General features: G+C 60.8%; 49 protein-coding genes (2 of these 49 cut by a window edge). 26 read left to right on the top strand and 23 right to left on the bottom strand.

Annotated elements, in window-relative coordinates; all coding sequences use genetic code 11:
* The 5 genes from V8J85_RS09110 to V8J85_RS09090 form a co-directional block, all read left to right on the top strand.
* On the top strand, nucleotides 1–165 hold the 3' portion of the coding sequence (locus V8J85_RS09110; protein ID WP_339953414.1) for a hypothetical protein. 405 nt of this gene lie to the left of the window's left edge; the window shows 165 of its 570 coding nt (coding positions 406–570); the start codon falls outside the window, past its left edge; it ends in the stop codon at nucleotides 163–165.
* Between the two features lie 378 nt (nucleotides 166–543).
* Entirely contained in the window at nucleotides 544–1674 is a 1131-nt protein-coding gene (locus V8J85_RS09105) for an ABC transporter ATP-binding protein (protein WP_339953413.1), read from the top strand.
* A 29-nt stretch (nucleotides 1675–1703) separates the two neighbouring features.
* A complete protein-coding gene (locus V8J85_RS09100; RefSeq protein ID WP_339953412.1) occupies nucleotides 1704–2756 on the top strand; it encodes an ABC transporter substrate-binding protein in 1053 nt (350 codons plus the stop codon).
* Between the two features lie 48 nt (nucleotides 2757–2804).
* Nucleotides 2805–4049: an ABC transporter permease gene (locus tag V8J85_RS09095; protein ID WP_339953411.1), complete on the top strand. Its 1245-nt coding sequence runs from the start codon at nucleotides 2805–2807 to the stop codon at nucleotides 4047–4049.
* A 4-nt stretch (nucleotides 4050–4053) separates the two neighbouring features.
* Nucleotides 4054–4902: an ABC transporter permease gene (locus tag V8J85_RS09090; protein WP_339953410.1), complete on the top strand. Its 849-nt coding sequence runs from the start codon at nucleotides 4054–4056 to the stop codon at nucleotides 4900–4902.
* 274 nt (nucleotides 4903–5176) lie between these two features.
* Here V8J85_RS09090 and V8J85_RS09085 read toward each other — a convergent pair whose 3' ends face one another.
* From V8J85_RS09085 to mnmD, 4 genes are all read right to left on the bottom strand, one after another.
* Nucleotides 5177–6835 (bottom strand): DUF4139 domain-containing protein, encoded by a 1659-nt coding sequence (locus V8J85_RS09085; protein ID WP_339953409.1) that lies wholly within the window; start codon nucleotides 6833–6835, stop codon nucleotides 5177–5179.
* A 127-nt stretch (nucleotides 6836–6962) separates the two neighbouring features.
* Nucleotides 6963–7232, bottom strand: coding sequence for a hypothetical protein (locus tag V8J85_RS09080; RefSeq protein WP_339953408.1), 270 nt, complete (start codon nucleotides 7230–7232; stop codon nucleotides 6963–6965).
* 106 nt (nucleotides 7233–7338) lie between these two features.
* The gene (locus V8J85_RS09075; RefSeq protein ID WP_339953407.1) at nucleotides 7339–8202 is read right to left on the bottom strand and encodes a DMT family transporter; all 864 of its coding nucleotides are present in this window, start codon (nucleotides 8200–8202) and stop codon (nucleotides 7339–7341) included.
* Nucleotides 8192–8869, bottom strand: coding sequence for a tRNA (5-methylaminomethyl-2-thiouridine)(34)-methyltransferase MnmD (mnmD, locus tag V8J85_RS09070; RefSeq protein ID WP_339953406.1), 678 nt, complete (start codon nucleotides 8867–8869; stop codon nucleotides 8192–8194). Before mnmD ends, V8J85_RS09075 begins: the two co-directional genes overlap by 11 nt.
* Nucleotides 8870–8917: 48 nt before the next feature.
* On the opposite strand from mnmD, the gene V8J85_RS09065 reads away from it, so the two are divergent.
* The gene (locus tag V8J85_RS09065) at nucleotides 8918–9928 is read left to right on the top strand and encodes an NAD(P)/FAD-dependent oxidoreductase (protein ID WP_339953405.1); all 1011 of its coding nucleotides are present in this window, start codon (nucleotides 8918–8920) and stop codon (nucleotides 9926–9928) included.
* A 12-nt stretch (nucleotides 9929–9940) separates the two neighbouring features.
* Nucleotides 9941–10336 carry a VOC family protein gene (locus V8J85_RS09060; protein WP_339953404.1) on the top strand — a complete coding sequence of 132 codons (396 nt, stop codon included), beginning with the start codon at nucleotides 9941–9943 and terminating at the stop codon, nucleotides 10334–10336.
* Here the strand turns inward: V8J85_RS09060 and V8J85_RS09055 are convergent.
* On the bottom strand, nucleotides 10333–10863 hold the full coding sequence (locus V8J85_RS09055; protein WP_339953403.1) for an NADPH-dependent FMN reductase: 531 nt from the start codon (nucleotides 10861–10863) through the stop codon (nucleotides 10333–10335). The two genes, V8J85_RS09060 and V8J85_RS09055, sit on opposite strands and share 4 nt — an antisense overlap.
* 115 nt (nucleotides 10864–10978) lie before the next feature.
* Between V8J85_RS09055 and V8J85_RS09050 the strand changes: the two genes are divergently transcribed.
* Nucleotides 10979–12622 carry a thiamine pyrophosphate-binding protein gene (locus V8J85_RS09050; protein ID WP_339953402.1) on the top strand — a complete coding sequence of 548 codons (1644 nt, stop codon included), beginning with the start codon at nucleotides 10979–10981 and terminating at the stop codon, nucleotides 12620–12622.
* On the opposite strand, the gene V8J85_RS09045 is transcribed toward V8J85_RS09050, so the two are convergent.
* A complete protein-coding gene (locus tag V8J85_RS09045) occupies nucleotides 12619–13488 on the bottom strand; it encodes a branched-chain amino acid aminotransferase (protein ID WP_339953496.1) in 870 nt (289 codons plus the stop codon). The genes V8J85_RS09050 and V8J85_RS09045 overlap by 4 nt on opposite strands.
* 147 nt (nucleotides 13489–13635) lie before the next feature.
* Between V8J85_RS09045 and V8J85_RS09040 the strand changes: the two genes are divergently transcribed.
* The 13 genes from V8J85_RS09040 to V8J85_RS08980 all read left to right on the top strand — a co-directional run bounded on the left by V8J85_RS09040 (nucleotide 13636) and on the right by V8J85_RS08980 (nucleotide 35507).
* Complete coding sequence (locus V8J85_RS09040) at nucleotides 13636–14142, top strand: MarR family winged helix-turn-helix transcriptional regulator (RefSeq protein ID WP_339953401.1); 507 nt, start codon at nucleotides 13636–13638, stop codon at nucleotides 14140–14142.
* On the top strand, nucleotides 14139–14840 hold the full coding sequence (locus V8J85_RS09035; RefSeq protein WP_339953400.1) for a response regulator: 702 nt from the start codon (nucleotides 14139–14141) through the stop codon (nucleotides 14838–14840). The genes V8J85_RS09040 and V8J85_RS09035 overlap by 4 nt, the downstream gene beginning before the upstream one ends.
* 112 nt (nucleotides 14841–14952) lie before the next feature.
* Nucleotides 14953–15876: a histone deacetylase family protein gene (locus V8J85_RS09030; protein ID WP_339953399.1), complete on the top strand. Its 924-nt coding sequence runs from the start codon at nucleotides 14953–14955 to the stop codon at nucleotides 15874–15876.
* Complete coding sequence (locus tag V8J85_RS09025) at nucleotides 15873–16106, top strand: exodeoxyribonuclease VII small subunit (RefSeq protein ID WP_339953398.1); 234 nt, start codon at nucleotides 15873–15875, stop codon at nucleotides 16104–16106. The genes V8J85_RS09030 and V8J85_RS09025 overlap by 4 nt, the downstream gene beginning before the upstream one ends.
* Nucleotides 16099–16977 (top strand): polyprenyl synthetase family protein, encoded by an 879-nt coding sequence (locus V8J85_RS09020; RefSeq protein WP_339953397.1) that lies wholly within the window; start codon nucleotides 16099–16101, stop codon nucleotides 16975–16977. Before V8J85_RS09025 ends, V8J85_RS09020 begins: the two co-directional genes overlap by 8 nt.
* A gap of 13 nt (nucleotides 16978–16990) precedes the next feature.
* Nucleotides 16991–18916: a 1-deoxy-D-xylulose-5-phosphate synthase gene (dxs, locus tag V8J85_RS09015; protein ID WP_339953396.1), complete on the top strand. Its 1926-nt coding sequence runs from the start codon at nucleotides 16991–16993 to the stop codon at nucleotides 18914–18916.
* A 237-nt stretch (nucleotides 18917–19153) separates the two neighbouring features.
* The gene (locus V8J85_RS09010; RefSeq protein WP_339953395.1) at nucleotides 19154–25297 is read left to right on the top strand and encodes a beta strand repeat-containing protein; all 6144 of its coding nucleotides are present in this window, start codon (nucleotides 19154–19156) and stop codon (nucleotides 25295–25297) included.
* An 87-nt stretch (nucleotides 25298–25384) separates the two neighbouring features.
* Entirely contained in the window at nucleotides 25385–26716 is a 1332-nt protein-coding gene (gene tssK, locus V8J85_RS09005; protein ID WP_339953394.1) for a type VI secretion system baseplate subunit TssK, read from the top strand.
* Nucleotides 26716–28314 carry a type IVB secretion system protein IcmH/DotU gene (gene icmH / locus V8J85_RS09000; protein ID WP_339953393.1) on the top strand — a complete coding sequence of 533 codons (1599 nt, stop codon included), beginning with the start codon at nucleotides 26716–26718 and terminating at the stop codon, nucleotides 28312–28314. The genes tssK and icmH overlap by 1 nt, the downstream gene beginning before the upstream one ends.
* Before the next feature lie 44 nt (nucleotides 28315–28358).
* Nucleotides 28359–31937 carry a type VI secretion system membrane subunit TssM gene (gene tssM / locus V8J85_RS08995; RefSeq protein ID WP_339953392.1) on the top strand — a complete coding sequence of 1193 codons (3579 nt, stop codon included), beginning with the start codon at nucleotides 28359–28361 and terminating at the stop codon, nucleotides 31935–31937.
* A gap of 2 nt (nucleotides 31938–31939) precedes the next feature.
* Nucleotides 31940–32641 (top strand): type VI secretion system-associated protein TagF, encoded by a 702-nt coding sequence (tagF, locus tag V8J85_RS08990; protein WP_339953391.1) that lies wholly within the window; start codon nucleotides 31940–31942, stop codon nucleotides 32639–32641.
* The gene (locus V8J85_RS08985; RefSeq protein WP_339953390.1) at nucleotides 32638–33420 is read left to right on the top strand and encodes a PP2C family protein-serine/threonine phosphatase; all 783 of its coding nucleotides are present in this window, start codon (nucleotides 32638–32640) and stop codon (nucleotides 33418–33420) included. Before tagF ends, V8J85_RS08985 begins: the two co-directional genes overlap by 4 nt.
* Nucleotides 33417–35507, top strand: a complete 2091-nt coding sequence (locus tag V8J85_RS08980; RefSeq protein WP_339953389.1) for a serine/threonine-protein kinase — start codon at nucleotides 33417–33419, stop codon at nucleotides 35505–35507. The genes V8J85_RS08985 and V8J85_RS08980 overlap by 4 nt, the downstream gene beginning before the upstream one ends.
* Here the strand turns inward: V8J85_RS08980 and V8J85_RS08975 are convergent.
* The 6 genes from V8J85_RS08975 to V8J85_RS08950 form a co-directional block, all read right to left on the bottom strand.
* Nucleotides 35504–36760 (bottom strand): hypothetical protein, encoded by a 1257-nt coding sequence (locus V8J85_RS08975; RefSeq protein WP_339953388.1) that lies wholly within the window; start codon nucleotides 36758–36760, stop codon nucleotides 35504–35506. The two genes, V8J85_RS08980 and V8J85_RS08975, sit on opposite strands and share 4 nt — an antisense overlap.
* Nucleotides 36757–37161, bottom strand: a complete 405-nt coding sequence (locus V8J85_RS08970) for an ExbD/TolR family protein (protein WP_339953387.1) — start codon at nucleotides 37159–37161, stop codon at nucleotides 36757–36759. Before V8J85_RS08970 ends, V8J85_RS08975 begins: the two co-directional genes overlap by 4 nt.
* The gene (locus V8J85_RS08965; RefSeq protein WP_339953386.1) at nucleotides 37158–37634 is read right to left on the bottom strand and encodes an ExbD/TolR family protein; all 477 of its coding nucleotides are present in this window, start codon (nucleotides 37632–37634) and stop codon (nucleotides 37158–37160) included. The genes V8J85_RS08970 and V8J85_RS08965 overlap by 4 nt, the downstream gene beginning before the upstream one ends.
* Complete coding sequence (locus tag V8J85_RS08960) at nucleotides 37634–38272, bottom strand: MotA/TolQ/ExbB proton channel family protein (RefSeq protein WP_339953385.1); 639 nt, start codon at nucleotides 38270–38272, stop codon at nucleotides 37634–37636. The genes V8J85_RS08965 and V8J85_RS08960 overlap by 1 nt, the downstream gene beginning before the upstream one ends.
* A 34-nt stretch (nucleotides 38273–38306) precedes the next feature.
* Complete coding sequence (locus V8J85_RS08955; protein WP_339953384.1) at nucleotides 38307–38753, bottom strand: hypothetical protein; 447 nt, start codon at nucleotides 38751–38753, stop codon at nucleotides 38307–38309.
* Nucleotides 38754–38854: 101 nt separating this feature from the next.
* Nucleotides 38855–39166, bottom strand: a complete 312-nt coding sequence (locus V8J85_RS08950) for a hypothetical protein (protein WP_339953383.1) — start codon at nucleotides 39164–39166, stop codon at nucleotides 38855–38857.
* A gap of 133 nt (nucleotides 39167–39299) precedes the next feature.
* Here V8J85_RS08950 and V8J85_RS08945 point away from each other — a divergent pair, with 133 nt between their 5' ends.
* From V8J85_RS08945 to V8J85_RS08935, 3 genes are read left to right on the top strand one after another with little or no spacing between them, the layout of a single operon-like run.
* The gene (locus V8J85_RS08945; protein WP_339953382.1) at nucleotides 39300–39728 is read left to right on the top strand and encodes a DUF1036 domain-containing protein; all 429 of its coding nucleotides are present in this window, start codon (nucleotides 39300–39302) and stop codon (nucleotides 39726–39728) included.
* A gap of 55 nt (nucleotides 39729–39783) precedes the next feature.
* Nucleotides 39784–41391 carry a caspase family protein gene (locus V8J85_RS08940; RefSeq protein WP_339953381.1) on the top strand — a complete coding sequence of 536 codons (1608 nt, stop codon included), beginning with the start codon at nucleotides 39784–39786 and terminating at the stop codon, nucleotides 41389–41391.
* 13 nt (nucleotides 41392–41404) lie between these two features.
* A complete protein-coding gene (locus tag V8J85_RS08935) occupies nucleotides 41405–43720 on the top strand; it encodes a M23 family metallopeptidase (RefSeq protein WP_339953380.1) in 2316 nt (771 codons plus the stop codon).
* A 59-nt stretch (nucleotides 43721–43779) separates the two neighbouring features.
* On the opposite strand, the gene V8J85_RS08930 is transcribed toward V8J85_RS08935, so the two are convergent.
* Entirely contained in the window at nucleotides 43780–44019 is a 240-nt protein-coding gene (locus V8J85_RS08930) for a hypothetical protein (protein ID WP_339953379.1), read from the bottom strand.
* A 19-nt stretch (nucleotides 44020–44038) separates the two neighbouring features.
* On the opposite strand from V8J85_RS08930, the gene V8J85_RS08925 reads away from it, so the two are divergent.
* Nucleotides 44039–44917, top strand: a complete 879-nt coding sequence (locus V8J85_RS08925) for a LysR family transcriptional regulator (protein ID WP_339953378.1) — start codon at nucleotides 44039–44041, stop codon at nucleotides 44915–44917.
* A gap of 24 nt (nucleotides 44918–44941) precedes the next feature.
* Here V8J85_RS08925 and tssH read toward each other — a convergent pair whose 3' ends face one another.
* From tssH to V8J85_RS08875, 10 genes are all read right to left on the bottom strand, one after another.
* Nucleotides 44942–47653 (bottom strand): type VI secretion system ATPase TssH, encoded by a 2712-nt coding sequence (gene tssH / locus V8J85_RS08920; RefSeq protein WP_339953377.1) that lies wholly within the window; start codon nucleotides 47651–47653, stop codon nucleotides 44942–44944.
* Between the two features lie 18 nt (nucleotides 47654–47671).
* Nucleotides 47672–48649, bottom strand: a complete 978-nt coding sequence (tssG, locus tag V8J85_RS08915) for a type VI secretion system baseplate subunit TssG (protein ID WP_339953376.1) — start codon at nucleotides 48647–48649, stop codon at nucleotides 47672–47674.
* A complete protein-coding gene (gene tssF / locus V8J85_RS08910) occupies nucleotides 48646–50586 on the bottom strand; it encodes a type VI secretion system baseplate subunit TssF (RefSeq protein ID WP_339953375.1) in 1941 nt (646 codons plus the stop codon). Before tssF ends, tssG begins: the two co-directional genes overlap by 4 nt.
* Nucleotides 50583–51173: a type VI secretion system baseplate subunit TssE gene (tssE, locus tag V8J85_RS08905; protein WP_339953374.1), complete on the bottom strand. Its 591-nt coding sequence runs from the start codon at nucleotides 51171–51173 to the stop codon at nucleotides 50583–50585. Before tssE ends, tssF begins: the two co-directional genes overlap by 4 nt.
* Before the next feature lie 90 nt (nucleotides 51174–51263).
* Nucleotides 51264–51761, bottom strand: a complete 498-nt coding sequence (locus V8J85_RS08900; protein WP_339953373.1) for an Hcp family type VI secretion system effector — start codon at nucleotides 51759–51761, stop codon at nucleotides 51264–51266.
* Between the two features lie 69 nt (nucleotides 51762–51830).
* Entirely contained in the window at nucleotides 51831–53324 is a 1494-nt protein-coding gene (gene tssC, locus V8J85_RS08895; protein ID WP_339953372.1) for a type VI secretion system contractile sheath large subunit, read from the bottom strand.
* A gap of 56 nt (nucleotides 53325–53380) precedes the next feature.
* The gene (tssB, locus tag V8J85_RS08890) at nucleotides 53381–53908 is read right to left on the bottom strand and encodes a type VI secretion system contractile sheath small subunit (RefSeq protein WP_339953371.1); all 528 of its coding nucleotides are present in this window, start codon (nucleotides 53906–53908) and stop codon (nucleotides 53381–53383) included.
* 101 nt (nucleotides 53909–54009) lie between these two features.
* Nucleotides 54010–55359 carry a type VI secretion system protein TssA gene (locus V8J85_RS08885; RefSeq protein WP_339953370.1) on the bottom strand — a complete coding sequence of 450 codons (1350 nt, stop codon included), beginning with the start codon at nucleotides 55357–55359 and terminating at the stop codon, nucleotides 54010–54012.
* A gap of 125 nt (nucleotides 55360–55484) precedes the next feature.
* Entirely contained in the window at nucleotides 55485–56726 is a 1242-nt protein-coding gene (tagH, locus tag V8J85_RS08880) for a type VI secretion system-associated FHA domain protein TagH (protein ID WP_339953369.1), read from the bottom strand.
* 31 nt (nucleotides 56727–56757) lie between these two features.
* Nucleotides 56758–57354 (bottom strand): DUF6931 family protein, encoded by a 597-nt coding sequence (locus V8J85_RS08875; protein WP_339953368.1) that lies wholly within the window; start codon nucleotides 57352–57354, stop codon nucleotides 56758–56760.
* 221 nt (nucleotides 57355–57575) lie between these two features.
* Between V8J85_RS08875 and V8J85_RS08870 the strand changes: the two genes are divergently transcribed.
* Nucleotides 57576–57671, top strand: the start of a protein-coding gene (locus V8J85_RS08870; protein WP_339953367.1) for a hypothetical protein. Its footprint extends 372 nt past the window's final position; the window shows 96 of its 468 coding nt (coding positions 1–96); it begins with the start codon at nucleotides 57576–57578; its stop codon lies beyond the right edge, outside the window.

The raw sequence follows: 57671 nt of genomic DNA, 5'->3' as shown, positions 1-57671 counted from the left end.
CCGATCGAGGAATTGACTTTGATCGCCGTCGACGGAACCGACCTGGACCTCACCCCGCTTTGCGATCTGCCAAACCTGCGAAAGCTCGACATCTCAGCGCCCAGCATTTCGCCCGAGGCGCTCAAACCGGTCGCAGAGGCGCATCCTTGGTTTGCTGTCGGCTAGGCGGCGTCTGCATTTAGAACGCATCACCGGCGCGAGACCCATTTTGCCGCTGACAAGTCGATTTGACCGCAGCGATGTGGTTCATCGGAAGGACAAATCGGCGATGGCAGGGGCAAAATGGGCCGCGTCCCGCAGGGATTTCGCCAAAATTGCCCATTTCGTCGTCCAATGAGCTTGAATTAACCCGTTAGTCCTGCGCTCATTCTCCTAGAATTGAGCAATTTTGACTGAAACCGGTGATGCGTTCCAAATGCAGACGCCGCCTAAGCGCTCTTGCGGGTCAGCCGAACCGGAGTCTACAGTCGCAGGTATTCCAAGGGTGCCGCCCGCAGCCGGGTCGCGGTGGAGTTTTGGTAAGTTGCGTGGGGCAAACCGATAATGAAGACAGCAGCCGACGTCTTCCTCGCGTTCGATGACGTGAAGAAGAGCTATGACCAGAAGGTTCTGGTCGTCAAAGGCTTCGACATGCAGGTAGAGCAGGGCGAATTCATCACGCTTCTGGGGCCGTCCGGATCGGGCAAGACCACCGTTCTGATGATGCTGGCCGGGTTCGAAAGCGTGACGTCCGGCACCATTTCGATCCGCGGTCAGTCGATCAACAAAACCGCCCCCTACAAGCGCAATATCGGGATGGTGTTCCAGAACTACGCGCTCTTTCCGCACATGACCGTGGCCGAAAACCTGCGCTATCCGCTCAGCGTGCGCGGGATGAGCAAAGCGGACCAGACGAAGCGCGTCGCCGAATACCTCGGCCTCGTCGAGCTTGGCGATTTCGGCAACCGCTATCCCGCTCAGCTCTCGGGTGGGCAAAAGCAGCGGGTCGCCCTGGCGCGCGCAATGATATTTGAACCCACACTGATCCTCATGGACGAACCGCTCGGCGCACTTGACAAGAAACTGCGCGAACAGATGCAGTACGAGATCACGCGCCTGCACGAACAACTCGGCTTCACCGTCATCTACGTCACCCACGACCAGGCCGAGGCGCTGTCGATGTCCGACCGGATCGCGGTGTTCAACGACGGCATCGTGCAGCAATGCGCACCACCCGCCGAACTGTACGAGCGGCCTGCCAATGCGTTCGTGGCCGAATTCATCGGCGAAAACAATTTCATAAAGGGCCAGATCAACCGGATCGAAAACGGGCGCGCCGTGGTCAACGTCCCGGGCGGGGGCACGGTCGTGGCAACCGCCGGCGATGGGCTGGAGCAGGGCGGGCGCTGCATGGTGTCCGTCCGCCCCGAAAAGCTGTTCATCCATCCCACGACCCATGATCACGACAACGACATCACCGCGACATTCGTTGCGCGGATCTATGTCGGCGATTTCATCCGCTACTATTTTCGGCTGGCTGACGGCGCGGAAATCGTGGTTAAAGTTTTGAATGACCTATCCGCGCCCGAATTCAGCGAAGGGGACAAAGGTCGTCTTCAATGGCTCATCACGGATAGCATCGCATTTTCCCATGAGGGGGAGATGCCTGATGTCACGGGGCAAGCGGGGCCCTGACATAACCCCGCACATACAAGGAGGTTTGAATGAAATATCATCATCTACTACTCGCGGCGGGGGCGTTGGCGCTCGGTGCGCAAGGTGCGACGGCCCAGGATCTGACCGTCACCTCATTCGGCGGCGCCTACGGGGCGGCCCAGCAAGAACACATGATCGACCCCTACGTCGCCGCGACCGGCACCAACATCCTGTTCGAGGACTATGGCGGTGGTGTCGCCGAAATGAAGGCGCAAAGCGAATCCGGCAACATCCAGTGGGATGTGGTGGATATCGAGGTGATCGACCTGGAACGCGCCTGCTCGGAAGGGTACGTCGCGGTCATCGACCATTCGATCCTGCCACCCGGCGATGATGGCACGCCAGCGGCCGAGGACTTCATCCCGGAGGCCCTGCATGAATGCGGTGTCGGCAATATCGTCTGGTCGATCATCTTTGCGCATTCCGATGACGCCTATCCCGATGGCGGGCCGCAAACGATCGTCGATTTCTTCGATACCGAAAACTTCCCCGGCAAGCGTGGCCTGCGCAAGCGTCCGCAGGTGAACATGGAATGGGCCCTGATGGCCGACGGTGTCGCCCCCGAAGAGGTCTATGAGGTTCTGGCAACCGAAGAAGGCCAGCAACGCGCCTTCGATAAGCTCGACACGATCAAGGACGATATCGTCTGGTATGACAGCTGGTCGCAGGCCCCCGTTCTGTTGAATGATGGTGGGGCGCAGATGGTGCAATCCGCCAATGGCCGCATCTTCGCCGCGATCAAGGACGAAGGCGCGCCCTTTACCATGATCTGGGACAGCCATGTCTACGACCTTGACGTCTGGGCCGTCATGGAAGGCACCGAAAAGATGGACACCGCCTTGGACTTCATCAAATCGGCGACGATGACCATACCGCTCTCGGGGATGCAGGATGTGGCCTATGGCCCGACCCGCCGGTCCGCACAGGCGCTTCTGCCCGAAGATATCAAGCAGGATCTGCCGACAGCACATCTCGACAAGGGGCTGAAGGCCGACGGCATCTTCTGGGCCGATTTCGGTGAATCTCTCGGTGAGAAATTCAACGAGTGGCTGCTGCAATAAGCGGTTCGGCCCCGCGCATCATCGCGCGGGGCCAATCAGGAAACGACCATGGTTAAGGCACACCAGCATCGGCTCCCCCCCGAAGACGCGCGCAACGCCGCGCGTGAGGTCCGCGCGCGCCGCCTGCGCGCATTCCTGTTCGTCGCACCGCTTCTGGCCTTCATCACCTTCGCCTTTGTGGCGCCCATCGCATCCATGCTGTTCCGCAGCGCCTATAATCCGACCGTGGCCGATCTGGTGCCCGACTCCCTTCAGGCGCTCGCCGATTGGGATGGGGAGGCACGGCCCTCGGACGCGGCACTGACCCAATTCGCCATCGACCTGAAACGCCTCGCCAACGACCGTACCTCAGGCCAGCTCGCGGAAGAGGTCAACCGCTTCCTGCCCGGCACATCCAGCGTGGTGAAATCCACGGCGCGGCAATTACGACGGGTCGAGGACACCACCTTGGCCGATACCGGCGCGACGCTGCTGTTAGAGGCCAACGCGGCCTGGTCCGAACCCGGCATCTGGCGCGCACTGCGCAAGGCCGGGCAGACCTACACATCCAGCTATTACCTGACCGCGCTCGATCTCGAACAAACACGCGACGGGTCCATCCAGCAGCGTGACACGAAAATCTACCTGCAGCTCTACAGCAAAACCCTTTGGATGGCCCTTATCATCACGCTCCTGACGCTGATCCTCGGCTACCCGCTCGCCTTCCACATGGCCCATAGCAGCACATCACACGCGAATTTCCTGATGGTCTTCGTGCTGCTGCCGTTCTGGACATCGCTTCTGGTCCGCACCACATCCTGGATCGCGCTCCTACAGACCAACGGGGTCGTCAATTCCACCCTCATGGCGCTTGGCTTGACGGGCGATCCGCTCGAAATGCTCTACACCCAATTTTCGACCATCATCGCCATGACCCACATCCTGCTGCCCTTCATGGTGCTGCCGCTCTATTCGGTGATGCGCGGCATCGACCCCAGCTATATGCGCGCGGCCATGTCGATGGGCAGCCGCCCGATCCCGGCCTTCCTGCGCATCTATCTCCCGATGAGCCTGCCGGGGCTGTCAGCTGGCGCCTTGCTCGTCTTCATCATCTCGGTCGGCTACTACATCACCCCCGCACTGGTAGGCGGCACAGACGGACAGATGATCTCCAACATCATCGCCTTCCACATGCAGCAATCCAACAACTGGGAACTCGCAGCCGCGCTCGGCTCACTCCTCCTGTTCCTCATCGTCGCGCTCTACTGGCTCTATGACAAATTCATAGGGGCCGGGAACATCAAGCTGGGATAGAGGTATGCGTGCGTTTCCCGAATACTTCACCTTCTGGCACATCGCAGGCCACTACGCGCTGCGGATCACAGCATATATCGTGCTCGCCTTCCTGATCCTGCCAATCCTGGTGATCGTCCCGCTGTCGTTCAATGCAGAACCGTTCTTTACCTTCACCCCCGGCATGCTGGCGCTCGACCCCGAGGCATACTCCCTGCGCTGGTACAACGAAATCATCACCGACCAGAAATGGACGCTGGCCATCTGGAACAGTTTCGTCATCGGCGTCGCAGCGGCCATCCTCGCGACTGTGCTGGGTACGGTTGCGGCGGTCGGACTCGCCTCCCCGTGGATGCCGTTCAAACGGCTGATCACTGCGCTTCTTTTGTCCCCGATGATCGTCCCGCTGATCATCATCGCCGCCGGTATGTTCTTTTTCTACACCACCTTCGGTCTCGTCGGCACCTATGCGGGCCTGATCATCGCGCATGCAGCCCTTGGCGTGCCCTTCGTCATCATCACGGTCACCGCAACACTGGCCGGTTTCGACCGGACGCTCTTCAGCGCCGGGCTCAGCCTCGGCGCATCGCCGGTCAAAGTGTTCTGGGACGTCGTGATCCCCCTGATCCGTCCGGGTGTGATCTCCGGCGGGCTCTTCGCCTTCGTGACGTCCTTCGACGAGGTCGTCCTCGTCCTCTTCCTCGCAGGTCCCGAACAGCGCACGATCCCGCGCCAGATGTTCTCGGGCCTGCGCGAACAGATCAACCCAACGATCCTCGCCGTTGCGACGCTGCTCGTCATCCTGTCCATCGCGCTGCTGGTGACACTGGAAATCCTGCGACGGCGCACCGAACGGCTTCGCGGATCGCGGTAGCTCCCCACCGCACGATACATTCACGCTTTATTTCCGTCGTTGGACAAAGACTGCCAACTGTTAACAAAAACCCAGCGCAGCGCGCGGCGGGGTCCGATGGAATTCCGACGTTTGTCCGACGCTTTTCCGACACGCAAAAACCGGGAATATCCTAGCGATTTCAGGTGCTTAAAAAAGACTGAGAGCGAGAGATGCCATTTTGCACCCCTAACTCACCCAAAGGTTGCATTTTCGGCGCGACGCCGCCTCAAACAAGACCGAGCCCTCACCGATGTTACCGCAAAACATACCCGTCCGGCCATTCGAGGGTATAGTCCAAAGTCACTTCCTGCTTCTCGCCTGCAGCCACCTCCAGATCCCATTCCAGAATACCGCGTTGCCCTTCCGGATTGGTGCGGGTGACGCGGGGGCTGGCCTCGAATTCCACTTCCAGATCGTCCTGCTCGGAATATGGGATGGCATCGCGCAGCAGCACTTTCCAATCCTGCCCGGTGACGTTCTCGACGCTCATCACCGCCGCTTCGGTCAACAGGTTCGCGCTGGAAAACACACCCGTATCGCCCTCGCTCTTGTTCGGCGTCGCGCGGGTCAGGATCAAGCCATCCAACGGACCAAAACCCATTTCCGTCTCGGCCCCGGCAGCCAGCAAAGGCAGATTACCGAACCCGATCATCGTGCCATCGGCAAAGATCAAGGCCTGACCGGGCAGCAGGATTTCATCGGTCGTGTTGGTGAATTCCGCCATCCGGTAGGCAATGCTGTCACGGCTCGGCACGGCCTCGGCCCAGACATCGGCATCAAGCGTCAAGGTGTCCAAAGGCAGGCGCAAATCCTCAACCCCATCGCGGATATCGACGGTGCCGGGATAGCTGTAAGTGACTGTCGCGCCGCTGAAATTAGCGGTTGCTTTGAAGGGCTCCGCCATGACCGCCTCTGCCATCGGTGCCGGTGCCAAGGCGCGCCCCTGAACGCTATCCGACAGGAAGACTTGATTACGCTCGCGCTCCAATTCCTCTTCCGACACGATCCGCCGCACCGGCGCCCAGACGCCGCTGGGTGCCGTCTGTTCACCGGGACGTGCGGTCGACAGGATCAGTTTGGCATCCAGCCAATCCTGCCCGGTCTGCTGGCTGACGACGACGGACCGTTCGATCTGCAGACTGCCATCATCGCCCGTGGTCAGGCGCATGTCATAGACCGGTGACCAGTTGGCATAGCCTTCAAGCGCGCTGATATCGACGGTCACCTCACCCGCCTCGGCTGCGTTCAGGGTAAAGGTCAGAACCGACCCTTCGGCCTGTTGCGGTGCCTTCAAAGCCGCAAGCGCCCGCTTGGCATCGGCAAGCGCTTCCTCGTCATCCTCGCGGGCACGTTCGGCGGCTAGCGCCTCTTGCTCGGCGGCGAAGGCCTCTTGCCGGACACGCAGGGTTTCGCTGCCCACCATCTCGGCCAGGGCCTGAATGTCGGTGACCGCGTCGGCGGTCAGGTTTTCACCCGCATTGGCCTTGCTCAGGCTTTGCAGGAACGCGATCTGCTCTTCCGCCGCTTTCACCCGCAACCGGATCTGTTCGATATCCGCGTTGCGATCACGCAGGATATCTTCCAACCGTTCGACTTTATCCTCGGCGGCCTGAATCTCGGGCGATGAAAGGTCAGGCGTGACGGGCAACCGGTCAAAGGCGAGGTTGACGGCGCCGATCTGCGCACCGTCCGTTGCGGCCAGGCGCAGCCCTTCCGAGCTCAGGCCCTCGGGCAATCCGGGTACGATGATCTCGTGCTGTCCGGCGGGCAGATCCAGGGTGATTTGACGCATCACTGTGGCGACACCCGGGTAGATCGTAACGGTGTCGACCCGCGCATCTGCGGTGAACGTGTCGGCAAAGGCGGGGGCCGAAAGGGCGATAAGGCTGGTCGTCAAAAGGGGGCGGAACATGAAGGTCTCCTGCAATATTTACGTCATCTATACACTCAGACGCGGCAGGGATGACCATCCTTGGTTACTGATCCAAAAAAATTCTAAGCGGCCCTGCATGGCACATCGCACATGCAGGGCCGGATATTCAGTGCCAGCGGCGGAACCAGCTGCGCCGTTCGTGTCGGTCGATCCGCGGTGTGTATTCAACACCGGCCCGGTCCAGCACGCTTTCGCGTCGGTCGATCCGGTCTTCGATGCGGTCCAGCGGGCCGCGATCCACACGCTCATCACGGCGACTTTCGATGCGGTCGATCCGATCCTCGACTCGGTCGAGGTTCCGTTTCGGCTCGGCCATGGCAGGGGCCGCCGTCAGACCGATGGATGTCACACATGCCAAAAGTATCACGTTCTTCATACCGATATCCTCCTGTTGTTGATCAGTATGCGGGGTTGAACGGGCGCATCTTCCGGCTCCGTCGTTCGGGCAGATCACATGCTGTTTCGGTTTGAAATGTTGGCGGTCAGTCAGCCTGTCGCGCCCGCCACAGCGTGAACAGCCCCGCCGCCACGACGATCGCGCCACCAAGGGCGACATTCCACCGCAAGGTCTCGCCAAAGATCGTCAGACCGATGGCACTTGCGAAAACCAGCTGCAGATAGGCAAAAGGCTGCACCGCGCTCGCCTCGGCCACCTCGTAGGTCTTGATCAGCAGCCAATGACCTGACGCGCCAGTGACACACAGCAACGCCATCCACGCCCAGTCTGTGCTGCTCATCGGCTGCCACGCCCAGATGCCGATCACCGTCATGACGATGGCACCAACCGTGCCGGTCCAGAAAAACGACGTCGCCGTGCTGTCGCGCCGGGCGGCGTAGCGGGTCAGCAATCCGTAAAGCGCGAACATGAACGCCGAGGTCAACGCGATGAGTGCAGCGGGCGAGAACACGGCGAAGCCGGGTTGCAGGATAACCAGCACCCCGACGAATCCGATTCCGATCGCGACCCAGCGCCGCCAGCCGACCTTTTCGCCCAGGATCGGGCCGGAAAGCGCGGCGATCAGCAGCGGGTAGCAGGCAAAGATCGCGTGGCTTTCCACAAGACCCAGATAGACAAAGGCCGTGACCATCACGCAGATCTCGGTGGCGAGCAGGGCTCCCCGCGTGATCTGCAGGATCGGCTGGGTCGTTTGCGCCGCCGCCCGGATCGATCCCGATTGCCGGGTGGCGATGGTGATGACGAACGCTGCGAAGAACCAATAGCGGATCATCACGATCATCAGCACGTTGTAGTTGCGCGCCAGATGCTGAGAAATCCCGTCCTGCGCGGCAAAAATGAATGTCGTCGCCGTCATCAACAGGATGCCAAGGCGCGGGTTATTCTGCATCCAGCCTCGCGCGGGTCATGTGCCGTTTGCGCCCATAGCCGGGGGTACGGGCGACGGTGAAACCGGCCTCGGTCAGGCTCCGCCGAACATGGCCCGCCGCGCTGTAGGTCGCCGCGGTGCCGCCGGGTTTGGTGTTTTGGCCAACCGACTGCAACAATGTAGAGTTCCACAGTTCGGGGTTCTTCGCGGGTGAAAAACCGTCGAGGAACCATGCGTCGGCTTGGCCTTCCCACGCGGGCAGGGTCTCGCGGGCGTCGCCGATGATTACGTCGAGTGTCGGGCCATCCGGAAGGGTCACATCGCGCTGACCGGGTGCCCAATGTGCCAGAAAGGTCTCGGCATATGGCGCGAGTTCCGTGAAATGGCCCAGCGCATCGCGCATGTCGCCCTCGTCCATCGGAAAGGCCTCGAACGACGTGAAGCGCAGCGCGCCAGGTCGCCCGGCTTCATTCCAGGCCGCCCATGTCACCAGAAAGTTCAGCCCGGTCCCGAAACCAAGTTCTGCAATATGGAAATCACCTGCAAACCGCGCGGGCAGATCGTTTCCCGCCAGAAACACATGGCGCGTCTCGGCCAGCCCGTCATCCAGCGAATAGTACGGATCATCAAACGCCGTCGCGATCGGCACCCCATCCCGCCAGTCGAGTTTTGCTGTCTGGTCCGCCATCCGCCCATGCCCTAGATACGAAGGCATCTTTGGGCGGAAGGGCGGCGAATGGCAATCGCGGATGTGACGGTGATGGGGGCGGGCATTTTCGGGCTGTCCGTCGTCTATGCCTGCGCGCGGCGCGGGGCCAAGGTGCGGGTGATCGACCCATATGGTGTTGCGTCGGGTGCCAGCGGTGGGATCGTCGGCGCGCTGGCCCCGCATGTGCCCGAGAATTGGAATGCAAAGAAGGCGTTTCAGTTCGAAAGTCTTATGATGGCCGAGGCGTTCTGGGCCGGGGTTACTGATCTGACCGGCGCAGAAGTCGGTTATGCGCGGACCGGGCGGTTGCAGCCCTTGGTAGATGACCGCGCCGTGGAATTGGCGCAGCAGCGGGCCGTTTCGGCCAAGACCTTGTGGCAAGGCAAGGCGGTCTGGGAGGTTGTGCCGACGGGTAACTCTGCATGGATGCCGCCGTCACCCACCGGTCTGGTGGTCCGTGACACCCTCTCTGCGCTGATCCATCCCCGCCGTGCGACGCGCGCCTTGGCGGATGCAGTCGTGGCACTTGGTGGTGAGGTGACGACCGATGCGAGGCAAGAGGGCCGCGTGGTCTGGGCCACCGGTTGGGAGGGCTGCAAAAAGATCGGAGGGAATGGGGTGAAAGGGCAGGCGGCCCTCTTGCGGTATGATGCGGCAGGCCAGCCGCAGCTTTTCGCGGATGCGCTGCATATCATTCCGCACGGCGACGGAACGGTTGCGATTGGGTCGACGTCAGAGCGGGAATTCGACGATCCGCACAGCACCGATGCCGCGCTTAATGATGTCGTCGCGCGGGCCATCGCCGCGTTTCCTGTTCTTGCCGACGCGCCTGTCATCGAACGCTGGGCCGGTGTCCGGCCCCGCAGCCGCAGCCGTGCGCCGGTCTTGGGGCGGCATCCATTGCGCAAGGGAGAGTTCATCGCCAATGGCGGTTTCAAAATCGGCTTTGGCATGGCCCCAAAGGTGGGCGAGGTCATGGCCGATTTGTTGCTTGAGCGTCGCGACACCATCCCCGAGGATTTTAAGGCTGTTCAGTAGAGGAGGATTGACATGCCAAGCGTCTCAAGCCTTGATCATTTTGTCCTGACGGTTGTGGATGTCGACCGTACCGTTGCCTTTTACCGCGATGTGTTGGGTATGGTGCCAGAGCAGTTTCAGCCCGCTGATGGCTCGGCCCGCTGGGCGCTGAAGTTCGGACAGCAGAAGATCAACCTGCACCCGGCGGCAAAACCATTCGACCCAAAGGCCGACAATCCGACGCCCGGTTCGGGTGATCTTTGCTTCCTCAGTAATACGCCTTTGGCCGATTGGCAGACCCATCTGGCGGACCATGGGGTCACGATTGAGGAGGGTCCCATCGCCCGCACTGGCGCCACCGGGCCGCTTGTCTCGCTCTATATCCGCGACCCCGACGGTAACCTGATCGAGATTTCGAACCGCGCTTAGGTCAGCGCTTTCAGATCACCCATCAGTTCCTTCATCAGCTTGACGTACATGTCACCCTTGAGCTTGCCATCATCATTGAAGGCTTCGCTGGATGCGGCCACCAGCACCTCAGGCCCCTGAAGTATGCGAGGCCGGAACGCCATCATCGCCAGCCGCAATGAAAACTGCGTCCGTTCACCGCCCGCACGGCCCGCCGTCGCCGACATGATCGCCAGCGGTTTGTCCTTCCACGGGTTGCCCTCGGTCCGGCTGACCCAATCCAGTGCGTTCTTCAGCGCGCCCGAGATCGCCTTGTTGTATTCCGGGGTCGAGATGATCACCGCATCCGCTGCCGCGATCTGATCGGATAATGCCTGGACGGCCTGCGGGATCCCTTCTTCGGATTCGACATCACCATTGTAGAGCTGAAAGTCGATATTCGCCTCGACGAAGGCGTCCGGTGCGAAAACCTCTGCCGCATAGCGGATCAGTTTGGTGTTGGTCGAGGCTTTGCGTAATGATCCCGAAATGCCCAAAAGCGTTGTCATGTCATATCCTTTTCTGGTTCCCGCCTGAACTAGCGCGCGGTGTTCGGGGTGCAACTCCGCGCCTTGTCTGTCGGTTCCGCTTGCCACATGGTGCGCATCAAAAGAGGAGGCGCGGATGATCCGGCATGGCGGCAAGATACTCAGCGATCAGCTGGTGAAACTGGGCGTGCGGCGCGTGTTTTCGGTGCCGGGAGAGAGCTTTCTGGCCGCCCTCGATGGTCTTTATGACAGCGGTATTCAGAACGTCGTCTGCCGTCAGGAAGGCGGCACCGCGATGATGGCCGAGGCTTACGGCAAGATGACCGGAACGCCCGGTGTCTGTTTCGTCACACGCGGGCCGGGGGCGACCAATGCAAGCGCTGGTATCCACATCGCGCGCCAGGATAGCACGCCCCTGGTGATGTTCGTGGGCCAGATCGACAACCGGCATACGGATCGCGAAACCTTTCAAGAGGTCGATTATCGCGCGATGTTCGGCGGCCTCGCCAAGTGGGTCGCGCAGGTGGATCACACCGACCGGCTGCCCGAATACATCGCGCGTGCTTTCCGGATGGCGATGGCCGGGCGTCCCGGGCCGGTGGTTTTGGCGCTGCCCGAAAATATGCTGAGCGCGCAGGCGCATGTGGCGGATCTGAAAGTGCCGACCGTTCACGCGGATGTCGCGGCAGATACGACGCGACAAATCATGCACTTGCTGGGGCAGGCGCATAAGCCTTTGATTGTCGCCGGTGGCCCGCATTGGAGCGCCCAGGCGCAAGCCCATCTGCAGGTCTTCGCCGAAACGCAGAATGTGCCAGTCGCCCTTGGCTTTCGACGTCAGGACTACATGGATAACCACCATGCCAACTACATCGGAGACCTTAACGTCGGGATGAACCCGAAACTGGCGGCACGGGTGCGCGACGCCGATACGCTGGTCCTGCTTGGCACCCGCTTCGGTGATACGGCGACGCAGGGCTATACGCTGGTTAATCCGGGTGATCCGGGCAAGGTGATCATCCATGTGCATCCCGACCCGAACGAGATCGGGCGGGTTTTCGCGCCTGACCTTGGCGCTGTCGCCACGGCGCCGGATATCCTGGCTGCTTTGGCCAGTGTTGAGGCGGCTGGGGATTGGTCGGATTGGACCGCCAGCGCCCGGGCCGATTATGAGGCCTGGATCACGCCGCAGGACAGCCCCGGTGATCTGAAGCAGGAGCAGGTGATCAAGTGGCTGTCCGATCATCTGCCCGATGACGCGATCATCACCAATGGCGCGGGAAACTATGCAGCGTGGCTGCACCGCTACTTTGTCTACAAGCAGTATGGGACGCAGTTGGCCCCCACGTCGGGCTCGATGGGTTATGGCGTGCCTGCGGCGATTTCCGCATCGTTGGAGCACCCAGACCGCACCGTGGTCTGTCTTGCCGGGGATGGGTGCTTTCAGATGACCTGCAACGAACTTGGCACTGCCATGCAACACGGGGCAAAGCCGATCATCATCGTCATGGATAACGGGCGATATGGCACGATCCGGATGCATCAGGAAAAACACTATCCGGGGCGTGTGTCGGGTACTGCGCTGCAAAACCCGGACTTTGCGGCACTGGCCCGCGCTTATGGCGGTTACGGCGTGACGGTGACCACAACCGCCGATTTCCCCGAAGCATTTGCCGCAGCGCAGGCATCGGGGGCCTTGGCGGTCATCACTTGCAAAGTCGATGAAGAGGCGCTTTCGACCGGCGCGACCCTTGGCCAGGTGCGCGCCACCGTGGGTTAGGCCCGCACCAGCTGTTCGTATTCCTCGGCGATGTCGCGGGTCATTGCGCCCACCACGAAATTATAGTCGCCGATTTGCCCGACCGGCGTCACCTCAGCAGCCGTGCCGGTCAGCCAGCATTGTTCGAACCCTTCCAGTTCCTCGGGCATGATCACCCGTTCATGGACCTTGATCTGGTGCTTTTCGAGCATGCCGATGACAGTCTGGCGGGTCAGGCCGTTGAGGAAGGCGTCGGCGTTCGGGGTGTGGACCTCACCATCCTTGACGAAGAAGATGTTCGCGCCCGTCGCCTCGGCCACGTAGCCGCGATAGTCGAACATCATGGCGTCAGAGCAACCTTTCGCCTCGGCCGCATGTTTGGACATGGTCGCAATCATGTAGAGCCCCGCCGCCTTGGCCTGGGATGGTGCGGTTTCGGGGCTGGGGCGTTTCCATTTCGCGATGTCGAGCTTGGCACCCTTCATTTTGGCGTCGCCATAGTAATTGCCCCATTCCCAGACGGCCACGGCCAAATGGACGGGGTTCCGCGCGGCGGCGACGCCCATGTCTTCGCCAGAGCCACGCCAAGCCACCGCACGGACATAGGCGTCGGTCAGGCCGTTAGCATCAAGTGCGGCCTGTTTCGCGGCCTCGATTTCATCCACCGTGTAGGGGATGTCAAAATCGATCAGCTTGCCAGACCGGATCAGGCGTTCGGAATGTTCGCGCGATTTGAAGATCTTGCCGCTATAGCAGCGTTCGCCCTCGAACACCGATGAGGCGTAGTGCATCGCGTGCGTCAGGATGTGGACATTGGCGCTGCGCCAGTCGACCAGCTGGCCGTCCATCCAGATTTTGCCGTCTCTGTCATCATATGCGCCAGCCATCGAAGCCTCCGTCACGTTTGCCATTTGTTACGCAAATAGGTCCGTTTCGGACATAATATTGCGCAATTTCTGCGTTTCGCTAGCAGTTGATTCTTGGAATGTCAACAAAGCTGACGTATTGTGATCGGAAGAACCGAGGAGGGCAATATGCGCGAAGGGCCGCCGCCACAGATGGGGCAAAGCCTGCTGTTTCTGACCGATGATCAGATCCGCAAGGGGATCGAGGCGATGTTCTTTGCCTATCGCGGTTTCACCGCCGACCCGGATCGTATCCTGGCCGAAAAGGGCTATGGCCGCGCGCATCATCGGGCGATCCACTTCATCAATCGTAACCCGGGGACGACCGTCAACAATTTGCTTTCCGTGCTTGGTGTGACGAAGCAATCGCTTAATCGTGTGTTGCGTACATTGATCGAAGACGGTTTGGTGGCGAGTACGGTGGGAAAACGGGACAAACGGGAGCGTCATCTGAATTTGACAGCGGCCGGTGCGGAATTGGAGCGCGAGCTGTCGGATGCACAGCGGGACCGGATGCGCGCCGCCTACCGGGCCGCCGGGCCAGCGGCGGTCGCCGGTTTCCGGCAAGTGCTGGAGGCGATGATGGATGGTGATACGCGCTATCACTACGAGGCGATGAGGGACAAAACCGAATGAATGTTGATGATGCCCACCTGTTGATTGTTGACGATGACGAACGCATTCGGGGCTTGCTGCAGAAATTTTTGATGCGATCGGGCTTTCTGGTCTCAACGGCCCGTGATGCCGCCCATGCAAGGCGGGTGTTGTCGGGGCTGGAATTCGATCTGATCGTGCTGGATGTGATGATGCCGGGAGAGGATGGCATGGCGCTTTGCCGTGACCTGCGCAAGACGATCACGACGCCGATCATGCTGTTGACGGCGAAGGGTGAGACGGATGACCGGATTACCGGGCTGGAGGCCGGGGCGGACGATTATCTGGCGAAGCCGTTTGAGCCGAAGGAATTGCTTTTGCGGATCAACGCGATCTTGCGCCGTGTGCCTGCGGCGGAACCGACTGCCGTTTTGCCCAAGGTGCTGAACCTTGGCCCTGTTCGCTATGATATTGAGCGCGGGGAGATGTGGCAGGGGGATCAGCTCGTGCGGCTGACGGCGACCGAAAGCCAGTTGATGCGCATCTTCTCGGGCTGTCCGGGTGAGGCTGTGACGCGGGCGCGGCTGGTCGAGGAGTTGAGCCGCTCGGGCGGACAGACGCAGGAACGCGCCGTAGATGTGCAGATCACCCGGTTGCGGCGCAAGATCGAGGCGGATCCCAAGCAGCCGCGCTATCTGCAGACGGTGCGCGGGGCGGGGTATATGTTGGCGCCTGAGTAGTTCGGTGGAGCGCCCTTTGGGCGCATTACATTTTTTGGACGCCTCCGGCGGGGATATTTAGGGCCAAAAGAAGTTGGTTGTGGTTTGGGGCTGAATTGGGTTCTTTGGACCTATGACGACAGCTTTGATTTCACATGATGATTGTTTGGACCATGTGACCCCTCCCGGCCACCCGGAGCAGGTGGCGCGCTTGGATGCGGTGTTGGGTGCATTGAAGGGGTTTGATTTGCTGCGGGTGAAGGCGCCTTTGGCCGCCGAGGATGATCTGCTGCGTGTGCATCCGAAAGCGCATGTGGATAACGTGCGTGATGCGGCCCCCGCAGAAGGATGGCGGTCGTTGGATGCGGATACGCATATGTCTGTTGGAACGTTGCAGGCGGCCTATCGCGCGGCCGGTGCTGCTGTACGCGCCGTTGATCTGGTGATGTCGGGCGAAGCGCAGAATGCCTTTGCCGCTATGCGCCCGCCGGGCCATCATGCAGAGCGTGAGACGGCGATGGGCTTTTGCTTCTTTGGCAATGTGGCGATTGCGGCCAAATATGCACTGGATCATCATGGTTTGGAGCGGGTCGCGATTGTGGATTTTGACGTTCATCATGGCAATGGCACGCAGGATCTGGTGGAGGAGGATGCCCGCATCCTGTTCTGTTCGACCCATCAATCGCCGCTTTATCCCGGAACTGGGGCGGCGGATGAGACGGGCGTGGGGAATGTGTTGAACGTGCCCTTGCCCTGCGGCACCGGGTCCAAGGGTTTTCGCGATGCGATGGAGCAGGTTGTGTTGCCGCGCGTCGATGCATTTGCTCCGCAACTTCTGATCATTTCCGCCGGATTTGATGCACATCGCGATGATCCATTGGCGGGTATGGAACTGACGACAGAAGATTTCGGCTGGGTGACTGAGCGCTTGTGCGATCTGGCGGACAAACACTGTGATGGCCGGGTGGTATCAAGCCTTGAAGGCGGCTATGACCTGCCCGCACTGGGCGCGTCCGCCGCCGCCCATGTCAAGGTTTTGGAGGAGCGCGGCCGATGAGCGACGTGGATCAGATGAGTTTCGAAGACGCGATGAAAGAGCTGGAAAGCGTCGTGGGGCAGTTGGAGCGTGGCGACGTGGCACTGGATGAGAGCATTGCGCTCTATGAACGTGGTGCGGCTTTGAAAGCGCGATGCGAGGCGAAGCTGAAAGAGGCGGAGGAGAAGGTCGCGAAGATTACGCTCGGCGAAGGCGGGGAGCCGAAGGGGACGGCGCCGTTGGATGGGTGATGAGACCGTAGAGCGGATGTCCTTTGGAGACACGCTCAAAAATGTCGGCAAACGCATTGATGGGCGACGTGCAGAAATTCTGCTGCATCACGGTGGCACGCTGCCACAGGCCATGACCTATGCGTTGAGCGGCGGGAAATTCTTTCGGGCGTTTCTGGCTTTGGAGGGATGTCGTCTTCATGCGGTCGCTGATGATGCAGCGACCGATGCGGCATTGGCTATCGAGTGCATTCACGCCTACTCGCTGGTTCATGATGACTTGCCATGTATGGATGATGATGATCTTCGCCGTGGGCTGCCGACTGTACATAAACAATGGAACGAAGCTGTTGCAGTGCTTGCCGGCGATGCGCTTCAAGCGTTGGCTTTCGATCTCATGCTGCATCATCGGATGGGCCCACATCGGTCGGAGGCGGCGAGAGTTTTGGCGAGGTCTGCACAGCGGATGGTCAGCGGGCAGATGCAGGATATTGAGGCTGAGACTGCCGATGAACCACTTAGTCTGAAGAGTATTACCCAGCTACAATCGAGTAAGACCGGAGCTCTGATTAACTGGGCGGCGACCATTGGTCCACAACTCGCGGCTCAAGACACGTCTGCCCTAAATTCATACGCAAATGCCCTCGGCCTCGCCTTTCAGATCGCCGACGACATTCTCGATGTCGAAGGTGATGCCGCTACCGTTGGCAAGGCGGTCGGCAAGGATGCTGATGCCGGAAAAGCCACTTTTGTCTCCCACCTCGGTCTTGATGGGGCGAAACGCCGCGCGGGGGAACTCGTGCAAGAGGCATGTGATGCCTTATCTATTTATGGTGACGACGCGGAGACGTTGAAGGAAGCGGCCCGTTTTGTCATAACGCGGACGCATTGAAGGAAGGGTCGATATGTCAGACCAACCCCATACCCCCCTGCTTGATCGCGTGACGACGCCGGATGACCTCAAAGCCTTGTCGGATACGGAGTTGCGTCAACTGGCGGATGAGCTGCGGACAGAGACGATTTCGGCGGTATCGGTCACAGGCGGGCATCTGGGCGCGGGCTTGGGTGTGGTTGAGATGACCGTCGCCTTGCATGCCGTATTCGATGCACCCAAGGACAAGATCATCTGGGATGTGTCCCACCAATGCTATCCGCACAAAATCCTCACCGGTCGTCGCGACCGCATCCGTACCTTGCGGATGGAAAAGGGGCTGAGTGGGTTCACCAAACGGTCCGAAAGCCCTTATGACCCGTTCGGTGCGGCGCATTCCAGTACGTCGATTTCGGCGGCGTTGGGCTTTGCCGTTGCCCGGGACCTGGGCGCCGAAGGCGGCGATGCTATTGCGATCATCGGGGATGGGGCGATGTCGGCGGGCATGGCCTATGAGGCGATGAACAATGCCGGGCATCTGGGCAAACGCCTGATCGTGATCCTGAACGACAACGAAATGTCGATCGCGCCGCCGACTGGTGCGATGTCATCCTACCTCTCGCGCCTATACGCGGGCGCGCCGTTCCAGGAATTCAAGGCGGCCGCCAAAGGAGCCGTGTCGCTGCTGCCGGAACCGTTCCGCGAGGGGGCGAAGCGGGCCAAGGATATGCTCAAACATATGACCGTCGGCGGGACCTTGTTCGAAGAGCTTGGCTTTTCCTACCTCGGCCCGATTGACGGGCATGATATGGAGCAGCTTTTGTCGGTTCTGCGCACTGTCAAAGACCGCGCCAATGGCCCGATCCTGATCCATGCGATCACGCAAAAGGGCAAGGGCTATGCCCCCGCCGAAGGGGCCAACGACAAGGGTCATGCGACGGCCAAGTTCGACGTCGTCACAGGCAAGCAGAAAAAGGCGAAAAGCAACGCGCCATCCTATACGTCGGTCTTTGCCGATACGCTGATGAAACTGGCCGCTGACGACCCCAAAATCGTCGCCGTTACCGCCGCCATGCCGGACGGGACGGGGCTTTCGCGCTTTATGGAACGCTATGCAAGCCGCTGTTTCGATGTAGGCATTGCGGAGCAACACGCGGTGACATTCAGCGCCGGTATGGCGGCGGGCGGTCTGAGACCTTTCTGCGCCATTTATTCGACGTTCCTGCAGCGCGGTTATGATCAGGTCGTGCATGACGTCGCGATCCAGCGGCTTCCTGTGCGGTTCGCCATCGACCGTGCCGGGCTCGTGGGGGCGGATGGGGCGACCCATGCGGGCTCGTTCGACATTGGCTATTTGTCCAACCTGCCCGGTTTTGTCGTGATGGCCGCGGCGGACGAGGCCGAATTGGTGCGCATGGTCGCGACCGCAGCGCAACATGATGCGGGGCCGATCGCGTTTCGCTTCCCAAGGGGCGAAGGGGTCGGGGTTGAGATGCCCGAGGACCCAGAATTGCTTGAAATCGGAAAAGGACGGATGATCCAAGAGGGCGCAAAGGTTGCCATCCTGTCCTTTGGCACACGCCTGCAGGAGGTGATCGCAGCGTCCGAGGCCCTGCAGGCCAAGGGCATCACCCCGACGATCGCCGATGCACGCTTTGCCAAGCCGCTGGATGAAGAGCTGATCTTGAAACTGGCTGGCAGCCACGAGGCCTTGATCACAATCGAGGAAGGGGCCGTTGGCGGATTTGGCAGCCATGTTGCCCAGCTTTTGTCCGACAACGCGGTTTTCGATGCGGGGTTGAAGTTCCGGTCGATGGTGTTGCCTGACGTCTTTATCGACCAGGCCAGCCCCGGGGCGATGTACGATGTGGCCGGTCTGAACGCCGAACACATCGAGGCAAAGGTGCTCGATGTGCTGGGGATCAGCCGCATCGGGGGCCAAGCAGCGTCAACAGCGTGACAAATCAGCCATTGATTGCAGCCAATTTAGTTAACAGCTTGTTTCCCTCGCCACGGTGCCGTTGCGGTATTTTCTTGTAAAAAGGCAGTCAGGCATTTGATAATCATGGATTTTTCGCGGCTCTTGCGGTTGCGACCAATGCATCGGCACCCAACCAGGCCAGGTTTCACGCGCTTGAAGAGCAATGAAGATGCTGCAACAAATACGTGCAGCTTTTTTGTGTTTCGAGGATTTCAGGTGTCTTATTCCCAAACGACCGCCGATCACCCCGCCATTCGCCGTAAACTGATGAACAGCACCGCCATATTATGCGGTATCATGATGATCTTTGGCCAGGCGGCCAGCGCTCAGGATGCGCTGACATGGGACAGTGATCCGGATACATTCGGTATTCAAATCGGAAATGGCGATTGGAACACGTCGGACAATAACTGGCAGGATCAGGCCAGCCCCGATTTCGACAGTGCCGTGAACAATGACGCCAATACCACATTTTCGAGTGACGATGCCGATACCGTCACCTTTGGCGGTCTGTCAGGGGGGGCGACCGCGAATGTCGGGCTAGAGGTCGATGTTCGTCCGGGCGCGATCACATTCGATACGGATGGCTACGAAATTAGCGACACAGCGGGTGATGGCGATCAGATCGTTGTGGAAGACGGCGATGCACTTCCCATTGACGTCGTATCTGGCACGGCGACCGTGAGTGCCGGGATATCCAATAAAGGTACAATCACTATAAATGGAGACCCGGGCAGCGCGGGCACCCTAGTGCTGAGCGGCACAAGCGTCGACGATGGCACCCAGGATGAGGGTGACTATGTGCTGGAGCGTGGCGGGCTGACCGTTTCGGGTTCAACGGCGGCTGAAGACGATATCGAGGTCAATGGCGGCACGCTGACGGTCACTGGCACTGTCGGCGGTGACGTGCAGCAGGATGCGGGCCAATTCACCAATACCGGGTCGGTTGGTGGCACGGTCACCGTGACGACTGCCGGTGCGATCTTCGACAACGATGCGGGCGGCGTGACAGGTTTGACGACTTTGACGGACGGTACGATCAATGCGGGTGGTGGTGCCTTTACCGGCGGCGTGCAGGTCGATGGTGGCGAATTCAACGTGGAGGCCGATACGACCGTCGCGATGACGCAGGCCGGAGGGACCGTGAACGTCGATGACGGCGTGACCCTGACGTCCGATCTGGATGTCGAAGATGGCATCAACAACAATAACGGCACGATCGACGGTAATGTCACGATCACCGGCGGTCAGTTGAACAATGGCGAGGCCGACGGCGATCCGACCGGGATCATCGACGGGGATGTGCTCGTCAACGGCGGTACGCTTGTGAATAACGGCGATGCGGGCCTTGCGGGGGTCAGCGACATCACTGGCACGGTCCAGATCGGTACGGATGATGCGGATAATGCAGGCGGTATCGTGGATGCGGATGGCGGCACCTTCGCCGATATCGACATTTTCGACGGCACGCTCAATATCAACGAAAGCACAACCGCTGATACCGTGGACAACGATGGGGGCACGGTCGCGATCGATCCTGGTGTCACCCTGACTACTGATTTCGACCAGACCGACGGCGGAACGACTATTGGGGCCGGGGCAACGTTGGACGATACCGATGGCACGGCCAATGTCTCGGGCGGGACGGTCGAGAATGCGGGCACGATCGACGATGCCTTGGCTATTTCGGGCACGGGTGATGTGCGCAACAATACGGGCGGCGCGATCAGCGGCGACGTCACGATCGCGGGCGACGGCATCCTGCAGGCCAATGGCGGGACGTTGGGCGGCGACGTAGCCGTTAACGGTGGTAATTTCAACGTGAATGCAAGCGTCACCGTCACAGACACCATCGTGAATGACGGCACGGTCGATGTCGCCGGTGGCCAGACCTTGACCACCGATCTGACCCAGGCGGGTGGCACGACGACCATCAATGCGACCGGCACGCTTGATGATACCGACGGGACAATCGCGGTCTTGGGCGGGAGCCTGGTCAACGAAGGTATCGTGCAAGACGACGTGGTCATCACAGGCGACGGCACGCTTGTGGCCGGTGGCGGCACGTTCAATGATGGCGTAGCGGATCAGAATGTCACCGTGAATGACGATGGCACCTTCGACATCGATGCGGCGACGACCGTTGCCACGACAACAGTCAATGGCGGTGATGTCGATATCGGCAGTGGCGCGACTTTGACGACAGAGTTGGTACAGACGGGTGGAACGGTCACCGTCAATGGCGGTGCGACGCTGGATGACACGACCGATGCGATCACGGTCGATGGGGGCCGACTGACCAATGCGGGCACGGTGATCGACGAAGTGACGGTCGAGGCTGGCGGTACGGTCGAGGTCGCGGGCGGAACGTTTACCAACGGTTTGAACGCGAATGGCGGTGATGTCGAAATCACGGCGGATTCGACGCTCGATCTGGACAATATGGGGTCTGACATCGCGATCGATCCCGGTATCGAACTGACCGGCGATGTAACAAATCAGGCCGGAAATATTGAGTCGGCGGGCAACATCACCGGCACGCTGAGCGTAACGGATGGCAACTTTACCCAGCTTGCGACGACACCTGCGGGTAGCGGTGTCGATGGGGCCGTCACCGTCGATGGCGCGACGGCCAGTCTGAACGCGACGGGCGGGACATTCGATGCGGGCATGACCGCGCTGAACGACGGTCAGATCATCGTGGATGGGGAAGCGACCGGCGATATCACCAACGACGGCGGCACGGTCTCGATCACCGGGACAGGTGACCTGGACGGTAATCTGACCAACACGACCGGCACCTCTAGCATCGCCGACGGTGGCCAGCTTGACGGTGACCTGACGGTCAATGGCGGTGACGTCGACAGCGATGGTACGATCACCGGTACGGCGACCGTTGCGGATGGGACGTTCACCACAACGACCAATAGCGATGTGCAAGGCGTGGCCTCGGTTACGGGTGGGACGTTGCAGGCCGATGGCGGTAACTTTGGTGCTGGGATCACCGCCACCGATGGTGAGGTCAATATCGGTGGAGACGTGACAGGGGATGTCAGTATCGCGGATGCCGAATTGCTGATCGAAAGCGGCGGCGACCTCGAAGGCGATGTGACCTATGCCGGTGTCGGGGCGCAGGGCCGCAACGAAGGACAGCTCGATGGTGACCTGACCGTTACCTCGGGCACATTCACCAATACCGGCGACATCACGGCTGGCAACACGGTCACCGTTGCCGGCGCTGCGGCGGGTGGCCCGGAATTTGTACTGGATGATGGCGATGTGGCGGCAGAGATCGTCGTCAACGCCGGTACATTTACCGCCAATGGGGGCACGTTCTCGGGCGGGGCAACGGCCAACGCACCAACGGTTGACACGACCAGCGCCATCGTCATCGCCGGTAGCAGCACAGGTGATGTGACCAACAACGGCGGCACGGTCGACGTGGAAACCACTGCAACGCTGACGGGCGATATCGACAGCGTCGCGGGGCAGACGACGATCGATGGGACCGTCACGGGTGAGGTCGCAAGCACGGGCGCTACGGCGGATACCGACGTGAACGGCACGGTCGGGTCGCTTGACGTCTCTGACGGCGTTGTGACGACCGTGACCGGCAGCACGGTGACCGGCGGCACGACGGTCAGCGGCGGCACGCTAGAGGCCAATGGCGGCACTTTCACGGGTGGTATCGTGGCGACGGGCGGCATCGCGACCGTTGGGGGAACGATTGCGATGGGCGCGGGGGAAGAACTGATTGCGGATGATGGTGATGTGACGATCGCGGCAGCTGGGACGGTCAATGGCGACGTTGCCAGCATCAACTCCGGTGGCGCAGAGACAGGTACGTTGACCAACGCAGGCACCGTCAACGGAGACGCCCGCGTCGATGGAAACACGTTCAACAACACCAATGTGGTGACTGGTGAAGTCACGGTGACCGGTGGCACGGTCAACAATACCGGCACCGTGCAAGGTGGGATGGACGTCAGCGGTGGTGATGCCAACAATGCGGGCCTTGTCGAAGGCGGGGTGGATGTCTCTGGTACCGGTGATTTCACCCTGCAGGCTGGCGGGACGATTACCGATGCATCCACCGTGGCAGGCGGCGGCGAATTTATCGTCGAAGGCGGCACGTTCACCGACGGTGTGACCAATAACGGCGGTACGATCGATGTGACAGCCAGTGCCACGGGCAATATCACCAATACCGACGGTCTGGCCGAGATCGATGCGGCGGCCATACTGACCGGTGATATCGACAATGGGGCGGATGGTGATCTGATCATCGCCGGTACGTTGGGTGGCGATCTTGAAAACGATGGCGGCCAAGTCGATGCCGCGGGCACAGTTACCGGGACGACGTTGAATACCGGCGGTGGTGCTGCGCTGAATGTGGATGTCGCCGCGGCGTTCGATGGCGTCGTGACAAATCAATCCGGGGCGACGATCAATATCGATGGCGGCACTCTGACCGGCGATGTCGACAACCTCGCAGGGGGCACTGTCGCGCTGGCCGGTGGCACCTTGACGGGTGTGTTCGACAACGATGCGGATGCCGAGATCAGTGGAGCAGCCGCCATCATTGGCGCGACCACAAACAGCGGCAACTTCGATATCGCTGCGGGGGATAGTCTTGCGATCACCGGTGGTTTGACAAACGAAAGCGGCGGCATGCTTGGTATTGCGGACGGTGCAATGCTGTCAGCGACCGATACCCTGATTAATGACAGCGGCGGCGAACTTGACCTCGACGGTACGATCGCAACGGCTTTCGCCAACACCGGTGAGGTCGATGTCACCGGTGACGCAGATCAATTCGGCGGCCTGGTCACCAACGGCACCGGCGGCAGGATCTTCCTGAACGACGATGGCGGCGACGTGCTCCGGTTCGGCGGCGGTTTGAACGGTGGTGGTGGTGTGGTCGATACCACGACCCGCAGCGGAGGCGTCGGTGACTCGATCGAGATCACGGGCGATCTGACCGGGACCAACCGTTTCGCGCTGGATATCGATCTATCCGATGACAGCGACACAGCCACTCCGCCGGGAACCGACGTTGTTGTCGCGACTGGCGAGGTGGGCGGGACCTTGGTCTTCGATCTGAACCTTCTGGGAAGCAATGGACAGCAGGCAGATGACCTGAGAATTTTTGATAGCAGCGGTGATGCGTCTTACACCTTTCAGGTCTTCGGTCTCCCTGATGCCAGCGAGGCGATCGTCTATACGCCAGATAGAATCGGCTCAGGCCCCAATGAGGGTGACATATTTATCGTAGACTCTCTCAACCCTGGCGTCGCCGGTCTCACCGGGTCCATCGTACTGGCGCAATCACTGATTGGTTCGGTGGTGAACCGGCCTTCCAGCCCGTTCGTCAGCGGTTTGGCCTATGACGACCCCAACCCCTGTGGTGTCGGCGGATGGGTGCGCGGCATAGCGGGTCAGGCCGACGCCAATGGCGAGGTCACCGAGGTAGAAAACAACACTACACTCGATTGGGACATCTCTGTTGATTACACCGGTCTTCAACTTGGCGGTGATCTTGCTTGTTTCAACGGCTATTTTGACGGTTGGGATATCTCTTTCGGCGGGATCGGTGGCTTTAATGAAGGGACGACAACACAAGATGTTTTCGCACTGGAGGGCGACGGATCAGGCGGCATAACGCTGGGTGACGAGAGGACGAGTGTCACGACTGTCGATTTTGGTCAGCGCTACGGCGGTGTCTACCTGACTGGTGCCTTTGACCGTTTCTCGGCAGACCTGCAATACCGTGTCGAAGAGACCGACTATGTGGCTAACAACGTCGGCGTCGGCGGCCTATCCGGGCTCGGTCTGACCGATAGCGAATTCAGCAGCGAGACGACGACGTTCAGCGGTCAGGTCAGCTATGCCATTCCGTTTGGCGAAAGCAATATCGCCTTCGTTCCGACGGCCGGTTTTGCCTATTCCGACGTATCGACCGGCATTGTGAATTTCGAAGATGGCGGAACCGTCGCATTGAACGATTTCACGTCGGAGACGATCTTTGCGGGTGGTACGCTGTCGCGCACCGTCTTCGGTGATGATGGGGTGTCGGCGACAAACCAGTTTGGGACGATAACCTTTTACAATGACTTCGCGGACTCACCTACCGGTCTGTATACGCCGCCCGAAGGGTCAGCGCTTGAGCAACGCAACATCATCGGCGAAAACCTCGGTGGTTATGCCGAGTTGAGCGCCGGTCTGAACTATCTGCGGATCCTGCCCGTGGACGCGCCCCTCGGGGCCAAGCAGTTCAGCACCAGCATCCGCGGCGACCTGCGGGCCAGCGATCAACTGTCCAGCTGGGGGTTCACCAGCCAGATCCGTATCCAGTTCTAGGCGTTCCCGCCTTGACCCTTTGGGGTCAAGGTTCCAGACTTGCCCGGCAAAGGAACACGACTGCGCCACTGAATTGATTGGAGCCTTATGTCTTGGTTTAGCAAAGTTGCCTGGAAAGAAGGTCTTTTCCTGCAACCGCAGCATCTGCAGCAAAGTGATCGCTATCTTGAAAAGCTGATCCAGGCGCGGACGGATGTGATGACCCCTTATCCATGGGGCCTGTCCGAGATGACGATCGACCGCGACATGGCGCAGCAAGGGCGGCTCGGGCTGCGCAGCGTCGTCGGTATCATGCCCGACGGGACGCCTTTTGACGCGCCCAACGCGGGCGATCTGCCCATGCCGGTGGATGTGCCCGAGGACGCGAAGGGCCTTTTCGTCTGGCTGACCTTGCCCGATCTTAGCCAGAACGGCCAGGATGTCGGGTTAGGCGCCGATGCCGCCACCACGCGCTATCAGCTTTCGACCGAAACGGTGGCCGACAATGCCTCTGGCGCGCGGATCGAACATCAGATCGACACGGCGGTGCCCCGGCTTGAACTGGATATCCGCAAATCGGCGAAACCCGGATATCAGTGCCTGCGCATCGCACGGATCAACGAGGTGCGGGATGGTGTGATCTCTCTCGATGACACCGTGCCGCCGCCTGCACTGGTATTGGCCGTCCATCCGGTTGTCGAAGGTTATCTGAGCCGTGTCGTCGGCTGGATCGAGGCGAAGCTGGGCAGCCTCGCACGCTATGCCTCTGATCCGTCGGCGGGTGGCGGGATGCAGGCGACCGATTATCTTATGTTGATGGTGCTGAACCGTGAAATCGGGGTTTTGCGCCATATGGGACATGGCCGTGCGGTACATCCCGAGCGGCTTTATGAACGCCTGGTCGGTTTTGCGGGTGAACTGGCCACATTCGACAATGGCGAACGGATGGCACGGGAATACAAGCCCTATGATCATGGCGATCTGAAAGAAACGTTCACGCCCGTCGTGCAAGACATCCAGCGCCTGCTCAGCCGCGATGTTGGCCGCGCGGTGCGGCTTGATCTGCAGCGGGTGCGCCAGAATTCCTATCTGGCCGAAGTGCGCGACCGGAACCTGTTCCGCGACGCGACATTCGTGGTCGAGGTCAATGCAAGCAAGGCACTGACCCAGGTCCAACAGCAATTCCCCGAACTCTGCAAAGTCGGGCCGAACACCCGCATGTCAGAGATCGTCAAGAACAACCTGCCCGGCATCAGCCTGATGCATTTGCCAAATCCGCCCAAACAAATCAGGGTGATTTCCACGAACGTGTATTTCCTGCTGGATCGGAACACGCCGCTTTGGCAGGAATTCTCGACCGCACCTGCGATCGGGATGCATTTCGCAGGTGACTGGCCCGAACTGAAACTGGAGCTTTGGGCCATACCGGAGAAAGCCTGATGTCCGACGATGATGACAAGACGGTTTTTGGCGGGCCCCTTCCCGGGGCGCGGCCCAACCCGCCGGGCGGTGACCGCACCGTCATCGGCGGCGCGACGCCGCCTGCGCCGAGCCCGGCACCATTCGGGCGTCCTGCGCCGCAGGGCGGCAACACCTGGCTTGGCGGGGCCGTCCCGCAGCCGGGCGGTGATATCGGCCGACCCAATGCGCCCAGCGACAGCTTTTTCCCCGATCTACCCAGCGAAGCGCCGCAATCCGCGCCGCTGCAGACCCCACGGATCAGCCTGCAAGAGGCCCTGCGTGCCAAGGGTCTGGGCAAAGGCGGCCCCAGCAACCCACTGCTTGCTGCCGCCGCCAATCTGTTGATCCTTTTCGGCCGTCTCCGCACCGGCATGGTCGAAATGCAGGTCCAGCCGCTGATGGACCATGTGACCCGGGAACTCAGCCAGTATGAAGCCAACGCCGTCGCCGCCGGTGCCGACCCGCATGAGGCGCAGGTGGCCAAATACGCACTATGCGGTACGGCGGACGATATCGTTCAGAACCTGCCCGGCGCGGATCGCGGCGCGTGGAGCCAGTATTCCATGGTCGCCCGTTTCTTCCAGCGGCGCGACTCAGGCGTGGGGTTTTTTCAAGAGGCGGAAAAGGCCATGCAGGCCCCCGCCCAACGGTTCGATCTACTGGAGCTGATGCTGACCTGCCTGTCACTGGGGTTCGAAGGGCAGTATCGCACGGCGCCCAACGGCACTGTCGAGCTGTCTCGCATCCGCTCTGCGATTTATGAAACATTGCGCCGGGTAAAACCACGCCCGGACGAGGATATCTCGGTCAAATGGGCGGGTGTCCCGCTGGCTGGACGGCGCAAATTCGGTGGGCTACCGATGTGGATTTACGCCAGTATCGCCGCTGTGCTTTTGGTGGGCGCCTTCGCGGCGCTGTCGACGCTGATCAATCGCGATGGCAATGCCGTCGCGACCGAATTGAACGAATTGCACCCGGAACTGACCGGTCTGACCTTGGTCAGGAATTTCCCGACAGAGCTCTTTACGCCGCCGCCTCCTGACGAAACACAGTTGGAACGGGTGCGCGACGCTCTGGCGAGGGAAGACGTAGACGTCGGCATCAGAGGCGATTTCATCTTTGTGCGTGTCGGCAACGCGCTGTTGTTCGACTCGGGTAGCGCCGAGGTCAAACCGCAATTTCAAGAGGTTGCGCCGGATATCATCGACACCCTGAATTCCGAACGTGGTCCAATCCGCGTAATTGGATATACGGATAGTTCTCAACCAGGTCGAAATGCACGGTTCAAGACCAATCAGGAATTATCCGTCGCGCGTGCTGAAGCTGTCGCCAGCATACTCAAAGCGGGGCTGATCGCGCCGGATTGCGCGCCTGACACTTTCCAACTGTCGTTGGGTGATGGAGAGCAGCTTCAAACATCCACCCCAAGCGATGATCCAGCCTGCGCTGCCGCCTACCAGCGGATGACTGTCGAAGGCCGGGGCGAGGCAGAGCCGATCGCCGATAACACCACCCGCGAAGGCCAAGCGCAAAATCGCCGTGTCGAAATCCTGCTCGCACGGGAGGGCACGTTTTGAATATTTTCCGCCGTCTCTTCCGTCTTTTGCGTTGGCGCCCATGGATGCGTATTCCGGCCATCATCCTCGGCATCATCTGCGTCGTGATCGCCATCTGGATCGGCTTTCCGATGACCGGCGTCGCTTTCCTGTCCACGATATGGCTGCGCGCGACGTTGATCGGCGTCATCGTGGGCCTGATCCTGCTTTTTCAGATCCTGCGCTGGCGCAAACGCCGCGCCGCCGCGCGCGAGATCGAAGAGGCACTGACCCCAGCTGTTCCACAAGGCGACGGTGCAGAACTGACCAAACGTATGAACGACGCGCTGGCCACGCTCAAGAAATCCGGCGGCGCGTCCTATCTGTATGACCTTCCTTGGTACGTGATCATCGGCCCGCCCGGCGCGGGCAAAACCACGGCGCTGCGCAATTCCGGAATCGAGTTTCCTTTGTCGAATGCCGAGGATGCAGGCGTCGTGTCAGGCTTTGGCGGCACGCGGTATTGCGATTGGTGGTTCGCCGAAGACGCGATCCTGATCGACACTGCCGGGCGTTACACCACGCAAGACAGTGACAAGGTCGCTGATGAAAGCAGTTGGCAATCATTCTTGGACCTGCTCAAGAAATCGCGGCCAAAACAGCCCATCAACGGTGTGATCCTGGCGTTCTCGGTCGAAGACATGATGAATGCCACGCCGCAGGAATTGTCCAAACACAGCGAAATCGTCCGCGCGCGTCTGGCGGAAGTGCACGAAAAACTGCGCATCGATTTCCCGGTCTACGTCCTGTTCACCAAGGCTGACCTGATCTCGGGCTTTCGGGAATATTTCAGCAGCTTCAGCCTCAACCGGCGCAAGTCCGTCTGGGGCGTGACGTTCCAGACCAAGGACCGCAAGGCGCTGACCCACGAACAGGTGCCAGAAGAATTCGACCTGCTGGTATCGCGTCTGTCGGACGAACTGATGGACCGCCTGACCGAAGAACCCGACGGGATCAGCCGCGTCGCGATCTTCGGGCTGCCCGGACAAATGGCGCTGTTGCGCGACAATGTCACCGACTTCCTGCGCCGGGTGTTCGAACCGACCCGCTACAAGACCAACGCGATCCTGCGCGGTTTCTATTTCACCTCCGGCACGCAAGAGGGCACGCCAATCGACCAGGTCCTTGGCGCGATGTCCCGCAATGATCAGGCCCCCGGCGCGTTTGCACCATCGTTCATGTCAGGGCAGGGGAAAAGTTTCTTCCTGCATGATCTTCTGAAACGGGTGATTTTCGAAGAACAGGATTGGGTCGGCCACGATGCCCGCGCCGTGCGGCGTGCGCGCATCCTGCGGATCACCGGCCTGTCGATGATTGGGCTGACGACGGCGGGCCTGCTCGCCGGGCTGGGCTTCAGCTTTTGGCAGAACAAGACCTATGTCGATACGGTCGCCGAACAGACCGCGTCTTACGCCAATGCGGCACAATTCGAACTGGCGACGACGGAAATCGACGACAGCGAAGTCCTGTCGGTCTTGCCATATCTCGACCGCATGCTTGAAGTCCCGCTGCGCGATGGCAGTCCGGTCGAGGCAGAACCATGGAACGGATTGGGCCTGCGCCAGCTTGGCCGTATCAACAACGCGGCACGCCTGTCCTATAGCGACGCGCTGGAACTCATGCTGCGCCCCCGCTTGGTGCTTGCCGTTGAGGAACAACTGCCCGCCCTGCGTAACGCGGGCGACCCGGCGGACATCTATCGCGCGCTCAAGGTCTACATGCTGCTTGCCGGCGCTGGCCCGCGCCCGGATGACGCCGCGATCCAGGCGTGGTTCGGTGAGATCTGGGACAATGAATTCAGCAGCGTCGGCAGCCGCGCCACGGGCGAGGCGCTGAACCTGCATCTGGCGAATATGCTGGAACTTGACGATACGCGCGATATCAACATCCCCATCGACAACGCCGCCGTGACGCAGGCCCGCAGCGCGATCGTGCAGATGTCGCTGGTCGATCAGGCCTATGCCATCATCGAAGACAAGGCGCGGTTTTCGTCGCTACCCGATTTCAACCTGTCAGAAACGCTGGCCCCCGAAGGCCCGATCGTCCTGTCCACCAATGACGGCAGCGATTTCGTCGATCTGACGGTGCCGGGTCTCTACACGTTCGACGGTTATTGGTTCTTCTTCCTCGAACAGGTCATCGCCGTCAAAGAGGTCCTGGAAAACGATCAATGGGTGCTGGGCGAGCAGGCGGATGCGGTCAACTATGAAAGCCAGCTTGCCGGGCTGGATCAGGCGTTGCAGCGGCGGTACGGGCAGGAATTCGAGGCGGCATGGAACAGCATGCTGGACCGGGTGCAAGTCAACAACATGGCCGATGAGGCCCCGAATTACGGTGCGCTGGGTACCGCAGCGTCGGAATTCGCTTCACCGATTGTACGACTGGCTGGGGCGGTTAGTGAACAGACGAAACTGACCCAATTCCTTGACGATCTGGCGGCGGAACTGACGGCAACCCCGACTGAAGGTGAAGGCGCAGGTGCGGCGATCGGCGGAAAGCTCTATCAGCGGGTCTTGGGCAGAACCGGCGGCCTGGAGCGGATCCTGCTTGAAGCTGCGGCAGACAGCACCAAAAACCAAAGTCAAATCGGCGGTGGTGGTGGCGATGGCGGCGTTCGGCGAGAAGCCGAGCGGCTCGAAGATCGGTTCACCCTTTGGCATGTGCTGATGGAAGTGAATACAGCGACAGGGAGTCGACCGATCGACACGATCACAGAGACGCTGGACCAGTTGCACCAGAACCGCCGTTTGACGGCACAATCGGGGACGGACGCCGATGGCGGTCAACTGTTGCGTAGCATTCTCGCCGACCTCGACCGCAACAATTCCCGGCTTCCCGAAACGATGGCGCGGTTCACGTCCAAGATCAAAGCCGATTTCAGTGAGTCATCGACGAATGCCGACATCGCCGAGATGAACCGGCAACTGGCCAATACGGTAACGTTCGAATGTCGTCAGGGGATCGCGGGGCTCTTTCCTTTTGATCCGGCCAATGCATCTGGAACGTCCATTCGCGATTTTTCCAGCTTCTTCGGGCCCAATGGCACGATGCAGCGCTTCTATGACACGTACCTCAGCAGGCATGTCGATAAAACTGTCGAAGGATTTCGCGTGCGGCCAGAAAGCCCGTTTGCCGGTCGCTTGTCTCAAAACATGCTTCTGCAGTTCGAACGCGCCGACAGAATCCAAAGGGCGTTCTTTCAAGGCGGCGGTGATCAACCTCTTGTTCCGATTACATTTTCGCCACGTCAGCTGCCCGCTGATCTGAAAAACATTCTTCTTAACGTCAATGGTGAATTAATTGAACTGATCAACGAAGGGACGTCGCCAAAGGTCGATTGGCCGGGCACAGGTTCCAACATCGAGATGAGTACCGAAACGGAGTTTCAAACAGACGTCCCGGCCAAACAATGGAGAGGTGGGCCATGGGCCATCGTTAACTTCCTGAACGAGGGCCGAGGCAAGAGAGACTTACCCAACGGACTTGAGTTGACCCATGAATTCGCAGGCCGAAATGCGCGCCTGCAAGTCACATTTGCCACCAGTTTCAACCCCTTCACCATGCCTGAACTACGCAGTTTCACCTGCCCGCAAACAGTGGACTGATCTTGGCGCAGGGGGAGGATCATACACCAGCATTGTCCGCTGGCTTTTACGGCAAGCACCCCGCCTTTGGTGATTTCGTCATCGCCGGGCTGTCGCAGCCTCTTTGCGACCTTCTCGAACACTGGCTTGGCCAGATGCTCCCCGATCTGCGCGACGGCGTTGCCGACCTGTGGGAGGATCACTACGACAGCGCCCCCATCATGCGCATCTGGATCGGGCCCGCACTGACGCCCGAAGGGCGCGGTTTCTGCGGCATGATGGCCCCTGCGCGCGACAAGGTCGGGCGTCGGTTCCCGCTTTTGGCTGGCGTTGAAGGGGCCGATATCGCGCCACCCCCCATGCATGCCGATCAAACCCTTTATGATGGGATCGATACGTTCCTGAACGGCTATGATCGCGACCAAGACGATGCACGCGACATGGCGACACGCTTTGCCGCTGCCATATTGGATGATCCGAGCCCCGCCGACCCGCTCCCCGTCACCGATTTCTGGGCGGCGCGCCCCGATGGGGACATCACCCGGCTCTGGGCCGATGTCGCCGCGGCCGAGACGACCCGGGCGCACGCGACCCGCACCTATCTCTGGCGCAGCGGTTCAGACAGTTCCGCGCTCTATGCAACCGACGGCTTGCCCGGTGCCGCAGCCTTTGCATGGATGATGGGTGCGCCCTATACGCCCCCGACGCGGGATGCGGCGCAATGACGGTTCAGACCGAATACTTCACGATTGAAACCGGGGCCGCCACCGACACCGGGCGGGTACGCGCGCACAATGAGGACAGCTACCTCGTCAAACCCGAATTCGGCGTCTGGGTCGTGGCGGACGGCATGGGCGGGCATCAGGCCGGCGACGTCGCGAGCCAGACCATCGTGGCTGAACTGTCGTCGGTCGGGTTCGCCACCTCGCCCGAAGACCTCGAGGTTCGATTCATGGAACGGCTCAGCCACGCGCATGGCCGCATCATCGATCATGCCAAAGAACTTGGCGGCGGCACCGTCGGCGCCACGATCGTCGGGCTTCTCGCGCACGAGGATCGCTATATCTGCATCTGGTCCGGCGACAGTCGAATCTACCGCTTGCGCGACGGGGTGCTGACCCAGCAAACCAAAGATCACACAGAGGTCCGCGAATTGTTCGAGGCCGGGCTGATCTCGGCGGAAGAGGCAGCGAACTGGCCGCGCAAAAACGTCATCACACGGGCAATCGGCGTCACCGATGCGCCACGTTGCGATACGGTCGCAGATACGGTGATAGAGGGCGACATCTTCCTTCTTTGCTCCGACGGCCTGACCGAACACAACAGCGACGATGACATCGCCCACGCGCTACGCTCTGATCAGCCTGCGCAAGCGATCTGCGACGGCTTGATCGCCCAGACACTTGACCGCGGTGCAAAGGATAATGTCACAGCCGTGGTTGTCCGTTGTACGGCCCCGGCGCTCGTCACCCCGGATGACGATTATTGGGAGGGTGAGGCATGACCGACGAACATACCGACCCGCCCGAGGACAAGACCCAGATCGCCAAACCCGTTGATGACCGGACGCAGATCGCGCAGCCCGCGTCGGACGACGACAAAACCGAAATCGTGACGCCCATCGACGATCGGACCAAGATCGCCACATCGACCGAGGACCGGACCGAAATCGCGCCCGGCGCAACCGATCCCGTCACGATCCCGCCACCCGCGCCGAAACCCGAGGTCACGGCGCCGCCGACGGAAAACGCCCCCGCCGTTCCAGTGCCCATCGGCACGTTGATCAACAACAATTACGAGATCAAGAAACTGATCAATGCCGGCGGCATGGGCGAGGTTTTCCGCGGTGAAAACGTCTTTACCGGCGACGACGTCGCGATCAAGATCGTGCTGCAATCGCTGGCCCACGACGAAAAGGTCGCAGCCCTTTTCATGCGCGAGGCCAAGGTGCTCTGCCAGCTCTCGGATCAGGCAATCGTGCGCTACTACAATTTCGTGCGCGATGCCGATCTGGATCGGTTCTGCCTGATCATGGAATTCATCGAAGGCATCGCGCTGTCCGATCACATGCGCGATGTCGCGCCGCTGACGCTGGAACAGGCGACGGGTCTGATACGCCGCGTTGCCGCCGGGTTGGACCGCGCGCACGAGATGGACGTGATCCATCGCGACCTGTCACCCGATAACGTCATGCTGCGCGGTGGATCGGTGGACGATGCGGTGCTGATCGATTTCGGCATCGCCAAATCGGCCGAAATGGCGGAAAGCACGCTGCACGGGCAGTTGGCGGGCAAGTTCAAATACATCTCGCCCGAACAACTCGGCCATTTCGGGGGCGAGATCGGGCCGCGCACGGATATCTATGGTCTTGGCTTGCTGATGGCCGCGGCCTTGCGGGGCAAGCCCCTTGATATGGGTTCTTCGATCGTGGAGGCCGTCAATGCCCGTCGCGAAATTCCGGACCTCGGTGATATCGATCCGGTGCTGCGGCCCCTGCTTGCGCATATGCTGGAACCCGATCCCATCGATCGCCCGGCGCGCATGCTTGACGTGATCGCCATGCTGGACGACCCGCACAAGGTTCCCGCCAAGTATCGCGGCACTGACGGTTCACCAAGTGACGTATCGGGTTTCAGCACACCGCCGCAAATCGGCGGTACACAGGGGCTGCAACAGCCACCGGTGCAATCGCCGACAACACTTGGTTTCGGAACGGCATCGGGCGACACCGCGTCGGCCAGCCCGTTTGGCGCGACGACCGGTCTGGAAGACCTCGCCGCCCCGCCGCCTGTACCCGAACCGCCTGCTGGGGGCGGAATCCTGCGCTGGCTCGTTGTGCTTTTGATTTTTGGCGGCATTGGCGGATATCTGGCGCTGCAGCAAGGCTGGATCGGCCCGCAGGATACGGTAACCGTCACACCGACACAGCTGCCGCAGAATAACACCGAAACCGGTGGTTTCGATCAATCATCACGCGAAGGTTTTTTGTCTGGCTGGTCCAACGACGCCTGCACTTTCGTCACGCGGATCAATGGCGGGGCGGACAGCGGCACAATCGTCGGCTTTTCATCGTCGGAAGCGGCGTTCGACGGTCTGCTTGACGCTTACGAGGCGCAATTCAACGCACGTCCTGCTATGAAAGAACACGTCATCACCGATGCGCAATGCCCGGCCATTGCTCTTGCCAACGCGATCCGCACGCCAGAGGCAAGCCCCCCGTTTCTATCGCTCGACAGCGACGAAATGCGCGGCGATGAGCCGCTGATCGGACAGTTGGGCGGGCGCGATGGTCGACCCGCGTGGCTGGCCTTGGTCAGTGAAACGGGCGGTGTCTTCAATCTGACCGGGCGGCTGAACGAACAGGCCAGCGGGCGGGCGACATTCGAATTCGGCCTGCGCCCGGACGAGGGCGCGACAACAACGCCCCAGATCGTTCTTGTCGTCGCGACAGAGTCGACTTTGCGGACCCCCGCGGCGTCTGTCGACGGACGCGACGCAGCGATCCTCTTGCCACTGATCGAGGCTGAAATCAAAGCAGGCAATGCAGACCGCGCCGGGATCGCTCTGGTTGGCTTTGACTACATTCCTTAGCGGATATCGAACGTCGCCATCACGATCGGCACGTTCACCCCGACTTCTTCGGCCAGTGCAGTGAAATAGTCCTCGGCGAGTTGCCCATTCTGCGGGTTCAGCGCCTGCGGGCGACCGGCTGTCGCCAGCGCGATCAGAACGGCCTTGGTGTCCCGCGCCGATCCCGTCCGGCTGAGCACGACATCGAAACGGGCGGTATTCGGGGTAAAGCTCAGATCATCGCCCAGATCGGTCACGACGCCATTGTCATCCACCATCAAAAGCGAGATGTAGCGCCCGGCCGTATTCGTGATCTGCCCGGTCAGACTATCGCCCGTATTGATGACCTCTTCATCAATATCCATCCCAAGCCGAAATGTAGGATAGGCGCGGTTCTGGCGAATATAGTTCAACGCGGCGCACTGCCTTGAGTCGGTCAGATTACGGGTGAATCCTGGTCGCGGGTCCAGATTGGCCAGCACCGCCTCGGCAAAGCTGGACATCGCATTCTCATCCGAACCAAACATCACCAGTTCGGGAACATCATCGGCACCTTGCTGAGGTATCGCCAGCAGGCAGGGATCGGTCAAACGCCCGCGAATGCGGGTGATCAATTCGCTGACCGCGCCGCCGGCGGTCGCGCCGTCTGGCGTCGGGGCCTGTGCTGTGGCTTGCGGCAGGTCCGGCAACGCGGATGTCGGCTGCAGCGCCGTCGCGCCGGATGGGGTCAGGCTGATGACCGGTGCCGCCGCCACCTCCGCCGTCGCGCCGGGCGTCACGGACGAAGGTGCCGTGGGCGCGACCGGGCGAAGCGCGGTTGCCGTCACCGGGGCCAGGGTCGTGGCCGCACCATCCTCTGGCCGCAAGGGGCTGATATCAGTCGGTGCCACTGCCGTTTCCGTCGCCACCGGGGCAAGCGTCTGTGGCGTCAATTCCGGCTCTTCCGGCGCTGCGGGTTCTTCAGGCGGGGTTTCTGGTTCGTCCGGCGCGCCCCCGGCATCGGGATCCTCTGCAACAACAGGTGGCGGATCCTCCCCCTCGCCTTCGATCGGATCCTCGACCAGTGGCGCATTTGTCTCTGGAGCCTCCAACACCACCGGATCGTCCTCGAGCACGATACTGACGATCTCAATCTCGGGTTCCGGCTCTACCGCAGCCAAACGCTCGGGCAACAGATCAAAGGCAAGCACGGCGGCCCCCAGATGCACAACGGCAGAGGCCCCAAACGCCTCGGCCCAATGCAATGTGCGGCGCTTACGATCCCCGAAAATCATGACCCGATGCTCCGCCGCAGCGTGACCAGTTTGATCTCGATATCGGCCAAGGCCGGGCGATCCAGAATATCCAGCAACGTTTCAGCCGGCGCCGTGCCCGCGATCAGAACATGCAAGGTAAACGGCGCCTCTAATTCCGCGATCGCCGCACCCAACAGGTCCGGGTTCACCGATTGCTCACCCAACTGCCAATTCCCGCCATCGCGGACAATCAGAATGGGTTGCGGCAACTGATCCAATGGCAGTTCGGTGGTTTCGGCAATCTCGATCCCCTGGGTCGGCGGGTTCAACAACTGCCCGGTCGCCAGAAAGAAAAAGATCAGCAACAGCACGATATTCACGATCGCCAGTGACACATCCATGCCGACACCGGACTTGCGTTGCGGCAGGGCGCGGATCATCCGGTGCCTCCCGTCTCCGCGATCTGGACCGATGTGACCCCGGCACTGGTCAGCGCCTCCAGGACCGAGGTCAAGTCCTGCACGCGTGCCGTATCTTCCAGGATCAGGATCACCTGAGCCTCGGTGTCCTGACCGACAATGCCCGCCAGAAACGACAACTCATCCAACCCATATCCCACATTGTTCGACACGACCTCACCCTCACGGACGGTCCAGACCAAGGCGTTATCGCCCGGGATGGCCGGCTCTTCCGATGGGGTCGCGTCCGGGTCGCTTGCCACCTCACCAGGGGCGGCTCCGCTGCGGATCGTCAGCAGGGAATAGGGCGTCAGGCTCGACGTCAGCATGAAGAAGATCAGCAGCTGAAACATCGCATCGGCCAATGGTGTCAGGGCAAAGCGATAGCGGCGCGATGACCGCGGCTGCATCACCGGATGTTCACGTGCCGTATATGCCTCGGCCGTTTGGGACATCAGGCCGTCTTGGTGTCGACACGGCCATTGATCGCGGCGGAAATCAGCGCCTCGATCGATTGCCGTTCGCTTTCGATCCGGCCTTCCAGCCACGTCGCGACAAAGTAAGTCACAAGCGCGATGGCAAGGCCTGCCGCGGTGGTGGTCAGGGCCGTCCAGATACCACCCGCAAGAAGCGCGGGGTCAACCGCGCCCTCGGCTGTGGAGAGGGTGCTGAATGCATCGATCATCCCGATCACGGTGCCCAGCAAGCCCAGCATCGGGGCCGCCTGCACGACGGTTTCCAACAGACGCATGCGGCTGGTCATCGCCGAGAGTTCCACGATAGCAGTCTGCCGCCCCAATTCCTCGGCAAAGCCGCGATCATCCGGTTTCGCGCGCAGCCCGGCAAAGACCGATTGCAATACCCGTTCCAGCACGGATTTGCGGCCCGCGGCGGCTTGCAGGGCCTTGTCGGCACGCCCGCCCAACCAATCGGCCAGCACCTCTTCGGCGCGGCGTACCTTACCAACGCCCAGACGGGCGAACTGGAATGTCTTGAAAAAGGCGACCGTCACCGCAAGCAGCGACATGACGGCCAGCGCCGCGAAGACCGCGATCGTCGGCGCGTTCAGGGCGGAAAGGTCCGGGGCGTTCATAAAATGTCCTTACACGAAAAAAGGCGACAGGCGCTCAGATACCGAACTGAATGGCGCCGCGCGACCCGGTTTCCAGCCCTGTCATGCAGAAATCACCCGTTTGGCCGTCGGCCAGGGTGCATGCAGCGACTTCATTGACGGTAATGCGCGAGATATCTTCGCAGGCGCGGCCCGCCAGATCGAACTGCACAACCTTCGTCTTGCCTTCGATCAATGCCCCGAATTCAAGGATCAGAAGGTCGGTAACGATCCCTTCCGCATCGAACACCGCGACTTGATACGACACGGCTTCCAGCGCCGCGCCAGTGCCGTTATTGGCCACATAGGTCAGACGGCATCCACCATCACCCTCGATATTGGCCGCATTGTTCAGATCAAGCGAAAATCGGGCCGGTCCATCTTGCGCCATGGCAGGGGCAGCCGCAAAAGCGACCACAGTCGATGCGGCCGTCAGCAAGGTCATCAAAGTCTTGAAATTCATCACATCCCTCGATCCGTTTCATCGCACACGGGGTTGGCCCCGTTGCGCGTACACAAGTCAAAGGGATTGGGCCGCATCAACCCACAGGTGTCAATACGCCTTTAGCGAAAGACCCCGACGGACCACGTGTTTCGGATCAGGCGCGACCGTACACGGGTCGTCTGCACATCCGGGATGGCGGGTTGTACCATCACCTCGGCAATCTCGGTCGGGAACGGTGTTCCGACAGAATCCGAATCGCCGGACATTTCCAGCGGCAGGGTCTGCGGTTGTGCGGACCCGAAGAATGCGTCGAAACTGAACGAACCGGACGGCGCCACATCACGCATCTGCGCGGCGCCAGCAACGGGGATTGCACTGATAACGCAGGCCGTTACGGCACCTGCTAAAAACGTGCTCAAAGGACGTGCCATCGTGACAATCCTCCTCTCATTAGGCCCCCATATAGTTTATCATAACATGAAAAACGTCGAAGGGCAGTAAATTTAAGAAACAGCCCTAACAGAGCGTGTTCAAAACCGAAACAATTCAAGATATTACCGTCACGTGATTTTGAACCTTTCCCGTCCATTGCGCCTGTTTTGCCACATATGTCTGTTGGGTCTGTCGTTGTCGCCACGCCCGGCGCATGCGCAATTTTCCGTGTGTAATCAATCGTTTGATGTCGTAAACGTCGCCATCGGCCTGTTCGAAGAAGACGGCTTTGTCACCCGCGGTTGGTGGACGGTCGGCCCGAACCAATGCGCCAACGTCATCCGGGACGAATTGCAATCGCGCTACATCTACGTCTTCGCGCAAGACGTCTTCGGCAAGGAAATCCTGCGCGGCACCGTCTCCCTTTGCGTGGCGCCGGATGGATTCGAGGTCAAAGGCGAACGCGATTGCGTCGTCGACGGTTTGGTCCCAGTGGACTTTATTGAGGTCGACACGCTCGAGACCGAACGCTGGACCCTCTTTTTGGCACCTCCACCATAGCATGCGTCATGCGACTGGGCTAAACTTGGTACGATGGAAACCGCACGGGGTCGGTATGGCAGCGAAATCGCGTCACTTCGGCATTTTGATCACGGCGATGCTTGCGCTGGGCCTGACCACGCCAGCGCAAGCCGAACGCACCCTGATCATCGCCAATGATGGCTATTCCGACAGCGACCCAGGTGCGGGTATCGCACGCCGCGCCAGTCAGATGTCGGCGGCTTTGCAAGGGTTCGGCTATGCCGCGAAACGTCTGACCAACCCGACGCTCGCCGATGTTTCGGATGAACTGGACATCCTGGCCGCCGAAACCGGGGCGGTCGTGATCTATTATGCAGGGCGGACCAGCGCAGAGGCTGATGAAACCTATCTGCTGCTTGGCGACGGGACCGATAGGATCGCCTTGTCCGACCTTCTGGCGCAGGCAGGTGTTGGGACGCGCGACGCAACGATCGCATTCCTCGATATCTGCGCTGACCCGGTCGCACGGCCCGACGACACGGCCGGCGACGCCGAGGTAGAAGAAACCGTGACCGCGACGATGGGGGCCATCCCGACGGATAACGGCCTGTTCATGGCGGGGAGCGTCGGACCCGGTGCGACATGCGAACAGCCCGACCGGGCATTTACCGAAACACTGCGCGAACGGCTGGAATTACAGGGGTTGCCGCTTGAAGCGTTCTTTTTGGAAACATCCTATTTCGTCAACTCCACCCTGGCCCAACCGTTCTTTTTCGGGGGTGGGGGCGGCGAGGTACAGCTGACCGCCGAAGACTACGCCTATCTTGATACATTATCGCCCACCGCGCGGGACAACATCATCGCGATCTGGCAGGCCAGTGGTATCGCCGTGGACCGCCCGGGCAGCAATGCGCCCATCGATACCAACAGGGTCATCACGACAGGGACACGGGTTCTGACGTCGCCCGTCAGGGCGGTCAGCGGCGGCACGACGCTCGCACCCGTGTCCGCGACGCCCCGCAGGATCGGGGCGATATCGCGCGGACAGGAACCTGCGACGACGCCGTCGGTGGCACCGACCCCGGCACCCGTGACCGAGACGACCGCACGCCCTGTGCCCGGCACGGGCGGCCTGCCCGAGCCTTCGATCATCGTCGGGCTGTTGAACCAACCGATCGAAGCAGGCTTTGGTACCACGGCCGAGGAACCAAGCGCGTTTTCCGGTGAAACGCTCGACTATCGCGACCTGGAAAACAGACGGTCATTACGCGAAGACGATCCAGAGCTTTTCGGGTCACTTGTCGATGGCGGGGCTTTCGATCCCCCCGATGCGGAATTGATCGTCGCCCTGCAAACGGAATTGCAGCGGATGAACTGCTATAACGCCGGTATCGACGGGGCGTGGGGGCCGGGGTCGCGCCGATCGGTCGCGCGATACTTTGAACAAATCGGCGAAGCCGCGCCATCGCAGGAACCGACAATGCTGATCTTTCGCCAGATCATGCTGCGCGATGACGTGACCTGCCCCGCGATCGCCCAACCGGTACGGCAACCGCAGGCATCCACCCCGCGTCAGCAGGCCCCCCGTCAGCAGGCGCCACGGCAACAGCCTGCGCCACAGGCAGCCCCGACACGCGCACCCCAAACGTCAACACCGCCCCGTACGATCAACCGCAATACCGGTACAGGCATTTTCCGCTAGGTCCCGCAATACCATGGATGTCGATCCGCAATTTCGCCAGTCCCGCGCCGCAGCTAAGCGCAGGCGGATGCAAAGGCGACTGGCATGGGCGGCGATCGGTGGTGGCGGGTTGACGATCACAGGGCTGATCGGCGCCGGTATCATCTGGCTGTTCAGCGGCCCTGATGACGCGCCGATCGCGGCAACCACAGATGACGACGATGCCGAACAAATCACCCAGGTGGAAACGGCCGGCGCCCCACCGGCCACGCGGCTCAGCACACCGTTTGTGGATATCCCCGGCGATCCGATGATCTTGCGCTTTGCCGCCAGCACGACCAGCAAGCAACGCAATACCAGCGATACCTCCCTGGACCCGGCCCGCTTCGGGCCCGCGAGGCCCGATCAACTGGCGCTCTTGATCGAAGATCTCGTGGTGCGCGAAAGCCGTCTGATGACGTCGCTGCCCTCGAGCCGAGAGGATTTCGCGTTTTTTCAAGCCCAGCGCAGCCGCTCGCTCGACCTCGATCCTTCGCTTGCCGCCGCCGTCAGTCAGCCCGTGGGGGACGGCCAGACCGTGACGGTCGAAGACGAGGACAATAGCTGGGGTGAGGCGCTGGGCGAGGAAAGCAACGACAGCGTCACTTATGTCGAAACGCAAATCGAAAACACGACCTCGGTCGCCTTTGTCCGGCCCGAGGCGGAACGCGAGAAAATCTTCGAAGATCTCGTCGTGCGGTTCGTGGCACCGCGGGAACTGACCGATTTCCTGACCGATAATGATGTCACACCGGATATCGCGCAAAGCATCGCCGACGCGGCCGCGGAAACCATGCCGGAACTCGCCGCGATCCAGACCGAGAACGGGTTGCCGGTCGGCACGATCGTCGCGCTGCGACAGCAGCAGATCAATCGGCAACTCACGCCCTTGCAGGTCACGATCTATGGGCCTGAGGGTCGGATTGGCGCGCTCGCGCGGAATGGTCTGCTGGGTTATATCCGGTCGGGTGATCCATGGGTGCAAGAGGACCTGTCACAACTGGTCGCACAATCGGGCAGCACAGAAGGGGAGGTGCGTGATTACCGTTTGCTCGACGCGATCTACAGCGCCGTCATCCGCAACGGGGTGCCGACGGAATTGGTGGGCGAACTGATCGCGATCCTGTCGCAAGCCTACGATCTCGAGGCCGTAGCGGCGCCTGGCGACTCGGTTACCTTGCTTTATGCGCCCAACCGGGGCGATGGCCTCGAACAGATCGCCTATGTCGCGATCAGCGGTCCGTCTGGCAGCATGCCGTGTTATGTCGCCAAAAGCGTCGGGCAGGGCGGTCAAGCCAGCGAATATGCCTGTTTCACCAAGACGGGTCAGATGGGCGGCAATGGCGGTCTTGGCTTTCTGACACCAGTGAACGGTACACTCAGCTCGCGCTATGGCCCCCGGTTTCACCCGGTCCTGAAAGAGGTCCGGCTTCACGGTGGTGTCGATTGGGCCGCACCCACCGGCACACCGATTGTTGCCGCCTTGGATGGCACGTTCGCGAAGGTTGGCAACGGCGGCGGCTATGGCAAAGTCGTCTATATCGACCACGCCAACGGCCTGCAGTCGCGCTATGCGCATATGGACCGTTTCGCACCTACATCTGTTGTTGGGCAACGGGTGCGCGCGGGCGAGGTCATTGGTTATGTCGGCACCACCGGACGTTCGACCGGGCCGCATCTGCATTTCGAGTTGCGGCGCGACAACGAGCCTTTCGATCCATTCACTTTTGTCACCGGGGGGATGACCGCATCCGCCGCGGTCGAGGCGCTGACGGATCAGATCATCAAGGTCGAAAGCGCCGGTAACGCGAACGCCAAAAACCCGCTGTCCACGGCAACCGGCCTTGGCCAATTCATCGAAAGCACCTGGTTGCGGATGATGCGTGAATATGAACCTTCTCTTTACAGAACGATGTTGCGAGGCGAACTTCTTGCGTTGCGGACGGACCCTACGCTGTCGCGGCGGATGGTGCAGAACCTTGCCCGCGAGAACGAGAATTTCCTGCGCGCGCGGGGTCACCGGATCGACGCGGGACGCCTGTATCTGGCGCATTTCCTTGGACCGGGGGGCGCGCATACGGTCCTGTCGTCGGCGGACGAGCTGACCGTGCGCGCGGTGATGGGCGCGGCTGTCGTGAACGCCAATCCGTTTCTGCGCAACTACACCATCGCCGACCTGAAATCCTGGGCCCAGCGCAAGATGCGGGGCGCAGGAAGTAGCGGGGCCAGCACCCCGCGACCGCCCGCGATGACCCCTGAAATCCGGACCTATATCGAGGCGATCGACGCGCTGCTGGGCGAGGAAATCTGACGATCGGAAAAGCGTCGGAATTCCATCGGAATTTCATCGGACCCTGCCGCGCGGCGCATTCACCACATCCATGCATCGCGATAAAGGCGATGGCGGCGCAGCTCGGCCTCTTTTTCCATCTGCGCGCGGGTGCGGCGGGCGTGATGGTGGTTCCAATGATCGGGTGCATTCCAGTTTTGCTGCGGTCGGCGGGGACGAAGAATTGATTCAAGTTTTGTAAGCATGACTTGCCCTTTCAAAAACGATGCCGTCAAAATACTTCTTGAAATATGCAAAAGCGACTTCGTATGATTTTTCATATGTTAGCTCAACTTTCATATGGATTGGCGTGATCTGCCATCTCTCGCCGCGTTGCGCGCGTTCGAAGCTGCCGCACGTTGCGGGTCGTTCAGCCAGGCAGCGCGCGAGCTGAACGTGACCCACGCCGCCATTGCGCAACACGTGCGTGCGATCGAGGCGCAGTTAACGACTTCACTAATGATCCGTGAAGGGCGGGGCGTCACGCTTACCGCCACCGGACGGCAACTTGCCACCGCACTCAGCGACGGTTTCGGCCAGATCGCAAGCGGCGTCCGCGCTGTTGCGTCGGAGGCGGCAGAGAGGCCCATCGCGATCACCACGACACCCACTTTCGCCGAAAACTGGCTGATGCCCCGGCTTGCAGGGTTCTGGACAGCGCATCCCGGCGTGGCGGTTTCGATCAACCCCGACACCGGAGTCACTGACCTGCGACGGGACGGATTCGATCTGGGCATCCGCTATGGCATGGGCGACTGGCCGGGGGTGGCGGCCACTGCATTGGTGGCTTCGGATTATACCATCGTCGGTGCCCCGTCGCTGCTGAAGGGCCGCAAGGCGGATAACCTTGCCGATGTCGCCGACCTTCCCTGGATTTTCGAAACGGTGCACAAAGAGGCGCGGCGCTGGGTCACGTCGATGGGCCTCGATCTGGCATGCTGTCAGATGAACGAGGTCGCCACCTTTGGCCTGCTTCTTCCTGCGGTCCGGGCAGGGGCCGGCCTGTCGGTCGTCTCAAGCGCGATCGTCGCCGATGATATCGCAGCCGGAAGGCTAGTGGCGGTGATGACAGAGCGGCGGCAGGGGCAGGGGTATCACATAATCCACCCGCCGGGGCCTTTGTCGGAGCGGGTGAAGCTGTTCAAAACCTGGCTATTGGCGCAGGGGGATGTGGACTGAAATCCACCTTAAGACATGGTTCCGCTACGCGAATTCATAGTCGATCGCCCCGTCTTTCATGACGATGCTGACCTCTTTCATTTCTTCCCCCGACACCATCCTTGACAGCACCTGACGCGACAGATCGGGCAGGATGGAGTTCGTGATGATGTTGTCGATCATCCGCCCGCCGCTGTCGGGGTCGCGGCATTGCTCGACGATATGCGCCAGCACGTCGTCGCCATAGACCATTCTAGCCCCGTGCGCTTCGCGCAGCCGTTTGGCGACCGATCCAAGTTTGAGTTTCGTGATGCCGCCCAGCACCTCTTTGCCCAGCGGGAAATAGGGGATCGTGACGATCCGACCCAATAGTGCCGGCGGGAACACTTCCAGCAGGAAGGGTTTCATCGCCGTATCAAGTTCATCCATATCCGGGATCGTCTCACCGCCGTCGCCCATCTCCATGATCACATCCGTGCCGACGTTCGAGGTCAGCAGGATCAGCGTGTTCTTGAAGTTGATGGCCCGCCCATTCCCGTCCTCCATGATCCCCTTGTCGAAGACCTGAAAGAACAGTTCGTGGATATCCGGGTGGGCCTTTTCAATCTCGTCCAGCAGGACGACCGAATAGGGTTTGCGGCGAACAGCCTCGGTCAGCCGCCCGCCTTCGCCATAGCCGACATAGCCGGGAGGGGCGCCTTTGAGGAGCGAGACGCTGTGCGCCTCTTGGAATTCGGACATGTTGATCGTGATGATGTTTTGTTCGCCGCCATAGAGGCTCTCGGCCAGCGCTAGTGCGGTTTCGGTTTTGCCGACGCCGGATGGGCCGCAGAGCATGAAGACACCGATGGGCTTGTTCGGGTTGGACAGCCCTGCGCGGCTGGTCTCGATCCGCTTGGCGATCATTTTCAGGCCGTGATCCTGGCCGATGACGCGCTCTGACAGGTGGTCGGAGAGGGTCAGGATTTGTTGCAGTTCATCCACGACCATCCGTCCCGCCGGGATGCCCGTCCAGTCAGAGATGACGGAGGCGACGGCTTGTTCGTCCACATGCGCATAGACCATGCGGTCGTCGGCGTCGGTGGCGTCGAGTTTGGCCATCAGGTCGAGCATTTCGCCGCGGATCGTGTCGGGGTCGCGGGGGTCTGCGATGTCTTCTTCCGGCTCGCTGTCGGGGCGGGCATCGCCGATATCGGCGGGTTCGGCGGCGTCCTCGACCCCGGTTTCGGCCTTGGCGAGTTCCGCGCGCAGGGCGAGGATGTCATCGACGATCTTTTTCTCGGCGGTGTATTTGCCTTCGAAACTTTCCAGTTCTTCGCGTTTTTCTTTCAGTTCCTCCTCAGCCTCTTGCAGCCGTTCCTCGTTTTCTTCCCCAAGGTCGCGCTGGGCGGTTTTGCTGGCGATTTCAGTTTCGAGCGCGGCGATGGCAGCTTGCAGGTCGCCGATCTTCGCTGGGATGCTGGCCTGACTGACAGCCACGCGGGCGCAGGCTGTGTCGAGGAGCGAGACCGCTTTATCCGGCAGTTGCCGCGCGGGGATGTAGCGGGCGGAAAGGTTGACGGCGGCCACGATCGCCTCGTCCGAAATGCGGACGCCGTGATGGGCCTCCATCGGGCCAAGGACGCCGCGCAGCATGTAGGCGCAGCGGTCATTGTCGGGTTCGTCCACATTGACGGGCTGGAAGCGGCGGGTCAGGGCCGGGTCTTTTTCGAAATAGTTGCGGTATTCGGCAAAGGTCGTCGCGCCGATGGTGCGCAGCGTACCGCGCGCGAGCGCGGGTTTCAGGAGGTTGGCGGCGTCGCCCGTGCCTTGGGCGCCGCCCGCGCCGATGAGGGTATGCGCCTCGTCGATGAAGAGGATGATGGGGGTGGGGCTGGCCTGCACCTCGTCGATCAGGGATTTGAGGCGCTGTTCGAATTCGCCCTTCATCGAGGCCCCGGCCTGCATCGCCTGGATGTCGAGCATGTGCAGGCGGGTGCCTTTCAGCGTGGGCGGCACGTCACCGTCGGCGAGCCGTTGGGCGAAGCCTTCGACAATGGCCGTTTTGCCCACGCCCGCCTCGCCTGTCAGGATCGGGTTGTTTTGGCGGCGGCGCAGCAGCACATCGATGATCTGGCGGATTTCGTCGTCGCGACCGACGACGCGGTCCATCTTGCCGCTGGCGGCATCGGCGGTCATGTCGACGCTGAACCGGCCAAGGGCGGTAGAGGCGCTTGATCCTTCCTCGGCGGGCGCACTGCCGGATTGCAGGCCGGACCCGTCCATGGGCCGCATCTCCTCCTCGTCGCTTTCTTTCCAGAGCGAGCGGCTTTCCTTGCCGAGTTGGTCGGCGGAGATATCGTTGAAAATAGCAGAGGCGCGGGTGATCTCGCGATGCAGGTTACGGTCGTTGAGCATCGCCAGCAGGGCGTGGCCGGACCGGATTTGCACCTCGCCAAAGAAGAGCGTCGCGTAGGTCCAGGCGTGGTTGAGCGTGTCCGACAGCCCCTCTGCGATGCCGGGGGTCTCGGTGACGTTTTTGTCGAGCTTATCGATGGCGGCGATCAGATCTTTCAGGACCGTGCCCCGGTCCAGATCCAGTTCGCGCAGGGTGCAGGAGATGTCGGACTTCTGGTCGGAAACGATGTGGAACAGCCAATGCGCCGTCCCGACATTGCGGTTTTTCTCGGACCGCGCCTGCCGCATCGCCTTGAGGAAAGCGTCATAGCCCAGGCGGTTCATCTTGCCTGCGTATTTTTCGATGTTGATTTCAGCCATGATGCGATCCTTTGAAAATTAGGCGGCCTGATCCAATGCGTAGGTGGCGCCGGGAAGGTAGGTGCCGGGGGCTTTGGGCGGCTCGGATGGCAGGGTGGCCATCCAGCCCAGTTCAGCGGATTTGCCGAGCGCCGCCGGTTCGAATGCGTCGGCAGGCAGGGACAACGCGACCGAAACTTCGAACGTGCGGCCCAGATAGCCGTTCACGATGTCGCGCAAGCGGGTATGGGCCTGACCGCCGGGCAGGAAGCCGCGATATTCGGCGAGCGTTTTGGCTCGGACATGAATGATGATCTTTTCATTCACCGATTGCGCGCGGGAACCGAGGAAACAGTCGCGACCCAATGTGCTGCCCTGCTGGCCGAGCATGCTGAGGCCGTCAGCCTCGAATGCGATCCATGTGGGCACGTGTTCTTCGACGTCGACCTCGGAACCGAGATCGTAGCGCAGCATCTGTTCGAGCTTCACAGGGCTTTTGACGCGCCCGATACCAAGGGCCGCCATGGCGAGCCGGTTGCTGTCGGAAATGTCGCCGCGGTCGGCCCAAGCGGGTGTGCCGATCCCGATCAGCGCGCCGACATAGCGTGAAAAACGGTCGTCGCCGTCATGGTCGAATTGCGTGACGGCGCGCGCATCCGACCAGGCGCGGAAGAAAAGCTGCTGAAAGCGCGTCGCGAACAGATCGGTAAAGCGCACAAACGCCAGATCGCCGCTTTGCGCCCAGCGCAGGACCTCTTCTGTGGTGTTGAGCGGCAGCGCGCCATGTGGTCCGAAAAAGCCAATGATCTGGTTGCGCAGATCAGGGCGGCCCGCCTTATCGGTCCGGATGTCCGAGAAATCGCCATGCGGGAAGGCAAGGAACGGGTCCTGCCCGATCGTCGCCAGTTCCTCGCCCATCGTAGTATTACGCCCGATACGCGGCTTGCCGTCGCTATCCTGCTCCAACCGGCGCAGCAGGGCGAGATAGCCGACGGGGCGTGGCGCCACCTCGGTCATATCAGGGGCCCCGCGCCTGTACGGGGTGGAAACTTGGCCACGTCGCCCCGGTCGGTCGAGGCGATGATGGTCTGGGTAAAGCTGTTGACGGCGGCATATTCGGCAAGGAACCGGTCCAATGCGGCGCCCAAAAGAATGATCCCAGATCCTTCGAACGCGGCCTCGTCCATCTGTACGCGGATTTCCAGACCACGGGCCGGGTGGTAGCCGTCGCCGCGCTGGATCGACCGGACGATGGGCCTGGTGGTGACGGATTTGATCCCCTGCAGCTGTGTCTCGGTGACGACATCGGACAGGTCGGCAAACAGCGACAGCATCTCGCGCAGACTGCCTGCGGCGACCTCACCGTCATCATCCCCTTCAAGACTGAAATGGCTCAGCGACAGATAACTGATCAGCCGCCAGTAATTGTCCCCCGCGGTCATGCGGTGGGCCGCGTTATTCTCAAGCTCTGTCATGGCATGGCGCGGTGGCGTGGGCCCTGCGACACAGCCCAGGCTGACGCTGACATCGTCGCACATATGAAAATCGTCGCGGCTGTCGGCGATGGGCAGATATTCGGGCAAATGGCGGTTGGAACAGCGGGTGCGAACCTGCAGCCGTTCGGCCCGCGCCTGCCCATCGACAGGGGGCGGTTCGTAGATCGAAATGAACGTCTCGGTCCCCAGATAGCGCTGGCGCGCACCGAACCGGCGTTCCTTTTGCGTCATCCGGCGCGGTTTCTGCCGGGTGGTGTAATAGAGGGATTGGCGCGGTTTCGCCCCGTCTTTCGGCACGGCATAAAGCGGATTGACCCGCACCTTGTCCTGCACGCCGGGGTAATGGGCGTGGACTGCGGTGATGTTGTACACCTCGTAATGGGTCAGTGGGCTGCTGTCGGGGGTGACCGCGAATTCGGTGCGCTTGTCATCCAGCCTGATCTGGCTCGCGCTTTCCTCGAACAGGTTCACGGCGGGCACGCAATTCAGCGCAAAGGCATCCTTGCCCAGCCGTGCGGCAAGGTTTTTGCTGGATGTGCCGAATTCCAGCATCAGCTGCACCTCGGCCCCCACGATGCGGGGCAAATAGCGCTGGAGGTTCTTCAGACGAAAGCCCAGCAGCTTGCGGGGAAAAACGAAAACTTCGCGCAGGCGGGCGAATCCTTGAAAAAGCCGTCCGTCATGGGGGAACAGGCTCGCGTCATCCTCGAACCCCACCTGTTCGATATCGTCGGGGGCAAGGCGGATGAAGACCGGATCGCCGTTCTTGTCGAGATAACGCAGCGAGGCGCGTTTGCAATCGCAGAAAATCTGTTCGTACAAAGCGACCGCATCCGGCATGTCGTTGATCAGGTAGACGGGCAGGCTGTCCACCGCGACTTCGGATATGGGGCCGCCGTCTTTTTTGCTGTGCTCAGATGCAGGTCGGTGAATCGTCAGTTGCAGGCCGGCCTTTGTGCCCTGGGCCACCTCGGCCTCGCCCGCGGCAAGGATCGGCGCGGGGCTGGCGTGATAGACGGCCTTTGACACGGTCAGTGGCCAGATCGACAACGGCCCGCATAGCGAAAAGCGGCAAGACACACGCTGATCGGCATCGGCAAAGCGGGCGTCCAGATAATCGCCACGCGCGAAATGCAGACCCTTGATCAGATCCTTGTTGTCAAAGGGCGGGTTGGCGCGGACCAGCATCACGCTGGGGGTCGGTGTCAGCGCATCGGGGAAAATCTGGTTGAGCAGTTCCTGCGAGAATGTGCGGAATTCCTCGTCCATCTTCAGCTGGACGCGGGCGGCCATGAAGGCGGTGCCTTCCAACAAACCGGCAACGGCCGGGTCGAGGTTTTCCTTGATCAGTCCACCCAGACGGTCGGCGATGCCCGGATAGTCGGCGGCGAATTCGCGCGACCGCTCGTATAGCAGGGCGAGTTCCTTGTTATAGGCTTCGCGGAACGCCTTTTTCATGTCTGCACCCGCAGGCGGGTCATCTGGATCTTGCCTGCGCCCATATCGACCTCGGCCACGAAATCGAGAGGGACATCGACCGGGGTCGCCACCATCTCGGCCGAGACGTCAAAGCTGAGCCGTTGGGTCGCTTCCTGTTCGTCGTGGTTCAACTGAATCTCGATCGTATCGGCGATCAGGCGCGGTTCGTGTTCGATCAGCGTTTCGCGGATCAGCGCGGCGATCTGCTTGCCCGCGTGGATGGAATTGGTCATCTCGCTCATATCGCCGAAGCCGAAGTTGATCACGGATTTGGCGACGTAAGGCGTGTCGTCCAGATCGATCACGGCATCAAGGTTGATCGTATTCATCAGGCTGGCGAGGTCACGGGTCAGGTGGCGGCGCAATGTCGCCTCGTCCGTGCCGACGCGGCGTTCCTGGCTGCGGGCGGTGATTTCGCGGGCGTCGCCCTGATAATTTGCTTCGGTCTTTTTGCTGTCGCCCGACGCGCGGGCGGCGCGGAATACATGCATCAGCGATACCTGGCGCCGGTCCTTTGGATCGGTGCGATTGCCGGTTTTGCCGCGATTGCCAGAATGCGTGTTCATCTACGCCAGGGATTTAGAAAGGCCAAAGGCAATTCGGGGCCACAAAGGGCCCCGAATCCGTTCGTTGGTGAAGCATCAGCAAATCGCTGATTACGAGCTCCACTCGACGTTTTCGGCGATGTTCCAGCCGGCCAGCGATTCCGCACCAGCGGCGCCGGATTCTTCCTGCAGCGTGTAGGCCACTTCGAACTTGCGGAAGTTCAGGGTCAGGTTTTCCTGGATACGGTCAAGGCCGTCCTTGGATCCGCCCGTCGCGTAAGACGTGATCATGATGTTTTCCATCTTGATGCGGAAATACTCGACAGGGGCCGTACCGCCGGATTTGCGCACGATCAGCTCACCATTTTCGATGTGCTCACCGCTTGTGCAGCGCTTGATCAGGTCGTTGGATGCCAGGTCGACATACTTGGTCAACGAGATGTCCTGCACGTTCACCTTGCCGCCACCGCCGCCGGAACCGACATGCGTCGTACCCGACTGGGACAGGCCCCAGTTCCATGCCAGGACGTCAATCTCGTCCATGTGGACCGAGTCTTGTGACTCGCCCTTGATGTTGTTCGAGAGTTTCAGAAAAATATCAACAGCCATTATAGTGCTCCGTTTTGGCCGCCAGCGTACTCAAATGCGCTAACGATGGTTGGTTAGGGGAGGGGGTCTTCATTTGCCACTCGGCAGTTTGGATACCAGGCTCATCCCGATATCCATTCCTTCCATCTGGAAGTGGGGTTTGAGGAAGAATTTACCCATATAGTAACCTGGGTTTTCTTCGTCCTCGATGACCTGCACCGTCGCGCCAGCCAAAGGCTTTTTGGCCTTTTCCTTTTCAGAGGCGCTTTCAGGATTTGCAGAGACATATTTGTTGATCCACGTCTGCAGATCTTTCTCAAGTTGGATCCGGTCGGGGCTTGTCCCGATTTTGTCCCGGACCATGCACTTCAGGTAATGACTGAAGCGTGAGACAGCAAAGATGTAGGGCAGGCGCGACGACATGTTGTCGGACGCGGTAGCCAGATCATCCACATATTTTTTCGGGCGATACAGCGACTGCGCACCGATAAAGGCCGCCTTGTCGGTGTGCTTGCGATGGATCAGACCGATCAGGCCCGCCTTGCTCAGCTCGCCCTCGCGACGGTCGGTGATCGACACCTCCGTCGGGATTTTCATGTCCTTGGATCCGTCACCGGTATCGAATGTGTGGGTCGGCAGGTTGATCACCTCGCCACCCGACTGAACACCGCGGATTTTAACCGTCCAGCCATACTCCTTGTGCGCACGGTTGATGTTCGACGCCATCGCGTGGGCCGCGTTCATCCAGGCATATTGGTTGCCGTCGTGGCCGTCGGTTTCTTCGATAAAGTTGAATTCCTCAACGACCGATGTGCCATCTTCGGTGTACGGCTCGCGCGACAGGGCGCGGGGCAGCGTCAGGGCCAGATAGCGCGAGTTTTCACTATCGCGCAGGCTGTTCCATGCCGCGTAGTCGGGCGTGTCGAAAATTTCGGACAGGTCCGCCGGGTTTGGCATCTCGGTCCAGTTGTCCATGCCCAGCAAAGTCGGCGCGGCGGACGAGATGAACGGTGCGTGCGCTGTCGCCGCGATCTTGGACATGTCGCGCAGCAGGCTGACATCGCCGCTGGAATGGTCGAAATAGTAATCACCGATCAACGCGCCAAAGGGCTTGCCGCCCATCGTGCCGAATTCCTGTTCGTAGATTTTGGTGAACAGGGGCGACTTGTCCCATTTCGCACCGGGATAACGGCGGAGTTCGCTTTTCAGCTCATCCTTGGACACGTTCATCACGTTGACGCGCAACGTGCTGTCCGTCTCGGAATTGTTGACCGTGTAGGCCAGACCGCGCCAGCTGCTTTCCAGTTCCTGGAATTCCTTGGCATGGATGATCTGGTTGACCTGTTTGGTCAGCTTTTCATCGATCTTGGCCAGCATCGCGCCGATCGTGTCGAGGATATCGTCGGCGATAACCGTCTGATCGTTCAGCGCCTCGCGGACAAGCGTCACGACGGCATTGTCGACCTCTTTGGCCGCTTCATCGGTCCGGGGCTTGATCGTCTGCTTGAGAATATCGGAAAATTCGTCAAGCTCGTTCAGACCCTCCTGAACCTGGGCGTCCTGCTGTTGCGCTTCTTCGGCCATGTGTCTCTTCCCCTGTGTCGTCAGGTGCTACAGTGTTTACGCGGCAGCCTGCAGATTTATTCGGCGCTGTCGTCTTTTTCTTCGTCGGCTTTGTTCGCTTCGGCCAAGGCGGCCATCAATTCCGGATCTTCCAGCAGCGCCTTGAGGTGGTCCTGCGCCTTGGACTTGCCGTTCATGTAACGCGACAGGTTCGCCAGTTGCTCTCGTGCTTCCAACAGCTTTGCAAGGGCGGGCACCTGTCGGGCCACCTGCGCGGGCCCGAAATCATCCATGTTCTCGAATTTGAGGTTCACGCCCAGCTTGGTCCCGCTATCGGGGTCAAGCGTGTTGTCGACGGCAAAGGACAGGCCCGGCGATACGCTGGCCATGTAATCATCAAGGGTCGAGGCCGTCACGTCGGTGAAATTCCGTTCGGCAAGCGGGTCTTTTTCGACTTCGGAGGCATTGCCGGACAGATCGGAAAACACGCCCATGACAAAGGGCAGCTCGACCATTTTTTCGCTGTCGTAAGGGTCGGCATAGGAAATATTCACCCGTGGCGGGCGATTGCGTTTGATAAATCCGGTCGCAGAATCTGACGGCATCTAATCTCTCCTCAACATCGGCGCTATGAAACGGTGTATATCCAATGAAGTCAACGTCATTCACCTTATATTAATCGCAAATTCTGGTTGTATGTGCCCATTCACACAGCACCATTTTGCGGTAGCAAATCTGCGACAATCGCCGAGAAGTCCTTATCAAGATATGTCCGCGCCTTGAACAGCAAAACCGGGATCGGGCTGGCGGGTTCGAACGCGCGGAAATACTCTTCGACGGCGGTGATCAGCGGGGCGAGTGCTGCGCGGTTGGGGATGTCCGGCGGTGGGCCAGGATCGGCCTCGGCAGGGTCGATGGCCTGACCTGCCCCTTCGCCCGCCAACATCTTGAGCCGGTCCATGTACAGCACAAAGCCGCTATCGGATCCGAAGGTGATTTTGGTCTTGTTCGCGTGTTCCGGCATCAGCGTCTCGATCGCCTCGACCAAAGGGCGTCCGACCAGCAAACGGGCCTGGGTGATCAGCAAAAGGGCGGGTGCCGCCGGTTCGTTGGTGGCCAGGTATTTTTCAAGGCTGGTCAGTATCTGCAACGCCGCCGCCCGATTGGGTACACTGGATGGCGCGACGGGGGCGGCAGCCGGGGCAGGGATGGCTGGTCCAGCCTCTGGCGCGGCGGCGTCAGCGGCGGGTGCGGCTTCCTCAACGGGGGCTTCTTCGGCAGGTGGCGCGTCGGCGCCCCACGGTGCCAGATCACTGCGCCCGTTCTGGATCAGACCTTGCAAATCGGCGATCGCCGCCTGCGCTTTGCTTAGGTCCGGCGTAAACGGCTGCTCCATCTTCAGGCAGGCAGACGTGATCCGGGCGAGCGCCTGGGCGGCCTTGGACAGGGCCGCATGCGCGCTTTCCACATTTTTTCGATTACCCGGGGCGGCCAGCTCCGAAAGCATCGCGCCGCTGTTCAGCCCGACCTCGCCCTCGCGTGGTTCGGCGCCGCCATTGGCGACGGTGTAACGACGGAAAGATACCTCGCCCGGGCCGGACAGGTTGATGTAGTGCAACGGGATGATGACGGCGCTGGATCCGTTCAATTCCTCGATCGCGCCGCGCCGTTCCGAAGGATCCTTGGGATGCACGTCCTCTGGAAAGGTCTCGAGCACCAGCGCCATGCCATCCACGGCGTCTGCAAAATCGGGTAAGCGGCCAGCGAGCACCATCAGCCGGGCAAGGACCGATAGCAGACGCAGATCGCGGCTGCGTTTCAGCAATTCGGTGATCGTCTTCTTTTCAGACGCATGGGAAATGGATTTCTGATCGAACAGCGTGCCGGGCGTGAACTCATCATCCGGGCCTTTGATGCCGGGCATGAAATAGCGCTCGGGCATCCGGCTTTCCGCCTCAAAGTAGTAGTCCACAAAGGCGGTGTCGTCCGTCGCTTCAAGGTCGGGACCGCACGGCGCATCCGCCGAGACGGGTTCAGAGAGCCAGTCGAAACTCATCCATCATCCTTTGGGGAGGGCAGCGATTTGGGCACCATTTCACACATACAGATCAACCGGTGCGAGCGTGCCGCGATGCTATCCAAGGGTCAAGCAAGGGATTCCAGACCATGCCCGTCTGTGACCTATTTGCGCGCAGCTGCGACGGCGGCGGCATAGCTTTCGGCAAAGTGTTTCAGGAACACGTCCAGCATGCCGTTGTCATGACTTGCGACCTTGGCGTCCCATCGTTTGACATATTCGTCCCAGGCCCTGCGGCGGCTATTGGCCAAAAGGCCACTGCCCGTCGCCTCTTCGATGGCTTCGGGCGACAGATCCTCGAGCAGTTTGATCAGCGCGGGCTGAATTGCGGCGAACACGGCCATCTGATGGGTTTTGACATCACCAAGCGCGGCGGTCATCCCTTCGCCGCCGGTCATGAAACCGGTCTGCGGCTCCAGAAACATCGCCTTCAGCGCCTCGGTTGGGTTGGGCATGTGTTTCAGGGGGTTGTTGTTGGCGGCCCCCATCATGGTGCGGTCACCGCTTTTTGTGAATTGCTTGGCGGCGGCGCGATCTTGCAGCAGGGCCATCAGCTCTGCAGCGGCGGCCTGCATCGTGCGGCCCAGCTCGCGGGCAAGCGCCGCACCATCGACGCCACTGCCCGAGGGCGGTGCGGGCAGCCCCGCGCCTTCACAGAAGGCGGCCAATATATCGCCGCCGCGATCGGCTGGCGGGGCCGGGGCCTGCGCAGGAGGTGTCGGCGCAAGATCGGGTGCCGGGGCAGCCGGGATCGGGCCATCTGAAAATGGCGATTCCGACCCACCCTGCGGCGCCTGGGGTGCGTCAAAGGGCGACGGGGCGGCCGGGATGGGTGCCGCTTGCGGTGCTGGCACCGGTGGCGGCGGATTGGGATTGACGATGAAATCACCCATGAAATCGTCATAAGCGCGCGGATCGGGGGGTGGGCTGACATCCACAGGCGCGCTTGGTGCGCCGCCAATGACCCAGGGGTCGCCATCATCCACGGGGGGTGGAGGCATTTGCGACGGTGTCGGCGGTTGTGCCAGGCCCACCGCCATCGTGGCCACGATAAAGTAGTTGCCCACCTGAAACCGATCGCCCTCGTTCAATCGGTGTGGCCCCTCCAGCCGGTGCCGTTGCCCATCGAAAAAGACGCCGTTGGTCGATACATCGGTCAGGTAATAGGACCCGTCACGATAGGTGATGTCGAAATGGTGGCTCGAGATGTGGCGTTGCGGGTCCGGCAGCGACCAGTCCATCGAAGCGGACCGGCCCACGCTCATACCCGCCGCGGTCACGCTGGCCGAGGTCGGACCGCCATCAGGCAGCTTGTCATAGTTCTCGATCCGCAGGGTCAGGGTCATGCCGTTCCGGGTAACACGTTACAATGCGCCGCTAATAAACCTTGAAGAGCGATTCCGCCATGTCGATAAACCGGGCAAGGAATATCGGGCGGCGCGACAAATCGGCCTTGGCCAGACAGGACAGGATGGCGGTGTTGATCGCCCGCGGGCAACGGCTGGGCCCGACCGGGGCCGGATCATTGGGCGCAATCGACCCGCCCGACCAGCCGACGGCCAGGGCCAGATGCACGCCGGGTGATTTGGCGGGGGCCCACAGGGCCTCGCGCATGACGTGGTGGCGCATGGGTGTTTCGGGGCGGCCGATCCATGACGCGACAAGCTCCATCATCTGGCGGTCAAGCGTCGTCAGCGCGTCGGGCATCGTCCGCAGGCATTCATGCCCCCACCAGATGGCCAGCTTGGGTTGGATGGCGAACGCGGTAAAGGTCACCGCCTCTTCCGGCGTCGTGGATTGGCGCAGGCGCATCAGGTAACCCAACGCTTCCTCCTCGGCGCGCGGGCGCTGCTGGGTCACCTCGGCCAGCTGGGGGATCGCCACATAAAGATCGGGCAGCGTGTCAAAGCGCGTCGCCACGGTCGGCGGTCTGGTTTTTTCCTCATCGAGCGGAGGGGCATCATCAGGCGACATGAAAGATCGGGTCCAATTCCATTACGCGGCGAGCAGAGGGCACGCGACCAATGGCGGGATTGTCGGGAACTGGGGGGCGTGCGTCAAGCGTGGTTTTGACTGATGATCGGCGACAAGATATCGATCCATATGGCATGTTCGGAAATAGTCGTTTAGCGTCCAGACCGAGATGCTGACGTATTTCATCCGATCCTTTCAGATGCGACATTCAGGAGCACCGCATGAGAATTGATGCCGCCACCATCAAAAAGTATCCCAAGTTCTACTATTACTTGACCCACGACATACCGGTCCTTGCCAAAAATCCGAAAATCGTC

It is taken from the genome of Yoonia sp. 2307UL14-13 (assembly GCF_037572755.1).
Classification (GTDB): Bacteria; Pseudomonadota; Alphaproteobacteria; order Rhodobacterales; family Rhodobacteraceae; genus Yoonia.
This window is presented reverse-complemented; position numbering and strand designations above follow the sequence as displayed.

Bases quoted from the DNA above. Each gene is read 5' to 3' on its own strand.
- V8J85_RS09105 (WP_339953413.1), top strand. From the start codon at position 544: ATGAAGACAGCAGCCGACGTCTTCCTCGCGTTCGATGACGTGAAGAAG.
- V8J85_RS09100 (WP_339953412.1), top strand. From the start codon at position 1,704: ATGAAATATCATCATCTACTACTCGCGGCGGGGGCGTTGGCGCTCGGT.
- V8J85_RS09095 (WP_339953411.1), top strand. From the start codon at position 2,805: ATGGTTAAGGCACACCAGCATCGGCTCCCCCCCGAAGACGCGCGCAAC.
- V8J85_RS09090 (WP_339953410.1), top strand. From the start codon at position 4,054: ATGCGTGCGTTTCCCGAATACTTCACCTTCTGGCACATCGCAGGCCAC.
- V8J85_RS09085 (WP_339953409.1), bottom strand. From the start codon at position 6,835: ATGTTCCGCCCCCTTTTGACGACCAGCCTTATCGCCCTTTCGGCCCCC.
- V8J85_RS09080 (WP_339953408.1), bottom strand. From the start codon at position 7,232: ATGAAGAACGTGATACTTTTGGCATGTGTGACATCCATCGGTCTGACG.
- V8J85_RS09075 (WP_339953407.1), bottom strand. From the start codon at position 8,202: ATGCAGAATAACCCGCGCCTTGGCATCCTGTTGATGACGGCGACGACA.
- mnmD (WP_339953406.1), bottom strand. From the start codon at position 8,869: ATGGCGGACCAGACAGCAAAACTCGACTGGCGGGATGGGGTGCCGATC.
- V8J85_RS09065 (WP_339953405.1), top strand. From the start codon at position 8,918: ATGGCAATCGCGGATGTGACGGTGATGGGGGCGGGCATTTTCGGGCTG.
- V8J85_RS09060 (WP_339953404.1), top strand. From the start codon at position 9,941: ATGCCAAGCGTCTCAAGCCTTGATCATTTTGTCCTGACGGTTGTGGAT.
- V8J85_RS09055 (WP_339953403.1), bottom strand. From the start codon at position 10,863: ATGACAACGCTTTTGGGCATTTCGGGATCATTACGCAAAGCCTCGACC.
- V8J85_RS09050 (WP_339953402.1), top strand. From the start codon at position 10,979: ATGATCCGGCATGGCGGCAAGATACTCAGCGATCAGCTGGTGAAACTG.
- V8J85_RS09045 (WP_339953496.1), bottom strand. From the start codon at position 13,488: ATGGCTGGCGCATATGATGACAGAGACGGCAAAATCTGGATGGACGGC.
- V8J85_RS09040 (WP_339953401.1), top strand. From the start codon at position 13,636: ATGCGCGAAGGGCCGCCGCCACAGATGGGGCAAAGCCTGCTGTTTCTG.
- V8J85_RS09035 (WP_339953400.1), top strand. From the start codon at position 14,139: ATGAATGTTGATGATGCCCACCTGTTGATTGTTGACGATGACGAACGC.
- V8J85_RS09030 (WP_339953399.1), top strand. From the start codon at position 14,953: ATGACGACAGCTTTGATTTCACATGATGATTGTTTGGACCATGTGACC.
- V8J85_RS09025 (WP_339953398.1), top strand. From the start codon at position 15,873: ATGAGCGACGTGGATCAGATGAGTTTCGAAGACGCGATGAAAGAGCTG.
- V8J85_RS09020 (WP_339953397.1), top strand. From the start codon at position 16,099: ATGGGTGATGAGACCGTAGAGCGGATGTCCTTTGGAGACACGCTCAAA.
- dxs (WP_339953396.1), top strand. From the start codon at position 16,991: ATGTCAGACCAACCCCATACCCCCCTGCTTGATCGCGTGACGACGCCG.
- tssK (WP_339953394.1), top strand. From the start codon at position 25,385: ATGTCTTGGTTTAGCAAAGTTGCCTGGAAAGAAGGTCTTTTCCTGCAA.
- icmH (WP_339953393.1), top strand. From the start codon at position 26,716: ATGTCCGACGATGATGACAAGACGGTTTTTGGCGGGCCCCTTCCCGGG.
- tssM (WP_339953392.1), top strand. From the start codon at position 28,359: ATGCGTATTCCGGCCATCATCCTCGGCATCATCTGCGTCGTGATCGCC.
- V8J85_RS08985 (WP_339953390.1), top strand. From the start codon at position 32,638: ATGACGGTTCAGACCGAATACTTCACGATTGAAACCGGGGCCGCCACC.
- V8J85_RS08980 (WP_339953389.1), top strand. From the start codon at position 33,417: ATGACCGACGAACATACCGACCCGCCCGAGGACAAGACCCAGATCGCC.
- V8J85_RS08975 (WP_339953388.1), bottom strand. From the start codon at position 36,760: ATGATTTTCGGGGATCGTAAGCGCCGCACATTGCATTGGGCCGAGGCG.
- V8J85_RS08970 (WP_339953387.1), bottom strand. From the start codon at position 37,161: ATGATCCGCGCCCTGCCGCAACGCAAGTCCGGTGTCGGCATGGATGTG.
- V8J85_RS08965 (WP_339953386.1), bottom strand. From the start codon at position 37,634: ATGTCCCAAACGGCCGAGGCATATACGGCACGTGAACATCCGGTGATG.
- V8J85_RS08960 (WP_339953385.1), bottom strand. From the start codon at position 38,272: ATGAACGCCCCGGACCTTTCCGCCCTGAACGCGCCGACGATCGCGGTC.
- V8J85_RS08955 (WP_339953384.1), bottom strand. From the start codon at position 38,753: ATGAATTTCAAGACTTTGATGACCTTGCTGACGGCCGCATCGACTGTG.
- V8J85_RS08950 (WP_339953383.1), bottom strand. From the start codon at position 39,166: ATGGCACGTCCTTTGAGCACGTTTTTAGCAGGTGCCGTAACGGCCTGC.
- V8J85_RS08940 (WP_339953381.1), top strand. From the start codon at position 39,784: ATGGCAGCGAAATCGCGTCACTTCGGCATTTTGATCACGGCGATGCTT.
- V8J85_RS08935 (WP_339953380.1), top strand. From the start codon at position 41,405: ATGGATGTCGATCCGCAATTTCGCCAGTCCCGCGCCGCAGCTAAGCGC.
- V8J85_RS08930 (WP_339953379.1), bottom strand. From the start codon at position 44,019: ATGAAAAATCATACGAAGTCGCTTTTGCATATTTCAAGAAGTATTTTG.
- V8J85_RS08925 (WP_339953378.1), top strand. From the start codon at position 44,039: ATGGATTGGCGTGATCTGCCATCTCTCGCCGCGTTGCGCGCGTTCGAA.
- tssH (WP_339953377.1), bottom strand. From the start codon at position 47,653: ATGGCTGAAATCAACATCGAAAAATACGCAGGCAAGATGAACCGCCTG.
- tssG (WP_339953376.1), bottom strand. From the start codon at position 48,649: ATGACCGAGGTGGCGCCACGCCCCGTCGGCTATCTCGCCCTGCTGCGC.
- tssF (WP_339953375.1), bottom strand. From the start codon at position 50,586: ATGAAAAAGGCGTTCCGCGAAGCCTATAACAAGGAACTCGCCCTGCTA.
- tssE (WP_339953374.1), bottom strand. From the start codon at position 51,173: ATGAACACGCATTCTGGCAATCGCGGCAAAACCGGCAATCGCACCGAT.
- V8J85_RS08900 (WP_339953373.1), bottom strand. From the start codon at position 51,761: ATGGCTGTTGATATTTTTCTGAAACTCTCGAACAACATCAAGGGCGAG.
- tssC (WP_339953372.1), bottom strand. From the start codon at position 53,324: ATGGCCGAAGAAGCGCAACAGCAGGACGCCCAGGTTCAGGAGGGTCTG.
- tssB (WP_339953371.1), bottom strand. From the start codon at position 53,908: ATGCCGTCAGATTCTGCGACCGGATTTATCAAACGCAATCGCCCGCCA.
- V8J85_RS08885 (WP_339953370.1), bottom strand. From the start codon at position 55,359: ATGAGTTTCGACTGGCTCTCTGAACCCGTCTCGGCGGATGCGCCGTGC.
- tagH (WP_339953369.1), bottom strand. From the start codon at position 56,726: ATGACCCTGACCCTGCGGATCGAGAACTATGACAAGCTGCCTGATGGC.
- V8J85_RS08875 (WP_339953368.1), bottom strand. From the start codon at position 57,354: ATGTCGCCTGATGATGCCCCTCCGCTCGATGAGGAAAAAACCAGACCG.